Raw genomic sequence first — 56519 nt, 5'->3', positions numbered from 1 at the left:
CTTGGGCAGCTGTGCGCACAGCTCCACCGCCTTCTCGGCGTGCTCGACGGCGGTGCTGAGCTGTCCCTGTCCGTGGCACAAGGCGGCGAGCATCTGGCGCGCCCGGACACCGAGGCCAGCAGATTCGGTGGCCATCGGGTGCTCGGACAGGTGCTCCATGATCTTCTGGCATTCCTTGAGCTGCCCCTGCTTCATGAGGCATTCGGCCTGCATGTAGGTCATGTTCCACCAGGCGCTGGTGTTCTTGCCGTCGAGGGCTATCCGGGCCGCATTGGCCGCGTGCTCGGCCGCGAGGGCGTAGTCGCGCAGGTCCCAGGCCTGCCGGGCGTAGAGTCCGGCCAGCACGTATTCGGCGTCGCTGACCGAGATGGGCTGGCTCCACGCTTCCAGCGCCTTGGGCGCGAGCTCAAGCCTGCGGGCGAGCTCTTCGATGACGTCGGCTGTGGGTTCCCGCCGGCCTGTCTCCAGCAAGGAAATGTAGCTGGGGGAGTACAAATCTTTGCCCAGTTCGGCCTGGGTCAGTCCGCGCTCCAGCCGCTCAGCGCGCAGCTTCTCCCCGAATCCGTTACCCACTGGGGTTCCTCCTATTCCGGACAGCCTTTGTACAGAATGCTTGACACCCTCTGTGGAAAACATTTTACAATGTATGTCAACAAGGACTGTGCTGACTTGCCAACGAATCCGACTCGTATTGAGGAACTCTCACATGTTGAAGAAGATAGCAGCCGCCGCCGTTTTGGCGGGGGCCCTCGCATTTTCTGCTGCGGCTCCCGCCGTTCTGTCTGCTGGCTCGATCGCGGACAACGCGGGCACCTCGGTTGCCATTGGCAACTGGCCGGATCCGATGCGCGTCAAGGACGTGAACAAGACCACTATCGGCAATTGGCCTGATCCCATGGTGTCAAAGACCACCATCGGCAACTGGCCTGATCCTATGTAAACAGCTTCCATGAGGAGAACGGCCCCGGAACATGCGCACATCATGTTCCGGGGCCGTTTTTCTTTCCACCAGCAGCAACCGTAACCAAGGAGTGGGGACCATGACACGGAGAGAGACCGACGGCCTGCAGCGGGCCTTTTTCCTCTGGACCATCGCCGGCACGTCACTGATCGTGGCGGCCGCTGCCGGTGCCGCAATAGTTGAGGTGTTCACGGGGACGGCCGACGCCGGGACGTTCGTTTGGGGGATGATCGGCATTGCGGCGCTGCTGGAGTCTGTGGTGCTTTTCGGCGTCGGTCTCCGCCTGCGTCACTGCTACCTGAACCAGGTCCGGGGCTACGAGAGCCGGGGCGACTACCTGGCGGATGACGGATCGCGCCGGCCCAGGATCCCGCTGCTCGGCGACGGGCAGGCCACCCAGAACATCCACAACCAGGGCCCGGGCGGGCCTGGACAGTAATTGCAGGAACAGAAAAGAGGGCCTCCCTGGGGGAGACCCTCTTTCCTTTTGGTCGGGATGACAGGATTTGAACCTGCGACCTCTTCGTCCCGAACGAAGCGCGCTACCAAGCTGCGCTACATCCCGATCCGCTGCTGCGAAAGCAACTAAACAAGGATATCCGATACCTGGGCAACATGCGAAATCGAGGCGGGGAAGGGCCGCCGAGGCTCAGACCAGCGAGTCCTTCCAGGCGCTGTGCAGCCGGGCGAAGCGGCCGTCGCCGCCGATCAGCTCGCCGGGCGTGCCATCCTCCACCACCTGTCCGTCGTGGACCACGAGCACCCTGTCCGCGGTTTCCACGGTGGACAACCGGTGCGCGATGATCAGCGCCGTGCGGGCCGTTCCCCGGGACACCCCGTCGCCGGACGGGCCCTCACCTGCCGCGCCCGTGCCGTCCATTCCGCGCAGCAGCCCCGCGAGTCCGTTCTGCACGAGCCGCTCGGAGGGGATGTCGAGGGAGGAGGTGGCCTCGTCCAGGATCAGGACCGCCGGCCGGGCGAGGAACGCCCGTGCGAAGCTGATCAGCTGGCGCTGCCCGGCGGAGACGCGGCCGCCGCGCTTGTTGACGTCGGTGTCGTATCCCTCGGGGAGTTCCATGATGAACTCGTGCGCGCCCACGGCCTTCGCGGCGGCCTCGATCTCCTCCCGCGTGGCGTCCGGCCGGCCCAGGGCGATGTTGTCCGCCACCGAGCCGCTGAACAGGAACGCCTCCTGGGTGACCATCACGATGTTCCGCCGCAGGTCCGCGGTGGCCAGCTGCCGGACGTCCACGCCGTCGAGCATCACCGAACCGGCGGTCACGTCATAGAAGCGGGCAATCAGCTTGGCCAGCGTGGACTTGCCCGCCCCGGTCTGGCCCACCAGGGCCACGGTCTGGCCGGCGGGAATGCTGAGGTTCAGCGTGGGGATGATCAGCGGGCCGCTGCCGTAGCGGAACTCGACGTCCCGGAATTCGACGGCGCCGCGGGCGTCACGTAGTTCCACGGCGTTCCGCGGCGGACGCACCGTGGGCACCTCCTGGAGCAGGCCGGAGACCTTCTCCAGGGCGGCCTGCGCGCTTTGGAAGGAGTTGTAGAACATGGCCATCTGGTCCACGGGTTGGAAGAAGCGCTTCGTGGAGAGCATCAGTGCCAGCAGCACGCCCACGGCCAGGTCACCGGTCAGTACCCGGAAGCCGCCGAACAACAGCACGGCGGCTACACAGACGTTGCCGATCAGCACCAGGCCGGGCTGGAAGACGCCGTTCAGGTTGATGGAGCGGACCGTCGCCTGCCGGTAGTCCTCCGCGAGTTCCCCGTAGCGGGCGGCGTTTTCGCGCTCCTTGCGGAAGGCCTTGACCGCCCGGATGCCGGTCATGGTCTCAATGAAATGCACGATGAGCCGGGCAGAGACCACCCGGGACTGGCGGAATGCGATCTGCGAATGCTTCTGGTACCAGCGGGCCAGGAAGAACATGGGTACGGCGGCCGCCAGCACCACCAGCCCGCTGCGCCAGTCGAGGGCAAAGACGGTGACGGCCGTGAACACCATGAACAGCGCACCCGAGGCGAGCGAGCTGACACCGGAGTCCAGCAGTTCACGCAGTGCCTCGAGGTCCGAGGTCTGCCGGGCAATGATCCGTCCGGAGGTGTACCTCTCGTGGAACTCCAGGCTGAGCCGCTGGGTGTGGCGGAACACGCGAAGCCGCAGGTCCAGGAGCATGGCCTGGCTGAGTTTCGCCGTCGAGGTCACATACAGGGCCGTGAGCCCGGCGGCTGCCAGTGCCGTGACCAGATAGGCGACGCCGGTCAGCACCAGCGGGAGGCTGTTGCCCGCGCGGAGGGCGGGCAGGGCGTGGTCGATGCCGAACGCAATCAGCGCCGGGCCGGCCACCCGTGCCATCTGCGAGAGGACCACTGTTGCAATGGTGAGCCAGAACCTTAACCGCACGGGACGGATCAGCGAGCCGAGCAGGGCGAGCGACCGGCGTCGTACTGCCTTGCTGTCGCTCTTGCTCAGGTGGGTGTTGTCCTCGTTGGCAGTTCCGAAGGCTGTGGCGCTCATCGGCTGACCTCCTCTGCATCGTCGAGGGCTGACAGCTCGGAGTCCAGGTCGCGGGGCTCCGTCTCCAGGCTCGCGATCACGTACCGGTAGTGGCTGTTCCCGGCCAGCAGTTCGGTATGGGTTCCGACGGCGGAGATGCGGCCGTTCTCCAGCAGCGCCACCCTGTCGGCCAGAGCCACCGTGGACGGCCGGTGGGCGACGATGAGCGTGGTGGTGCCGGCCAGCACCTCCCGCAGCCGGTTTTCCACGAGCTCCTCGGTGTTCACGTCCAGGGCGGACAGCGGATCGTCAAGGACCAGCACGGACGGCCGGGCCGCTATTGCCCGCGCCAGGGCGAGGCGCTGGCGCTGGCCGCCGGACAGGCTGAGGCCCTCCTCGCCGATGAGGGTGTCCAGCCCCTCGGGCAGGGAATAGGCGAAGTGCGCCTGCGCCGTGTCCAGGGCCTGGGCGAGGATTTCCTCCCGGGCGTCGGCGTCCTCTGCCTGGACGCCCAGCAGCACATTGTCGCGCACCGAGCTGGAGAACAGGGTGGTGTCCTCGAAGGCCACAGCCACGAGGGTGCGGAGTTCCTCGACGCTGAACTCCCGCAGGTCTACGCCGTCGAGGGTGATGGAACCCGAAGTGACGTCATAGAGCCGGGGTACTAGCTGCAGCAGGGCACTCTTGCCGCTGCCGGTGGTGCCCACCAGCGCCATGGTTTCGCCCGGACGGATGTCCAGCCGGACGTCCTTCAGGACCGGCTTGTCCGGGGCATCGTCGAAAGCGAACGTCACGCTGTTGAAGCTCAGCGCGCCCTTGACGTCGGCGGGCCGGCGGGGCTCCGCCGCGCTGGTGATGGTGTTTTGGGAATCCATGACCTCGAAGTGCCGGTCCAGTGCCGTTTTCGCCGTCAGTGCCATGGCCAGCAGCATGCCCGAGAACTCCACGGGCGCCGCGATAACGGCGGCGGTGGCGAAAAAGGCCACGAGGGAGCCGATGCTGAGCTGACCGCTGGCTGCGAGCAGAATGCCCGTCACCAGGCCGGCACCCAGGGCCAGCTCGGGCAGGAGCGTCACCACCATGCTGAAGACGGCCTGGTGCCGGGCCTTCGCGATCTCCGTCTGCCGCAGTTCCTCGGCCTGGCCGTTGAAGGTCTCCAGCGCCTCGCGGCTGCGGCCGAAGGCCTTCAGCACGCGGATGCCGTGGACGGATTCCTCAACCGTCGTGGCGAGGTCGCCGGCCTGGTCCTGGCTGCGCCGGGTGACCTTGCTGAAACGGGTCCGGAAACGGAAGCCGTAGACCATCACGGGTCCTGCGGCGGCCAGGAAGATCAGGGCCAGCTGCCAGCTCATGGTGAACATGACGACGACGCCGATCACCACGGTGAGGGTGGTCACCACGAGCATGATGGCCCCGAATGCCATCCACCGCCGGATGAAGTTGAGGTCCGTCATGGCACGGGAAAGCAGCTGGCCCGAGCCCCAGCGGTCATGGAAGGCGACGGGAAGGTCCTGCAGGTGGCCGTAAAGCGAGACCCGCATCCGGGTCTCCACGGTGGTGGCCGGGTTGATCACGAAAGTGCGGCGCAGGGCAACCAGTACCGCTTCGGCGACGCCCAGGGCCAGGATGAGGCCCGCGGAGCCCCACACGGCGCCGGCAGTGGCGCCAGGCCGGAGGGAATCGTTGATGAGCACGCGCAGTACCTGCGGGATGGTCAGGGCAACCACACTGGCCAGGAGTGCGGACAGCAGGCCCATAATCAGCCGAGGAAGGACCGGCTTCACATGCGGAAAGAGACGGCTGACGGATCGAAAATATGAACTCTGCTTGGCCATGCCCGCTTCTTGAACTCAACTGTGCGAATCAACGGTGTGAAATCGGGTGCGATGTAGTTTCCCGTAGCAACTACCCTATGTCATGGGTGGCGCCCTTCACACGTGACCCGTCACCTGAGGACCAACAGCTCTCCGGAAGGCAGCGGGCGGGCAGTCAGGCGCGCGGGGTGAGCGTCAGCAGGACGGCCTCGGGCTTGCAGGCGATGCGGACCGGCGCAAAGCGCGAGGTGCCGATCCCGCCGGAGACGTTGACCGGCGTCGTACTTCCGTTGCTGGTCCAGTCGTTAAGGCCCTTGGCCCGCCAGGTGGGAATGTCGCAATTCGCGACGACGGCGCCGTACCCCGGGATGCACAATTGGCCGCCGTGCGTGTGGCCGGCCAGGAGCAGGTCCGCGCCGTCCTCGGTGAAGTGGTCCAGGACCCGCTGGTAGGGGGCGTGGATGACGGCGACGCGCAGGTGATCCGTGGCGTTCTGGCCCCTGGTGCCGCGCGGCCAGCCGGCATAGCGCTCGCGGTTGAGGTGCGGATCATCCACGCCGGAGAAATCGAACCGCATGCCATTGAGGACCAGGGACTGGTGCCGGTTGGTCAGATCAATCCAGCCGCCCATGCCGAAGCCGGAGCGTAACCGCGGCCAGTCAATTTCCTCCCGGTCGGGGGCGGCCTTGGAAGGCCCCATCAGGTAGGCGGCGGGGTTCTTCAGTTTGGGCGCGTAGTAGTCATTGGAGCCTGGAACAAACACGCCAGGGAACTCCATGAGCGGTGCCAGCGCGTGGAGCAGCGGGTCCACGGCCTTGGGGTGGCTGAGGTTGTCACCCGTGTTCACCACCAGGTCCGGCCTGAGCGCCGCCAGCGACTGCAGCCACGCCGCCTTGGCCTTCTGGCCGGGAACGAAGTGGATGTCGCTGAGGTGCAGGATCCGGAAAGGCTCCCTGCCCGCCGGCAGGATCGGAACAGTCTCCTCGCGGACGACGAACTGGTTCTTCTCCCACAATCCGTACGCTGTGGCGGCCAGGGCGGCCGCGGTTCCGGCGCCGGCGGTGACGGCAAAGCCGCGCCCGATGCTACGGACGCGGCTTGCCACGCGTGAAAGGTCAGCCACGGTCAGCCGTTGCCCTTGGTGCTGTTGCCGTTTCCGTTGCCGTTGTTCCCGGTGTCGCCACCCGTGTTCCCGCCGGTGTTTTCACCCGTCGAGGGGTTGTTCGGCACCGGGTTGTTCGGAACGGTGGGCTGGAACTCCGGCGTGCCGTAAAGCAGGTTCGACGGCGGTTCCGGGAAGGGGTCCGTGCCGTAGCCCGGCGCAATCTGGGACATGAAGTTGGAGAACATCGGACCGGCGATCATGTAACCGTCGATGCCGGTGTAGAACTTGCCGTTGACCGTCACGTTCTGGCCGGCACGCTGCTGGTTGCCGAGCGGATCACCGAACCAGGCCGCCGTTGCGAGGCCCATCGTGTGTCCGACGACCCAGGTGGAGCCGTTGTTGTTGGACGTACCGGTCTTCGCGGCGATCGGGAAGTTGGTCCGTGTGGAGATCCGCGGCTCGATCAGGGAGCCGGAGCCCTCGTTCAGGACCTGCTGCAGGGCGTAGTTCACGCCGCGGGCCACCTCGGGCTTGAGGGCATCCCGGCAGGCAGGGGACTGGGCGGGCAGCTGTGCGCCGGTCTGGTCGGTCACCGACGTGATGGCGATCGGGGCGCAGTACTTGCCGTCATTCGCGAAGGTGGCGAAGGCTGTGGCCATGGTCAGCGGCGCCGTCTGGCGGGAGCCCAGCAGGTTGCCGATGGTGGTCATGGTGATCTTCGGGTTCGGGTCCACCACCGCGTTGGTCTCCTTGTCGCGGGCGGGCAGGCCTTCGTGCAGGCCAACCGCGTCCACGACCTTCTGGATGCCGCACAGGTCAAGCTGCGACGCCGAGGCGAACGTTGCGGTGTTGATGGAGTTCTTCAGGCCGTCCAGCACGCTCATGGGCCGGTAGTAACCCTCTTCGGCGTTCTGGAGGTCCGTGGACTCGCCGTTTGTGCTGTCATACCAGCCCACGGTGGGAGTCTCACAGGTGTTCCGCCACGGGAAGCTCTGCGGGTAGCGGCGTTGGGAGGCGTCGACGATGGTGTTCATCGACTTGCCTTCGTTCAGCCACTCGGCGAACGTGAACGGCTTCATCGTGGAGCCGGGCTGCGCGCCGCCGAGGCCGTTCAGGTCATTGCCCTGGTCGTCGTACTGGTCAACGCTGAAGTTGATCTGGGAGTCGAATTTGCCCTTGCCCGCAAACCACGAGGTGTTCTGGGCCATGTTGGTGATCTTGCCGGTGCCCGGTTCAACGGAAACGAGGGCGGCGCCCCACTTGTCCGGGTTCGAGCCGGCAGCGGCGTTCACCTGGTCCTGCGCGATCTTCTGCGCCTTCGGATCCAGGGTGGTCTTGATGGTCAGGCCGCCACGGAACACCTTCTTCTCGCGTTCGGTGGCATCTGCACCGTAGGCCGGATTGTTCAGCAGGAGGTGCAGGACGTAGTCGCAGAAGTACGGGGCGGTGGGCGAGTAGGCGCAACCCTGCCGTGCCGGGGTCACCTTCGGCGTCACCGGGGTTGCCACTGCGGCGGTGTACTGGGCCTTGGTGATCTTGCCGTGGGTGAGCATCGCGCTCAGAACCAGGTCCCTGCGCTTTTTGGCGTTGTCCGGGTTGGTGATGGGGTCGAAGGCCGACGGGCTGTTCACGAGGCCGGCAAGCAGCGCGGCCTGGGGGAGCGTCAGGTTCTTGGCGGTGGTACTGAAGAAGAACTTGGAGGCGGCCTCAATACCGTAAGCATCACGGTTGAAGAAGACGATGTTCAGGTAGCCCTCAAGGATCTGCTCCTTGGTGAATTTCTTCTCCAGGGCGATCGCGAGCTTCATTTCGCGGAGCTTGTCGCCGACGCCCTTGTTAACGCCGTTGAGCTTGATCTCATCGGTGTTGCCCTCTGCCTCAAGGTTGGCGTTGAGGACGTTGTTGACGTACTGCTGCGTGATGGTGGAGGCACCCTGCTTGTTGCCGCGCGCCGTGGCGACCAGTGCGCGGAGGATGCCGGTGGTGTCCACGCCGCCGTGCTCGTAGAACCGGCTGTCCTCAATGGCGATCACCGCGTCCTTCATGAACGGGGAGATCTGGTCCAGTGGAACGCGGGTGCGGTTCTCGGCGTACAGGTTGGCGATCACGCTCCCGTCCGCGGCCAGGACCGTGGTGGACTGGCTGGGCGGGTCCACCTGTAGTTCAGCGGGCAGGGTGTCAAAGAATTCGATCGAGCCGCTGGCTGTGCTGCCCGAAACGGCGGCTGCAGGAACCAGCAGGCCGGCCACGAGGACGCCACAAATAGCGCTCACACCAAGGAAGCCAAAAATTTTTCCGAGGGTGGTGGCCGTGTCGAATATGGGGTTCTTACGAGTCGCCATGTTCTCCAGTTTACCGGCAACGATTAGGCTTTATTTCATGACCAAATGGGAGTACGCCACGATTCCGCTCATCATCCACGCCACGAAGCAGATTTTGGACCAGTGGGGAGACGACGGCTGGGAGCTTGTTCAGGTAGTCCCCGGACCCGACGGCAACGGCCTTGTCGCCTACCTTAAGAGGGAGAAGCAGTAGCATGACCACCCCCCAGGAAACCGCTTCCAGCGCTGATCTGACGCCATCGTCCGCCGTCGAGCAGCGTCTCGCCGAGCTGGGACTGACGCTCCCGGAAGTTGCCGCGCCCGTCGCTGCGTACGTGCCCGCCGTCGTTACCGGCAACCACGTTTACACGTCCGGACAGCTGCCGTTTATTAACGGCAAACTCGAAGCTACGGGCAAGGTGTCCGCCGGCACCGAGGGGACCTCGGACGAGCCGACTGTGTCCCCGGAAGACGCAAAGGCATACGCCGCAGTCTGTGCCGTGAACGCCCTGGCCGCCGTGAAAAGCGTCATCGGTGACCTCGACCGCATCACGCGCATCGTCAAGGTTGTGGGCTTCGTCTCCTCTGATCCTTCCTTCACCGGCCAGCCCGGCGTCATCAACGGCGCCTCCGAGCTCCTGGGCCGGGTCTTCGGTGATGCGGGCCAGCACGCCCGTTCCGCCGTCGGCGTTTCGGTCCTGCCGCTCGACTCTCCGGTGGAAGTCGAACTGATCGCCGAATTCAGCTAGGAGCAGTAGGTTCCTTTGCCCCATCTAGCACGCCGGCTCTTTGTTCTTCCTCCCGATCTTGAAGGGGCGGCACGAAGCTGGCTCGAACATGGAGAACGGACTCCCCGCAAACCGCGTTTCGCGTCCTCCGTGGTTCTACTCCGGGATTCGCCCACCGGCCTGGAGACCTGGCTCGGTTACCGTCCCGGGGAATCGCCGCTGGGTGTCCTGGCCTTTCCGGGCGGTTCCCTGGACGCGTCCGACGACGACGCCGTCGGGTGGCTGGGGCCCTCGCCCCAGCACTGGGCTGAACAGATGGGAACGGAGGACGTCGGGCTGGCCCGCCGCCACGTGGTGGGCGCAGTTCGCGAACTGTTCGAGGAAACCGGCGTGCTGCTGGCTGGCCCGGACCTGTCCTCCACCGTGGAGGCGACGTCCACTGCTGAGTGGATGAAGGCCCGGGAAGCCGTGGCATCGCAGGAAAAGTCGTTCACCCAGGAGCTGGCCAAGCGCGGCCTGTCCCTGCGCACGGACCTGCTCAAGCCGCTCGTGAACTGGCTCAGCCCGGACTTCGCGCACCGGCGCTTCAACACCCGGTACTTCGCCGCCACCGTCCCCATGAACCAGCAGCCCTCCCTCCTGGAGAGCAAGGGCGTCTGGGGGCGGTGGGTGTGCGCCACCAAGGCGATCGCCGAACGCGACACCACTGCCCTGGGTGACGAGGTGGGCCAGGAGAACACCGTAGGCCTGACCCTCGGGCAGCTCATGGTCCCCGGTTCCGAGATCATGCTGGAGAAGATGGCGAAAGCCAACGGCTGCATCGCCTACCTTAGCTACAAGCGCACCCCGCACGTCTACCAGCCCAGGCTGGTTGACGAAAACGGGACGCTCATGCTCGAAGTCGAGGCAGCCAAGACGGTCGCCGGAGAGCCCCAGCGCGAGCGCTAGACCGTTCGCTTCCGTTCCCCGGGGTTAAACAGCACAGGCCGCCCGATCAGGGCGGCCTGTGCTGTTTTGTTAGCGGGAGCGCTGGCGGAGGCGCTGCATGTCCAAGATCACAACGGCGCGTGCTTCGAGGCGCAGCCAGCCGCGCTGGACGAACTCGGCCAGTGCCTTGTTGACGGTCTCGCGGGAGGCGCCGACCAGCTGGGCCAGCTCTTCCTGGGTGAGCTCGTGTGCCACGAGAACGCCGTCGGTGGCGGGACGTCCGAAGCGGTCGGCGAGGTCCAGGAGTGCCTTGGCCACGCGGCCGGGCACGTCGGAGAAGACCAGGTCGGAGAGGGAGTCATTGGTACGGCGGAGGCGGCGGGCCAGTGCCTGCAGCAGCTGGGCCGATACCTCGGGGCGGGTCCGCAGCAGGGAGTTCAGGCTCTCGTTCTTGAGGCCGGCCAGACGGGTCTCCGAGACGGCGGTGGCCGTGGCGGTGCGCGGACTCGGGTCAAACAGGGCCATCTCGCCGAAGAGCTCACCCGGGCCGAGGATGGCCAGCAGGGATTCGCGGCCGTCGGGGGAGGTGCGGCCGAGCTTCACCTTGCCGGAGACAATGAAGTAGAGCTGGTCACCCTGGTCGCCCTCGCGGAAAACGGATGCACCGCGGGACAGGTCGACCTCGGTCAGTTCGTCCGTCAGCAGGCGGAACGCGTCGTCGTCCAGCGTGGCGAAAAGGGGTGCGCGGCGCAATACCTCGATGTCCATAAATTCTCCTGAGTAAAAGTGTCGTCTGGGGCGCTTGTGCCATTGTTTCAGAATTTTCAACGTTCTGTGACGTACTTGGCAGCTGAAACGCCCTAAAAGACGCCGCGAGACCAGCCCAGGCTCCGCCCATGCACGGCAAACTGTCAGACTTCGCCAGTAGAATCGGGGCTTAGCTGCTTGTGAGGAGACCCGGTGTTTGGCCTGACCGTTTTGGACCTTGCGTTGATTCTTACGCTTTTGTCCTATTTGATCTACGGCCTGCGCAATGGCTTCCTGGTGACCGTCGGCGGCCTTGCCGGCTTCGCGGCCGGCGCCGTGGCCGCTTTCCTCTCCGTTCCGCTGGTCAGCGACTTCGTGGAGGACAGCGGGTGGCGCCTGACCGCCATCATCGGTGCTGCCGTCCTGCTGGTGGTCCTCGGCAATGCGCTCGGCACCATGATCGGGCGCAGCATCCGCAGCGCCGTCCGCATGCAGCCGCTCCGGGCAATGGACAGACTCATCGGCGGGGCCGTGAACCTGATCGTGTCAGCGCTGGTCATGTCCATGCTGGCCTTCAGCATCAGCGCACTTGGCGTGCCCTTCGTGTCGCAGCAGCTGGCCGAGTCCAAGGTGATCCGTTTCATAGACGGACTGACGCCCAACCCGGTTAAATCCGCCATGGCGCAGCTGCGTTCGGCGGTCATCGGCGACGGCATCCCCACGCTCATCGAGGGCATCGGCCAGGACCAGCAGCAGCTCCCGGTTCCGAACGCCAGCACGGATACTCCGGCGCTGAACAGGGCAGCAGGTTCGGTCCTGAAAATCGCGGGGACCGCGTTCCAGTGCGGGCAGAACCAGACCGGGACAGGCTTTGTGGTGTCGCCCGGACGCGTGGTGACCAACGCACACGTCGTGGCAGGAGTGTCGCAGCCGGTGGTGGAAGTCCCCGGCGGAGGAGCCATGCCCGGCAGGGTGGTGTATTTCGACAGCAAGCGCGACCTCGCCGTCCTCGCCGTGGACGGCCTGCCCACCGTGGCATTGCCGCTGAGCGCCGACCTGCCCGCAGGAACCGCCGCTGCCTTTGCCGGCTACCCGCACGGCGGCCCCTACCAGTCCAAGCCGGCCACTGTGCAGGGCATTTCCACGGTGCTGGTGCCGGACATTTACGGAAATGACCCCGTTCCCGACGAGGTGTACAAGCTAGCCGGCGACGTCCAGCCCGGCAACTCGGGCGGGCCGCTGCTCACCACCAACGGGGAGGTGGCAGGCGTCATTTTCGCGAAGACAACATCCAACGCAGCGCTCGGCTTCGCGATTCCGATGATCGACCTTCGGCCGGTGGCGGCGGAGGCGCCGGGCCTGTCCAGTCCCGTGTCGTCGGGACAATGCATCCAGCAGTAGCGGGCACGCAGCAGCAGGGGCACCCAGCCGCTAGGGCAAGACGGCAGTAGGGCATCCAGCTACAGGATCAGCCGGTTACAGCCAGTCCAGGCTTTGGCCGTGCGGGCCGGTGATGGCCACCGGCTTGCCGTTGTGCAACAGCAGGAAGTTGCCGCGGAGCCGGCTGGGGTCCATTTCCGTGACCACCGCCGAGCCGTCCTCCTGAATGATCACCGTCTCGCCCTCGTTGGACAGCCAGTGGCAACCCCGGAGGCGCGCCAGGTCCTGCATGGCGGCCCGGAACCGGGCACGCCCGTCAGCGCTCACGTAACCCATGACGGCACTGTGGAATACCACCAGCGTGGCGTCGCCTGGCGCGTGGCCTGCCAGTGACAGCAACTGCTCGTTCAGGTCGCCGGCCACCAGCAAAGGCGGATCTTCGCGCGCAACAGCGATGGCCCGGCGCAGCCGCTCGCGGCGGAACTCCTGCTCCGGCCAGATCAGCGCCTCCAGCCACGCGACGTCCTCGGGGTTCCGGACGTCCAGGGGGTTCAGGTCGATCCCGGCCCGCCACACCACCTCAGGCAGGCTCTCCGGCAGGGGTACAGGGCCCGCGGTCCGGCAACGCAGGATGGGAGGCCCGGGGAGTCCCTCAGGCCCAACCGGACCCAGCCGCGTAACCCTCACGCCGTCGTCGAACTCGTAGCTGTAGCGGTCCGGGAACAGGGCGAGCCCGGCGGAAGCGCCCACCTCGATCAGGGCCAGGGGCCTGCCCTCGGCGGCGGCGATGGCCGCGAGCGAGGGCAGCAGGGTGGCACAGCGGCCCACCTCGTTGGTCTGGGTGGCGCGGGACATGACGGTGCGCGAGACTTCGGCCCAGTGCTCGTCCAGGAAGGCCCGGAACTCGGGGTAGGGCGAGGGCCTGGCGCCGAGGAAGCGGGCGGCGGCGAGCATCAGCAGGGGCTGGCGCTTGTTGTATGGCCACTCGTCGATCCGGGCAATGAGCCCGGGGTCGTCGGCGATGTGCAGCGACCAGTCGGCGTAGCAGGGTGAGGAACCGGGCGCATCAACGGTCCCGAAGTGCCGGTACCAATCTGCGGTGCCGAGGGCCGCTGCCGGCATGGTCAGGCCTTGCCGGCATTCAGGTCGGCGAGGTACTCCACGGCGAACCGGTAGCCCAGAATTCCGGCCCCGGCGATCACGGCCTTGCTGATGTCGGAAAGGTAGGAGTGGTGACGGAATTCCTCGCGGGCGTGCACGTTGGTGATGTGGACTTCCACCGCGGGCAGCTGCACCGCGGAGATGGCGTCGCGGATGGCCACCGAGGTGTGGGTGTAGGCCCCGGCGTTCAGCACGATGCCGATGGCCTTGCCCCTGGCGGCGTGGATGGCGTCTACCAAGGCGCCCTCGTGGTTGGACTGGAAGCATTCGACGTCGAGCCCCCGGGCGGCGGCGGCGTCCTTGGCGAGCTGCTCGACGTCGGCCAGTGTGGCCGTTCCGTACTTTTCCGGCTCGCGGGTGCCGAGGAGGTTCAGGTTGGGGCCGTTCAGGACAAGGATGGTGCCGCGGCCGGCTTCGGTGGCGGAGGGGGCTTCAGTCATGACTGCAAATCTATCGCGTCGGCTTGCCTGTCCGGCGGGAGCAGGGCCTTCGTTACGCAAACACCGCCCAGAAGGCGGGAAGGTCTCCCGGACGCCGGCCCGTGATTTTGTACGGGATCGGGGAGCCCACCGCCTTTTCAAAGGAGCGCAGGACTTCCAGCACCGAGGAGCCGGTACCTGAGCCGAGATTCCAGCGGAACACGCCTGCCCCTTGGGCGATGTATTTCAGGGCTGCCACGTGGCCTTCGGCGAGGTCGACGACGTGGATATAGTCGCGCAGACACGTTCCGTCCGGCGTGTCGTAGTCACTGCCGAACACCATCAGCTCTTCGCGACGGGCCGACGGCGACCTGCGCGATGAAGGGGACGAGGTTGTTGGGGATGCCGTGCGGGTCTTCGCCGATCCGTCCCGAGGGGTGGGCGCCCACCGGGTTGAAGTAACGCAGGAGGGCGATGTGCCAGCGGCTGTCCGCGGCGCCAAGGTCCGAGATAATGTCCTCGATCTGTTCCTTCGTGCGGCCGTAGGGGCTGTTTGCGCCGATTTCCATCTTCTCCACGTAGGGAATGGCGTTGTGTTCGCCATAGACCGTGGCCGAGGAGCTGAAGACGATCGACCGGACGCCGTGCCGATCCATGGACCGAATCAGGTTCAGCGTGCCGACGAGGTTGTTGCGTTCCCTAATCCGAGTGGAGCCTGCCCCGCTGTTCCCTCCGTTCCGGTGGTACACCGGGGCAGGCTCCGTTCTTGCTTTTGACCGCTAGAGTGCCGTGACCTTCAGAACCAGCGCATGCTCCGGGTTGAGGTTCGGCATCGGCAGCCCCACCTCCGCCAGGAAGCTGCCGCTGGCCTCCGCCCCGGAAGCCAGCCAGGCAGGCGGCTGGATCTGGGTGAAGGTGTGTCCGTAGTCGGCGTCGCCCGGGGCCGGGAAGATGGCCTCCACCCGGTAGCGGCGGGCCGCTTCCAGCCCGGGCAGGGCGACCCGTCCCAGCAGCTCGGCGAATGAGGTGCGCGTGCTCACCAGGGCGAACAGCGCCGCCGTCGCGCCCGCCGCAACGGAACCGGAAGCACCGGAACCGGCTGCACCTGCCACCACACCGTGGAGCATGAGTGAGTCGTCGGGGACGTCGGCCCGGACCATCCGGCCGCTGTGGATCAGCCCGCGGTGCTCCTTATACAGCGCGATGAAGCGCTTGAGCTCCTCGCGCTGCCCGCCCTGCACTTCCCGGACGTCCCACTCCATGCCGAAGTGGCCGAACAGCGCGGTGATGGCGCGGAAGGACAGGTCGTGGGTGCGAGCGGTGGTGTGCGACGTGGTGGGACCGATGTGGCCGCCCACCATTTCGGGCGGAACCACGACGCCGGTCCACCGCTGGATGGTCTGCCGTTCCAGGGCGTCGTTGCAGTCCGAGGCCCAGAGGCGGTCCGTGCGGTCCAGGATGCCGAGGTCCACGCGTGCCCCGCCGGAGGAGCAGCTTTCAATTTCGACGCCGGGATGGGCCTTCCGGAGCTCGTCGAACAGGCGGTAGGCGGCGAGGGTCTGCCCGTGGACGGAAGAGCGTCCGGCGTGCCCGTGCTCGGTGAGGTCGCGGTTCTGGTCCCACTTGAGGTAGCTGATGTTGTATTCGCGCAGGAGGGCGTCGATCCGGTTGAAGATGTACTGCCACGCCTCAGGGTTCACGAGGTCGATGACGTGCTGGTTCCGCCACGCCAGCGGCAGGCGTCCGCCGTCCTTGTGCGACGCGGCGGCCGGCCCCACGATCCAGTCGGGGTGCGCCCGTGCCGTGTCCGAGTTGAGGTTGATCATCTCGGGTTCCACCCACAGGCCGAACTCCATGCCCCGGGACGTGACGGCCTCGATGAGCGGCGTCAGCCCGTCCGGCCAGAGCGTCTCGTCCACGAACCAGTCACCCAGGCCTGCGGTGTCGTCGCGGCGGCCGCGGAACCAGCCGTCGTCGAGGACGAAGCGCTCCACGCCGAGGTCTGCGGCCGAGTCCGCGAGCTCGATCAGTGTGTCCAGGTTGTGGTCGAAGTAGACGGCCTCCCAGGTGTTGAGCACCACGGGGCGCGGCTTTCCGTCGCCGGCCGCCGGGAGAACGTGGTGCGGGCGGGAGCGGAACCAGCTGTAGAACGACTCGCTGATACCGTCCAGGCCGCGGTCGGAGTAGGCGGCGAAGAGCTTGGGCGTGGCGTAGTTTTCGCCGGACTCGAGGACCACTTCGGCCGGGCCCAGCAGCTCGGAGCCGCCGATCATGGTGCGCCCGTCGGCGAGGGTGTCGGCGAACTGTTCGTGGTTGCCGCTCCAGGCGAGGTGGGTGGCCCAGACGCGGCCGTGGCGGTTGCCGAAGCCGGCAGTACCTGCCGCGAACAGCAGCGAGGAGTCGTGCCCGGTGCGGCCATGCCGGCCGGTGCGCACCCAGGTGCCCTGCTGGATGGGCCGGCGCTGGGGGTGCCGTTCCCGGCACCAGCGCCCGGTCAGGTCGAGAAGTTCGACGGCGTCCGGGGACACCGGGAGGACAGTGGCCAGTTCGTCGAGCTGGAACGGCGTGGTTCCGGTGTTCGTGACGGTGTGCTGCAGTTCCAGCAGGCCGCCGTCGTGGAGCGTGAATGTGGATTCGACGGTGAGGCCGGCGTCGGCATCCTCCTGCACGACGGCCGCGGAGCTGCCGTTGACTGCGGCGCGCACAGCGCGCAGGCGGACGGAGAAGTCAAGGCCGGAGACGCCGTCGGCAATCCGGTGGCCCCGCAGGCCCGGCCGCCCGCGCCAACTGGAGGACGCCTGCGGGAGCAGTCCCGCCGGGACAGTGACGTCGACGGCGGAATTGGGGATGGCCGCGGTGAGGATGGCCAGGTCAGGGAGGTCGCTGCCAAGGTCGGCACCCCAGTGGATGACCTCGGCCTCCCCGCTGTTGAAGCTGATCACCAGGCTGGTGCCGGCGGAACGGAGGTGCAGGGGATCCATAGGTATGTCTCTTTCGTGAAAAGCAGATAGGTATGAGGGTGTTGCGGGGCCGGGCGCGGTGTGCGGTTCCGGCCCCGCAGGTTTGGATGCCTGGACTTTGATTTTCGTCCAGTTGACGCCCTACTTGAAGAGGGAGTTGACCTGGTTGTTGGCGTCGGTCAAGGAACTGGCGGGCTGCTTGCCGGATACCACGGCGTCCATGGCGGGCTCCATGATGCCCTTGACCTTGGCGGTGTTGTCAGTGATGGGGTAAAGGAAGGTGGTCTTATTCTTGACGTGCTCGGTGAAGGCCGTTACGTCGACGCCCTTGGCTTTGAACGCTGCCGCGGCCTTCTCAGAAGACGTCTTGAGCGCGGGGAAGACCACAGCCCTGGAGGCTACGACATCCTGGCAGGATGCCGAGGCAAGGTACTCCACCCACTTGATGGCGGCGTCCTTTTTCTTGGTTCCGGCCCAGATCGAGTCGGCCAGGCCGTTGAACATCGACGCCCGCGCACCCTCCGGGCCTGTCGGCGTCGGGGCGATGCCCACCTCGATGCCCTTGTAGACCGTGTACTGGCCAATCATCCATGAGCCGTGCGCGTTGATGGCTGACTTGCCGGCAGCGAAGGTATCGGCCATGCTTGCGCCCACAGTGGACTCGAGCTTGGGCATGTAGCCCTTCTTGACCAGTCCGGCGAACCAGTCGATGGAGGACTGGAACTTGGGGTCGTCGTAGTTGTAGTGCGTTCCCCACGGGTTCTTGTCCGTGTGGGACCAGCCGGTGGTGCTGGCGAAGTAGCTCCACTCCGTTTGGCCTGAGGAGTCGCCGCCTCCGTTGAGTCCGAGGCCGTAGACGGCCACGTTGTTCTTGTCGAAGCCGGCCTCGTCCCCGCGCTTGCCGCTCTTGTCAACGGTGAGGTGGGCGATGACCTTCTCGTAGGTTCCGCCGTCCTGCGGGTTCCAGGTCAGGTTCTTCATCTGGTCCTCGGAAATGCCGGCCTTTGCGAGCATCGCCTTGTTGTAGAAGAGCCCGATGGTATCCCAGTCCTTCGGCAGGCCGTAGCGCTTGCCGTCCTGGCCCACCCACAGATCCGCCAGCCCCTCGTTGTAGGCGGTCAGGTCCACGTTGTCCTTTTTGACGGCGTCGTCGATGGGCAGCAGTTGCTTGTTCTCGGCAAGTTCGCCGTAGCGTCCGAGGTGATTTGTGAACACGTCGGGGGCAGTGCCGCCGACGAAACCGTTGGTGAGCGTGCTCCAGTAGTCGTCCCAGCCGCGCTGGGTGATCTTGACCTTGATGTCAGGGTTGGCCTTGGTGAAGTCGGCAGCACACTGCTGGTAGGCGGGAAGCTGGTTGGCGTCCCAGAGCCAGTAGCTGATTTCGCCCTTGGCCGATTCTGCAGAGGATCCTGAGCCGCCGCAGGCGGAGAGGGAAAGTGCCATGGCTGCGGCGACGGCGACGGTGCCGAGGGATTTCTTCATTGTTTTCTTTCCGTTCGGGATGGGTGGAGAAAGGAGGGCACGGGGTTCTTATTTGATTCCGGAGAAACCGATGGAGTTGACGATCTTCTTGCCGAAGGCGGCGAAGAGGACCAGGACGGGCAGCGCCGAGACAAGGGTGGCGGCCATGAGGCCGGACCAGTCCGGTGCGCCCTGCGGGGACTGCGACTTGAAGACCCCGAGCCCCACTTGGAGGACGCGCACGTCATCTTGGGACCCGACCAGCAGGGGCCAAAAGTATTCGTTCCACTGGCCGATGAAGGTCAGCAGCGCAAGAGTGGCGATGGGCGCTGCGGCGTTGGGGAGAACGATCTGAAAGAAGATGCGCAGGTGCTTGGCGCCGTCGAGCATGGCTGCCTCCTCAACTTCACGGGACATGTTCAGGAAGAACTGCCGGAGGAAGAAGATGGCGAACGGAGTCATGAAGACGTACGGCAGCACCATCCCGAGCATCGTGTTGAGCAGGTCCAGGTTCTTGATCAGGAGGAAGTTGGGCAGCGCGGTGAAGATCGGCGGGACCAGCATGGTGCCCAGGAACAGGCTGAATACCGCGTTCCGGCCCTTCCAGCGCAGCCGGGCAAAGGCGTAGGCGGCCATCGCGCTGAAGAACACGGCCCCCGCTGTGGTGATGGAGGAGAAGACGATCGAGTTGCGCAGGTACAGCCAGAAGTCGATGGCGGCGCCGGAGCCGCCCTCCGCGACGGCGTCGGCCGGGCTCTGCAGCCCGAAGACGCGCATGAAGGCGCCTACGGTGAAGTCTGCCGGGAGGAGGCTCGCCGATTGGGTGGCCAGCGCTCCGTTTGTGGAGAACGCGGTGCGGAACACCCAGAGGAACGGGAGCACGGAGACGGCGATGGCGAGCGCCAGCAGCGCCCAGGCGCCCGCGCGGCGGGCGTTGATGGGGCGGGCGTTGAACGTACGACGGCGGACGGTTGCCGGCGTCGGTGCGCTGGAGGTGGTGGTCATACGGGACTCCTTAGTCCAGGTCCGACTCGTTGCCCCGGAGGAACTTCATTTGGATGAAGGCAACGAGGGCGAGGATGAGGAAGAGGATGACGGCGATGGCGGATCCGTAGCCGAAGTCCGACTCGGTGAAGGCGCGCTGGTAGATGTAGTACTGGATGACGCGGGTGGCATTGACCGGTCCGCCCTGCGTGGTCACTGCCACGGTGTCGAAGACCTGGAAGGAACCGATCACGGTGACGACCAGCACCAGCACCAGGACCGGGCGCAGCAGCGGCATGGTGATCTTGCGGAAGGTCTGGAACGGTGATGCGCCGTCCAGTTTGGCCACTTCGTAGAGGTGCTGCGGGATGGCCTGGAGGCCGGCGAAGATCAACAGGGCGGTGTAGCCCATGTGCCGCCACGTGTTGATCAGGGCCTGGGTGGGGATTGCCCACTCCTCGCTGCCGAAGAAGGCGACGCGGGGGAGGCCTGCCCATTCGATGAACTGATTCACGATGCCGATCTGGTAGTCAAGCATCCAGAACCAGAGCAGTGCCGCGATGACGTTCGACATCAGGTACGGCAGGAGCAGGGCACCCCGGACCAGGGTGGACTTGGCCACGCGGTCCATCAGGAGGGCCAGCCCGAGGGCGAAAGCCGTCTGGAGCGCGATATTCATCAGGACGTACTGCCCTGTGACGGTGAGGGAGTTCCAGAACAGCGGATCCTTGGCAATCGCCGCGTAGTTGTCCAGGCCCACCCACTCCGGGTCGCCGAGGATGTTGTACTCCGTGAAACTCAGGTAGATCCCCCGGATGGTGGGCACCACGTAGAAGAGGATGAAGCCGATCATTGCCGGGGCGATGAAGAAGAGTGCGATCTTGAGGTCGCCGTACCGGCGGAGGCCGCCGGTACGTTTCCTGCCGGGCCGGGCCGGCCGCTGCTGACTCCCGGCTGGGGCGTTCTTGGTAAGGGTGGTCATCGTCGACCCTTCCTGGGTGTGTGATGGAACTAACAATCGCCACCGAATCTACACGAGTAGATATCGGATCGCAAGACGATATTTTAAGCAAATGCCCTCCGATTTCTCTCCAACGTTGGAACTGTTGACTCGAGTAGATTCCGCTGGAAGACTGAGCCCAACATCAATCCCGCACCGCATGCCGGTGCAGCTGTGGCCTGGAAGGCAGGAACAATGGCGTTTTCAATTGGAGTAGTTGGCGTGGGGCAGTTTGGTGGCCAGTTCGCGCACCTCTTCGACCTCCACCCCGGGGTCAGCGAGGTCTTCGTTGTGGATGAGCGGCCGGACCGTGCGGCCGGGGCAGTTGACCAATATGGCCTGGCCGGTTCCCTCGGAACGTTCGATGATCTGCTGTCGTCCGACGTCGACGCCGTCGCCATCTTCACGCAGCGGTGGACCCACGGACCGCTGGTGGAGCGGGCGCTCCGAGCCGGAAAGCATGTCTACTCGGCTGTTCCCATGGCAGTCACCGAAGACGAGATCGCGAAGATCATCGACGCTGTCCGGGAGACCCGCAACGTCTACATGATGGGTGAGACCAGCTACTACAACCCGGCCACGGTCTATGCACGCGAGCAGCACGCGGCCGGCCGGTTCGGGAGGGTGTTCTACGCGGAAGGCGATTACGTCCACGACATGGACCTGGGTTTCTATGACGCCTACCAGTACAGCGGCGGGGAGCGCTGGAAGGAAACCGCCAGCTATCCGCCCATGCTGTACCCGACCCACGCGATCGGCGGCGTCCTCGGTGCCCTGCCGGCGCATGCCGTGAGCGTCAGCTGCGTCGGGGTGAAGGACGACCGCGGGGACGGGGTGTTCGACAAGGACATCAGCATGTTCGGCAACGACTTCTCCAACGCCACGGCCCTCTTCGAACTGAACGACGGCGGTGCCATGCGGACCAACGAGATGCGCCGGGTGGGCTACCCTTCGCATATCCGTGAGTCCCGGTTCCGGTTTTTCGGCACCGAGGCCAGCTTTGAGCAGTTGGCCAAGGTGACCGTGTGGCAGGACAAGACCAACGTCCACGACATCTCGGAGCAGATGGAGTCGCGGCCCAGCGTGCCCCTGGACGATCCGTCGCTCGCCAATGTGGCTCCGGAACTCCGGGACGCCTTCGTGTCCGGGCTGGCGCCGGTGCATGACAGGGACAGGCTGCCGGAGGAGTTCCGCGGCGCGCCCAACGGCCACGAAGGCAGCCACCAGTTCCTTGTGGACGACTTTGTCACGGCCGTGAACACGGGCACGCTGCCGCCGGTCAACGCATGGACCGCCGCGCGGTTCACCCTGCCCGGCATCGTGGCCCATGAATCCGCCCGGCGGAACGGCGAACGCCTTCCGATCCGGGACTTCGGCGATGCTCCGGCAACGCTCTAGGACGTGCTCTAGCTAGCATGGAGACTATGACCATTCCGGCAATGCCCGCCCCTCGCACCCAGGTGACCCGCAAGGATGTTGCCCGGTACGCCGGGGTGAGCACCGCCGTCGTCAGCTACGTGGTGAACGGCGGGCCGAAGAAGGTGGCGCCCGCCACCCAAGCGAAGGTCCAGGAGGCCATCCGGCAGCTGGGCTACCGCCCCAATGCGGCTGCGCGGGCCCTGAAGCTGGGATCCAGCGAAACGATCGGTTTGGTCATTCCGGACAACAGCAACCCCTTCTTCTCGATGCTGGCCCATGCCGTGGAGGACGCGGCGGGGGCGCTGGGGTACGCCCTGGTGCTGACGAACTCGGACGGCAACCTCGCCAAGGAGCGCCGGAACATCCGGAACCTGGCGGCCCGGCAGGTGGACGGCGTGGTGCTCGCCAGCGTCCTGTTCGAGCCGGACCTCGCAGACCTGGAGACCGCGGAAATCCCGTCCGTGCTCCTGAGCCACAGCGGGAGTTCGGCCGGGGTCACCACCGTCGGGGTGGACCTGGCCAAGGGTGCGCGCACCGCCGTCGAGCATTTGATCGGTCATGGCCACACCAACATCGGCCTGGCGATGGGCACCACCACGGGCAATGAAGCGGATGCCCGCGAGGAGGGCTGGGTGCAGGCGCTCAGAGACGCCGGGCTGCCGGAAGGCCCCATCGCCCGCAGCGCCTTCACCAGGGTTGGCGGTTACGCGGCGGGGAAGCGGTTCCTGGCGTCCGGGCATCGGCCCACCGCCGTCTTCGCCAGCTCCGACATGCAGGCCATCGGCATCCTCCGGGCCTTCCACGAGGCCGGCTTGTCCGTCCCGGAGGACATAGCGCTGGTCTCGTTCGACGGGTCGGAGGACGCCGAATACTCCTGGCCGATGCTGACCACCGTGGAGCAGCCCGTGCGCGACATGGCGGAGGCTGCCGTCCGGGCGCTCGTGGGAGCGGACCGCGGCGAGCCTGCACAGCACCGAGTGTTTCCGACGAAGCTCCTCGTCAGGCAGTCCTGCGGCTGCCCGTGAGGCCGCGCTACTGACTGACCCGTCCGGAGCCTAAACGAGCCTCAGCCGGCCCACCCGGTCGCGGAGGATCCGCTGGGCGTCGGGGGACAGGCCGGAATCGCAGATCACCTCGTCGGCTTCCTCAAGTTGGGCGATGGTGCTGATTCCCTGGGTGCCCCACTTGGTATGGTCCGCCAGGACCACCACTTTGCGGGAGGCGGCGATGAACGCCCGGTTGGTTTCGGCTTCCAGGAGGTTGGGCGTGGTGTAGCCGGCGTCCGCATCCATCCCGTGCACGCCGAGGAACAGCAGGTCCAGGTGCAGTTGGCGCAGCGCTGCGGTCGCGATGGGGCCCACCAGGGCGTCCGACGGCGTGCGCTCGCCGCCGATGAGAATCACCGTTGAGGCATGGCGCCCGGACCCCGACGCCGAGGCATGATGGAAAAGGTCGGCGATCTTCACTGAGTTGGTCACCGCAGTGATCCGGGGGCCGTTGGCGAGTTCCTTGGCCAGCGCCCAGGTGGTGGTGCCCGCGCTCAGGGCAACCGCCATGCCCTCGTGGACCAGCGCGGCGGCTTCCAGGGCGATGGCGCGTTTCTGCGCGGTCAGCTGGGTGGACTTCAGTTCGAATCCGGGCTCGTGCGTGCTGGCATCCCCTGGTAGTTTGGCGCCGCCGTGGATCCGTTCCACCTGGCCGCTTTCCTCCAGCATCTCGATGTCGCGGCGCACCGTCATCAGGGACACCCCCAGCTGCTGCGCGAGGTCCGACACGCGGACCACCCGCTCGCGCCTGACGGCGTCCACTATGGACTGGTGACGGGCCGCGGGAAGCATCGGGATCCTTTCAGTGGATGAAACCTCGTACTGCCCATCATCGCCTAGCCCTTGCTGGAACCAAGAGTCAGGCCCGCAACAAACTGCCGCTGCAGGAGCAGGTAGACCACCAGGGTGGGGATAACCGTAATGACGGCACCGGCGGCCAGCAGGTTGTAATTGTTGAGGAACTCGCCCTGGAGATTGTTGATGGCCGTGGTGACCGGCAGCCGGTCGCCGCTCTGGATGAACAGCAGGGGCCAGAAGAAGTCGTTGTAGATGAAGATGACTTCCAGCGTGGCAAGGGCCGCGAAGGCCGGACGGCACAGCGGCATGATGATTTCCCGGTACTGGCGCCAGATGCCGGCACCGTCCACGAGTGCGGCCTTTGTCAGGTCCGGGGACAGCGCCTTCATGTAGTTGGACAGCACGAAGGTGCAGAACCCCATCTGGAACGCCATGTTCACGGCGATGACGATGATGTACGTGTTCAGCATGTTGCCTGAATCGCTGAAGGAGTAGGGCACCTGGAAGTGCTTGGCCATCTCGAACAGCGGGGCGGCCAGCACCTGCGGCGGAAGCAGGTTTCCCGCCGTGAACATGATGAGCAGCGTGACGTTGAACTTCCAGTTCACCCGGCTGACGGCGAACGCCATCATGGAAGCGAAAAAGAGCACCAGCAGTACCGCCGGAACGCAGATGATCACCGAGTTCCAGAGGTACTTGGCGAAGCCGCCCTGGGACCAGGCCTGGATGAAGTTGTCGAAGTTGAAGTCGCCGGCCACGCTGAAGTAGCCGTGCTCATTGGTGGAGGCGATGGGCCGCAGGGCGGTGAACACGGCCCAGAGCAGGGGGACCAGCCACATGACCGCCATGGCTGTCAGGAAGATGTGGGTGCCGTAGTGCCGCTTCGGCTTGCTGCCGGAGCGTTGGGTTCTCCCGGCCATGGCCGTGCCGGGGGAGACTGGGGCGCTCACGCCCTGTTCTCCCTTCCAAAGGTGCGGCTGAGGTAGAACACGATGGGGACGAGGGAGATGACCAGCAGGACCACCGCAAGGGCGGAGCCGACGCCGATCACCTGGCCTTCGCCCACGAGGTTCTGGATCACCAGGGCGCTGAGCAGCTCGAGGCCGTTGGTGCCGCGGTTGATGACGTAGACGACGTCGAACGCCCGCAGCGATTCGATGATGGTGATGACGACGATGACGATATTGATGGGCCGCATGGCGGGGAACACCACGCGGAAGAAGGTCTGGACCGCGTTGGCCCCGTCGATCGCCGCGGCTTCCTTCAGGCTGGGGTCCACGCCCTTGAGGCCCGCCAGGTACAGCAGCATGACATAGCCGGCGTGCCGCCACGTGGCGGCGATCATGGCTGCCCAGATGTTCACCGAGGAGTCCCCGAACCAGTCAACGGCCTGCGGCGTTCCCGAGGTTCCGAGCAGGAAGTTCAGCAGGCCATTGTCCCGCTGGTAGAACAGCTGCCAGATGATGCCGATCAGCGCCAGCGACAGCATCACGGGCGCGAAGAAAATACTTTGGTAGATCCTGCTGCCGCGGATTTGCTGGTCCAGCAGCACCGCCAGCAGCAGGCCCAGCGGGGTGGCCACCAGGGCCAGGAAGGCCAGCCACAGCAGGTTGTGCTGGATGGCAGGCCAGAACGGCGGGTAATCCTGGGAGATGTACTGGTAGTTGTCGGCGCCTGCCGGCCTGATGTCGGACAGGGCGAGTCCGTTCCAGCGTGTGAAGCTCAGCCCCACGGACATCAGCGTGGGCAGCCACACAAACACCAGCTGAATGAGGGTGGGTATGCCCACCATGAGGGACAGGACAGCCTTGTCCCGTTTGGAGAGCCGGCGGACCTTTCCGCTGCGGACCCGCCTCGCCGGCGCCCCGGAGGGTGCCCTGGACTCCGGCGGGACCAGGTCTCTTGCTGTTGCGCTCATGGAAGTCCCCGGGCCGCTACTGGGCCGCGTACAGTGACTTGGCCTGCGCCTCAAGGTTCTTGACGTCCATCTTGCCGTTCTTGAGGAAGGTCTGCAGGGCCGGGATCATGACGTTGTTGGCCATGGCGGGCAGGGCGTCACGGTCAAAGAACTGGCTGATGGACTTTGCCTGCGCGATGGTGTCCGCGCATTTCTTGTTCAGCGGCGTGAACTTGGAGGTGTCCGCGCCCTTGGCCGTGGCGATGTTCGAAGCGTCCACCGAGGCGTAGATGTCCTGGCCCTCGGGTGTGCCCATGAATTCCATGAACTGGTGCGCGGCCGCGTTCCCGCCGCCCTTGGTGGACAGCAGCAGCCCGTCGATGGGAGCCTCCACCGCATCCCGCCCCTCGGTGGCGATCTCCGGGAACGCGAAGAAATCGATGTCCTTCAGCACGGCAGGATCCGTGAACTGCTGCGTGACGAAGGAGCCGAGCAGGTACATGCCCGTCTTCTTGGCGGCCAGCGCCCTCGCGGCGTCCTGCCATGTCTGGCCGAGCGCTGCAGGATCCTGGAACGGCAGCAACGCCGACCAGGTGTCGAAGACATCCGTCACCTTCTTCTGGTCCCAGGACTCCTTGTGGGCGCACAGGTCCACGTGGAACCGGTAACCGTTGAGCCGCATGTTGATGTAGTCGAACGTGCCCATGGCGGGCCAGCCGTCCTTGTCCGCAAAACCAATCGGAATGATGCCGTCGGCCTTCATCCTGGCCACCAGGGTCTTGAGGGCATCGAAGGTTTCCGGCACCTCGTATCCCTTGTCGGCCCACAGGCTCTTCCGGTAGAAGAAGCCCCACGGATAGTTGTAGTTGGGGACGAAGTACATCTTCCCGTCCGGGCCGGTCGATGCCTTCTTCAGGGCGTCGGAGAAGTTGCCGCCGATCTTGCCCCAGACGTCATCGACCGGCGCCAGCAGCCCCTTGCCGGCATAGAACTGCATCCTGTAGCCGGCGAACCAGGTGAAGGCGTCATCCGGCGAGCCCTGCAGGTAGGAGTTGATCTTGTTCTGGAAGTCGTTGTGCGGCACGACGTTGGTGCGGACCGTCTTGCCCGTCTTCTGGGTGAATGCGTCCGTGACTGCCTGGTACGCCTTCTTGGGCACTTCGTCGGAGGAGCCGGAGCCGAACGACAGGCCGGAGGATTCGGTACCTCCGGCGGAGGGTCCGCTGGCTCCGGTACACGCCGCCAGCAGTGGTACTCCGGCCAGGCCGGCGGCACTCGCGCCGAGAGTCCTGAGGAATGTCCGCCGGGCTGGCCCGGCGCTGATGGACGCTTCCGGATGTGGTGCCATGATCTCTCCCGGGGAGTGGAGTCTGTGACATGTGTCACATATCACTGACTATAACCTTGCAAAAGGGAACAGGATAGATCGCTAAGTAACACCGGGAATGCCCGACGGCGGGACCCCCATGGGGGCAAAAAGCAGGGCCCGCCCGGTGTTGCCGGACGGGCCCTGCGTTACTGGGCTGGCCTACTTCTTCAGTGACGCGGCGATCTGCTGCATGACGGTGTTGTCGGCGAGCGTGGTGGCGTCTCCGACGTCGCGGCCCTCGGCGACGTCCTTGAGGAGGCGGCGCATGATCTTGCCGGAGCGGGTCTTGGGCAGTTCGGGCACCACGAGGATGGTCTTGGGTTTCGCGATCGGGCCGATTTCCTTGCCGACGTGGTTGCGCAGGTCCTGGACGATCTCGTCCCCGGAGTCCACGGCGTCCCCGCGGAGGATGACGAACGCGACGACGGCCTGCCCGGTGGTTTCGTCGGTGGCGCCGACGACGGCGGCCTCGGCCACCGCAGGGTGGGAGACCAGTGCGGATTCGATTTCGGTGGTGGAGAGGCGGTGTCCGGAGACGTTCATGACGTCATCGACCCGGCCGAGGAGCCAGATGTCGCCGTCCTCGTCCTTCTTTGCGCCGTCGCCGGCGAAGTACATCTCTTCGAAGCGTGACCAGTAGGTGTCTTTGAACCGTTCGGGGTCGCCCCAGATCCCGCGGAGCATGCCCGGCCAGGGTTCGCGGATCACCAGGAAGCCGCCGTGCCCGTCCGGCACCGACGCCCCGTTCTCGTCCACGACGTCCACCGCGATGCCCGGCAGCGGAACCTGCGCCGAGCCGGGTTTGGTGGCGGTCACACCGGGCAGCGGGGCAATCATCTGGGCGCCGGTTTCGGTCTGCCACCAGGTGTCCACGATGGGGGCTTTGTTGCCGCCGATGACGTCGCGGTACCACATCCACGCCTCGGGGTTGATGGGTTCGCCCACGGAGCCCAGCACCCGGATGGAGGAGAGGTCGTACTTGTCCGGGATGTCCCGGCCCCACTTCATGAAGGTGCGGATCGCGGTGGGGGCGGTGTAGAGGATGGAGACCTTGTACTTTTCCACGATCTCCCACCAGCGGCCCTGGTGCGGGGAGTCCGGGGTGCCCTCATACATGACCTGGGTGGCGCCGTTGATGAGCGGCGCGTAGGCGACGTACGAGTGCCCGGTGACCCAGCCGACGTCGGCCGTGCACCAGTACACGTCCGTTTCCGGGTGCAGGTCGAAGACCGCCTTGTGGGTGTAGGCGGTCTGGGTGAGGTAGCCGCCGGTGGTGTGCAGAATGCCCTTGGGCTTTCCGGTGGTGCCGGATGTGTAAAGGATGAACAGCGGGTGCTCGGAGTCGTGCCCGACGGCGGTATGCTCGGCCGGCGCTGCCCCGACGGTGTCCGCCCACCAGTGGTCCCGGCCCTCGTGCCAGTCCACGTCCTGGCCGTTGCGCTTGACCACCACGACGTTCTGCACCGTGTGCCCGTTGCCGTTTCCCTCAAGGGACAGGGCGGCATCCACGGCGGGTTTCAGGGCGCTGGGCTTGCCGCGCCGGTAGGTCCCGTCCGCAGTGACCACAAGCTTGGCTTCGGCGTCCTCGATCCTGGACCGCAGCGCGTCGGCGGAGAAACCGCCGAACACCACCGAATGGACGGCGCCGATCCGGGCGCAGGCCAGCAGGGTGATCACGGCCTCGGGAATCATCGGCAGGTACACGGCCACCCGGTCACCCTTGATGACGCCGAGGGACTCGAACGCGTTCGCGGCCCGCTTCACCTCGTCGGTGAGCTCGGCGTAGGTGTAGGAGCGGGAATCTCCCGGCTCACCCTCGAAGTGGATCGCCACGCGGTCGCCCAGGCCGTTTTCCACGTGCCGGTCCAGCGCGTTGTACGCGGCGTTGACCTCGCCGCCCACGAACCACTTGGCGAACGGCGGGTTGGACCAGTCCAGTGCTTGGTCAAAATCCTTGCTCCAGGTCAGCAGCTCCCGGGCCTGCTTGGCCCAGAAGGCGGGGCGGTCGGCCTCGGCCTCGGCGTAGACTTCGGCGCCCACCACGGCGTTGGCGGCGAAGTCCTCGGAAGGGGCAAACTTGCGGTTCTCATGCAGCAGGTTTTCAAGAGCATCGCCCTGCTGGCTGGGGGTGGCAGCGGTGGCCGTCGAGCCGGGGGTGTCCTGGGACATGGTGAACCTCATCATTCATCGATCTTTGCTGCGCGGCGCGCCGGTCCCGGCCGTTGCCCGGCGGCACGCCGACGGGCAACGGCCCGTCACGGACACACCGCAAAGAGCTGTTCCGAAACCAGACTAGCGCCTCGGGCTTCGGCGCGTGGGGCGCGTCACACAACGGGCCGTGAGCGGTGCCCATTTAGCGGTGAACGGTCCTTTGGGTGAGCTGTGCGGCTTGTGTGAGCGCGCCGCACCGCAGCCAGTCAGCTAGTGAAGCACCCTCCACTTGGCTAGGCTGAGATGGACTCGTGACAGTGGCCGGAGGCAGCCAGACCGCTTGTGGTCAGGCTCCGGCCGTAAGGCGGAATCACGCAGCGGACGCCAGTCCGGGCGCCGCCACGCTAAGGAGAACAGAATGAATCAGCAAAGCCAGGGCCAGCCGGGCCAGCAGGGCACGGCCCAGCAGGGCGCCGGCCAGGCACCGCACGGGACGGGAACGTCCGGCCGGCCGGAAGCGCACAGCGCCGCGCCGACTTTCATGAAGCAGCAAGGCGTGCGGAATGAAGCTGTTGCCGGACCCTTCACCGTCCGTGACCTGACCGTCTTCGCAGCCACGCTGGTTCTCTTTGTTGCATCGCTGATTCCGATGTTCGCCGTGCGCTACAACCTGTGGAACCTCGGAAGCCTGTTCTTCCTGGGGCTCGGCGTGGTGCTGCCGCTCATTGTTGCGGCACTGTTTGCCGCCCGCCGGCTCGCCCCTGGCACGAAGGTCCGGATCGGATCCCTGTCCGTGGACCAGTTCGGTTCGGTGGTTGCCTCGTTTGCGGTCGGCTTCTTCTTCCTGTCCGTCGCCGGAGCGTACACGCCCAGCCTCCTGGTGGCGCTGATCGGTTCCCTTGTGCTGCTGGCCGCCACCGTGCTGGCCCGCTACATCCCCTTCTTCGCCAGCGACTTCCTGGACCGCGCCGAGGTGCCGGCCCACATCATGGCGCGTGACTCGGCCGTTCCGGTGCGCAAGCCCAAAGCACCCAAAGAACCGAAGGCTGCTGCTGCCACGCCGGGTGCTTCCGGTGCTTCCGCGGGTGCTGCCTCGGCCGGTGTTCTGTCCGGCACTGCTGCGGGCGCAGGTGCGCCTATTTCCCAGGGCGCGGCGTCCCACGCCTCCACTTCCCATGGTGCGACGGCGGTCGGCCAGACGGGGCGTGGCCCGGCCCAGGCCGGGGCCACCGGCGCCGGAACCGCCGGCGCAGCAGTTGCCGGCGCTGGAATCACCGGAGCCACGGCTGCCGGCGCCGGTGCAGCGCCGGCGACCGGAATATGGCCGGCCGCCAACGCGGCCAGCAGCGCCGCCGCCTCGCCGGAAACGGGACCGGCCGCCGTCGTGCCGTCCGCGCAGACGGGTGGCGCCGCACAGACGAGCACAGTGCCGTCCGCCAGCGCCGCCGCCGGCGCGGAGCCGGTGACCCCCGAGGCCGAGCAGACCCAACTGGACGCAGCCGCGGCCGCCCCTGTGGCCGCCGCCGCAAACCCAGCCGGCAGGGAGACGGCAGCCACGGAGGCGCCCGCAGTGGACGCCCCGGTCGCCGAAAGCACGTCCGGCGCGTCTGCCAGTGACGCGGAGGCGGCACGGGCGGCCTCGGCCACGCCTGCCACCGCCGTCCACCCGAGGGTGGACATTGCGCAGCAGGCGAGGTCCCAGGAACCGATCGGTGCCACCGTTGACCCGGCGAGCCGGCCGGAGGAGTCCGAACAGGATCAGGTCCACGAGGCTTTCTGGTTCGCTGTCGCACAGCACCGCACTGCCGTTGACGAGCGCACCGGCGCACCGCTGTTCGGGATTGAGCCCGGTGGCTGGGTCCTGGCCCTCGAAGACCGCGGGGACGAGTTCCTGGTCCAGCACACGGACGGCCGGGTGGGCGTCCTGCGCGACCTCAGCAACATCGAGCGCGGCTAGCCGGCCTCCATGGCCAACTCCGCTTCGCGCCGGCGCGGCACGCCGGACGGCATCCCTGTGGCACCTGCTCCAGTGGAGGTTCCCGCCGCTGTTGTTCCGTTGGATGCCCCAACGGAGATCGGCGGGGACGTCGCCGCCGAAGTCCCTCCAGGCGCCATCCCCACCGAGAACGGGGCGGCGGCCGGCCCGCCGGCCCGTTCCGGCGAGTCGCCGCTGGCACTGAAGAGGCGGGCGCGCAGGATCAACCGGGCCCTCGCCGAGCAGTACCCGTATGCCCACGCCGAGCTCGACTTCCGGAACCCCTTCGAACTCCTCGTGGCCACGGTGCTCTCCGCGCAGACCACTGACGTGACGGTCAACCTGATCACGCCGCTGCTCTTCTCCCGCTACCCGGACGCCCGTGCCATGGCGGAGGCCGACACCGAGGAGCTTGAAGCCATCATCAAGCCGACGGGGTTTTTCCGCGCCAAGACGCGGAACCTGCTCGCCTTGGCGAACCGGGTAGTGGACGAGTTCGACGGCGTGGTGCCCGGCCGGCTGGAAGACCTGGTGACGCTTCCCGGCGTCGGAAGGAAAACGGCGAACGTGGTGCTGGGCAATGCGTTCGGCATTCCGGGCATTACGGTGGACACCCACTTCGGCCGGCTGGCCCGGCGCTTCGGTTGGACGGAGTCGGACGATCCCGTCCGGATCGAGTCCGACGTGGCGGAGCTGTTCGAGCCCAGGGACTGGACCATGCTGTCCCACCGGGTGGTCTTTCACGGCAGGCGGGTCTGCCATTCCCGCAAGCCGGCGTGCGGGGCCTGCGCCGTGGCCAACTGGTGCCCCAGCTTTGGCGCCGGCGAGACGAACCCTGCCAAGGCCGCGAAGTTGCTGAAGTACGAACTGGCGCCCGGAAACGAGGAGCTCCTGGCGAAGCTGCTGACCGAGACGCACCGCGCGGCCGAAATCCGGATGGAATCGCAGCGGAGGACTCAATGACAGCGCGCCAGGATCTGGTGGACCTCGTCGATTCAATCCGGGCGGGAACCGGTCCGGCCCGGAATCCCTACTGGCGCAAGCTCACCGTTGACGAGTCCGTTGCCCGCAAAGCGGCCGTTCTGATCCTCTTCGGGGCCCTGGACGATGTTCCCGCAGCCTCCGGCAAGCCGCTCGTGGCAGCCGACCTCGACGTCCTGCTCCTGGAACGCGCCCACACCCTCGACGACCATCCCGGCCAGGTGGCGTTTCCAGGCGGCGGCATCCATGTGGGTGAGACCCCGGTGGAGGCCGCGCTGAGGGAAGCGAAGGAGGAGACCGGTGTGGACCCCTCCGGCATCGAAGTGCTGGGCGCCCTTCCGGAACTGGCCCTTCCGCGCGGGAACTTCCTGGTGACACCGGTCTTGGCCTGGTGGGCCTCGCCGTCGCCGGTCCGGGTGGTGGACTACGGCGAGTCCGCCCAGGTCTTCCGGGTACCGGTCCGCGATCTGTTGGACCCCGAGAACCGCACCATGGCAGCCGTGACCCGCATGAACCAGACATTTCAGAGCCCGGCGTTCACGGTGAACAGCCTTGTTGTCTGGGGCTTTACCGGCATGATCCTGAACGAACTGTTCGACCAGCTGGCCTGGGCCGTTCCATGGGACAGGACCAGGCTTCACCCGCTGGACCTCTGACGGCGCTGCCGGCTGGCTGGCCGTCCCGCGGCCGGTGGTTCGGCCGGCTATCCCGGCAGGGTCAGTGCTGCGATTTCCGCAGATCCACCACCAGGCCGGTGGCGGCGTTTTCGCGCAATGCGTTGATGCCCGCCACTACTCCCGAGACGCTCTTAAACCGTGGCGACTCTGCCACGATGTTGCCGTCCCCATCCATGAGCCGGAACTTGTAGGACTGATCGCTATCCTGGTGAACTTCAAACTTGCCCGCCATTGGCGTGGAAACCCCCTGCTGATGCTTCGTCGCATGTGCCGGGCCAACTCATTGCCACTGCCCGGCCACCATCGAGCTTAGTGGCCCACGCCACATGATGCGAACTACCCGCCGGTACATTACTCAGTACAACCGCTTATTCCGTGAGCGGCGGATGTGACTTTTGTTTCCTGTGGGGAGGGACTATTGTCCGGCCCCATTGGGGGGCCGGATTACTTTGCGTTGTCGTAGGAATCGACGACGGCAACGCTCACCGGGAACTCGACCGGAATGGGGCCAAACAGCAGCTCCTTGGCTGCGTTGGCGGCTTCCTCGATGGCGCGGATGCAGGCGTCCACCGCGGAATCTGGGGCGTGGACCATGACCTCGTCGTGCAGGAAAAACACAAGTTCCCCGGATGCTGAACCTTCGGCACGCATGGTCCGCAGCCGCCGTCGTAATTCCGCCAGCCAGCAGGCGGCCCAGTCTGCCGCTGAACCCTGGACGACGAAGTTGCGGGTGAACCGTCCCCGGGAACGGGCGACGGCGTCGGCGCGGCGCTGCTCCTCCGCGGAGGTGGACCGCTGGCTGAGGAACCACCGTTCCGACGGCGGCGGGCTGCTGCGTCCCAGGCGCGAGGTGACGGTCCTGCCGGCTTCGCCGTCGCGGGCAGCGCGCTCGACGAAGCCCACGGCACGCGGGTAGGTCCGGGCCAGCTGCGGCATCAGGCGGCCCGCCTCGCCGGAAGTGGCGCCATACATGGCCCCCAGCAGGGCCATCTTTGCCTTGCTGCGGTCGCCGCCGAATCCCTTGGCGGCGATTCCCGCGTAGAGGTCCTGGTCCCGGGCTGCCTCGGCCATGGTCGAGTCCTGCGCGAGGGCGGCCAGGACACGGGGCTCCAGCTGGGATGCGTCCGCCACGATGAGCTTGTGCCCCGGGTCTGCATGCACGGCGCCGCGGATCTGGCGGGGGATCTGCAAAGCCCCGCCTCCGCGTGATGCCCAGCGGCCGGACACCACTCCGCCCACCACGTATTCGGGCCGGAACCTGCCGTCCCGCACCCAGGCGTCCAGCCACGTCCAACCGTTGGCGGTGTGCAGCCGCGACAGCTTCTTATAGTTCAGCAGGGGTGCGATGGCCGGATGGCTGGATCCCTTCAGTTCCCACTGCCGTGTGGACTTCACCTCGATCCCGTTGCGGTGCAGGGCGCGCATCAGCTCCTGTGGCGAGTCCGGGTTCAGTGCCGGCGCATTCAGCAGGCCCCGCAGTTCTGTGTTGAGGGCCTCGAGTTTGGCCGGGCGGTGCCCCAGCGGAGGGCGCGGTCCCAGATGCTCGGCCAGGATGTGCTCGTGCAGCTCCTCGCGCCAGGGCACGCCGGCATGCTGCATTTCCGCCGCCACCAAGGCGCTGGCCGACTCGGCGGCGAGGAGCAGCTGGAGCCGCTGCCGCCGGTTGCCGTGCCCTGCGGCTGCTGCTCCAACGGGTTCCCCGGCTCCCGCGGCTGCTTCTCCGGTGGCTCCCGCTGCGGCGGCTGCGAGGGCATCCTGCTGGGCAGCATATTCGGCACGCAGTTCGGCCAGGGTCTGCCGCGGTTCGGTGGCCGCGCCCGGGTCGTCGAAGAGCGCCCCCTGGTCCGCGGGCGGAGGAGGCGGCTGAAGCAGCCGCGGCGGCTGCAGGTCGTCGTCCTGCGTGAATTTCTCGGCGTTCCGGGCGTAGGGGGTGTGTGCTGTGAATTCGGAGTGGGCCAGGATGGCGCCGCACAGGGAAAGGTCGTAGCAGCGCTCCACGTCGACACCCGCCGCCAGCAGTGACGGGTACCAGTCCTGGGTGCGGTGCCAGATCCACCGCGGGCGCCGCCTCTCTAGGTCGCGGACGACGGCGGCGAGCCCGGTTCCGTCGTCGGGCTCGGTTTGGGGACTGGCGGCAGCCCCGGGGCGCGTAGCCGGCGGGGCAGGGCTGACGATCAAGGGTTCCGGATTGTCGGGATGGGGGAGGCCTGCCGCCGTGAGTTCCTGTATGGCTGCGCCGTCGGGGTGGGCGGCGAGCAGCAGATACATGTGTCCAATTCTGCCCTGCCGCCGTGCCGTTCGGTATCGCGGTCCTCTTCTTCCGCGCCACGTGATTGTCTGCGGCCTTGCGTCTGCCGAAGCGTCGTGTTTGCAAAGCCTTTGTGTCTGCGGAGCCTTGCCGCTCCTGTCCTCCACAAGGCGCCCAGCGGCCAGTTTTCCACATACAGCCATTCGACCCAGACGCCTGGCCGTTCCGTTGGGCACAGTTGCTGCATGAGCAGGCACCACGCCCGGAACCGGCGACTTCCATCAGACCCGGACAGCGCGCTGCCGGACAGTCCGCTGCCGAATGCTGCCGTGCCTGATGAACGGCGCAGGCCAGCTCCGGTGGGGCTGTCGCCCGGTTCTGAACCCGGAACCTGGCTCCCTGCTGACGGAGGCGACGTCCTGCTCGTCACGGGCTTCGAGTTCCTGAGGAGCGAAGTGGAACGGATTGTCGCGGCCGCCGGGGGACGGCTCCGGGTGGTGGACGATATTGCGGAGGCCGCGCCATTCTGGGATTCCGCCGCCGACGTTCTCGTCGGCAGCGATGTGCGTGAACTGCCGCCCCGGCGCCGCGCGCCGGCGGTACTGGTCGGCCTGAACGGGGAAGGGGATACGCTCTGGCACCTGGGCGCTGCCTTGGGTGCACAACGCGTCGCCGTCCTTCCCGACGCCGCCGCCTGGCTGGCCGAGTACCTTAACCGGTCCCGCTCACCCGAGGCCGGAGGCTTGGTGCTCGGTGTCACCGGCGGCTGCGGAGGTGCGGGTGCCACCACAGCGGCGGCATGGCTTGCGCAGGCAGCCGCTGAACTCGGTGCACGGGTCCTGCTCGTGGACGCCGATCCCTGGGGCGGCGGGCTCGAACTGGCTCTGGCCGCCGAGGAATCCCCGGGGCTCCGCTGGCCGGATTTGGCCGACGCCAGTGGCAGCATTGACCCGCAGCAGCTCGCGGACGCCTTGCCCGTCGCCGGCGGGTTCTCGTTTCTGTCGTGGCCCGGAAGCAGGGAACGGCCACCCCTCGTGGACCCGGTCACCGTGGGAGGCGTGCTCGACGCCGCGCGGCGGGGCTATGAGGTGGTGATCGTCGATATCGGCCGCACCGCCGAGCCGCTGCGCACATTCGCATGGGATTGCGACCGCCTGTTGGTTGTCGTGCCCACCCAGTTGAAGGCTGCAGTCGCAGCCGCGCGGCTGTTGCAGGAACTTCCGCCCGTCGAATCCGCCCTGGTCATCAGGGGAAAGGCCGGGGTTGCGCTGGATGCCGCGCTGGTGGTCGAATCCGTGGGGCTCCCCCTGCACGGCGTGATGCCCGAGGTGCGGGGCACGGCCTCAGCCACCGAGCTTGGCCGCCTGCTCAACCAAGGCAGGCGCAAGAGCGTGCGGCGTTTCGCTTCATCGGTGCTGGGTCTGCTCGCCGGCGATCTGCAGGCCGGGGACCTCCGGTGAGTGCTCAGTCGGGAGGGGCCTCAGCCGGTGCCGGTATCCGTTCTGCGTCTGGTTTGCCTGGCACACCGGCTGCCCGTGCGGCCCTGGCCGAGACGGCAGGGCGGCGGCGTGCGGCCCGAGTCCTGGACGCAGGGCTCCTTGAGACAGTCCGCGAGTCGGTCATGGCCGAAGCCGGGCCGGTTACCCCGTCCAGGGTGGCGGCCGCGGTGCAGGCCACCGGGAAACTGCTGGGCACAGCGGGTTCCCTCGCCGCCGCTGAGCGCATCAGCGCTGAGCTCAACGGCCTGGGGCCGCTACAGCACCTGGTCCGGGATCCGTTGGTGACGGACATCTTCGTGAATGCCCCGGACTCCGTCTGGCTGGACAGGGGCCGCGGCATCGAACGGACATCCGTGACCTTCGCGGGGGAGGCACAGCTCAGGGCACTTGCCGCCAGGCTGGTGGCATCAGGCGGTAGGCGGCTGGATGACGGATCGCCTTGCGTGGATGTGCGGTTGGAGGGTGGTTACCGGGTCCATGCCGTCCTGCCGCCCATCTCGTCGGCGGGCACGCTGCTCAGCATCAGGATCCGGCGGGAACAGGTCTTCACCATGGACGAGCTCCGGGCCGGCGGCATGTTCGGGCCACTGGTCCAATGCGTTCTGGAGCGCATGGTGGAGCAGCGGCTGAGTTTCCTGGTCAGCGGGGCCACCGGCTCGGGAAAGACCACCCTACTGTCCACTTTGCTGGGGCTTTGCCATCCGGGGGAGCGGCTGGTCCTGATCGAGGACGCCTCGGAGCTGAACCCCGTACACCCGCATGTGGTTTCGCTGGAATCACGGCACGGAAACCTTGAGGGAGGCGGCACAGTGGACCTCGGGGAACTCGTCCGCCAGGCCCTGAGGATGCGGCCGGACCGGCTGATTGTGGGGGAGTGCCGGGGTTCCGAGGTGCGCGAACTCCTGACAGCCATGAACACCGGCCACACGGGAGGCGGCGGAACCATCCACGCCAACGCCGCCGGCGCGGTTCCGGCCCGTCTCACCGCTCTCGGAGCCCTCGCCGGCCTTGGGCAGGAGGCGGTCCGCCTCCAGGTTGCCAGCGCCCTTGATGTGGTGGTGCATGTGGCACGGTCGAGGCACGGACGCTACGTCGCGTGCATCGGCATCCTGACAGAGCGGCCCGCTGGCCTCGACGTCGTTGTGGCCCTGGACATTTCAACCGGCAGTCCGGTGCCCGGGCCTGCGTGGGCTGCCCTCGCCGAGCGCCTGGCCCTCGATCCCGACGTGGCACTGGAGGCAGGCCCCGTCCCCACTGCGGGCCTGGCCGGGTCAGCAGCATGCGGTTCAGAGCTGGCCCAGTCCGGCGGGAGAGCCGTGTCAGCCGCACGGCACGGTTCGGGGAACACGGATGAAAAACGCGGGGCCCGCAGGGCAGCAGCATGACCGCGGCCCTTGTCGGTGCCCTGCTGCTTGCCGCGTGGCTGATACTGAGACCGACGCGGGGGCCGGTTCGGCGCGCACGCATTGCCCTCGGCGTCAGCGGTTTGGCCGGTGGACGTGTTCGCCGGAACAGCCGGTGCGCCACGACGGACCGCGGCAGGTTTGGCCTCGCCGGTGGCCGCCGCCGGGAGGCCTTCGTATCCCTGACAGTTGTGGTTCAGCAACTGGCTGCCCTGTTGAAGGGCGGGCGGTCCCCTTCCCGGCTGTGGGACGAACTGTGGCAGCTCTACGTGGAGCAGGCCTCCGCAGATGATGACCCCCGCCGGCAACGGCTCAGCCCCGGATCGGCGGCTGTCCTGTCAGCCGCCCGTGGAGCGGCCCTGCGGGGAGCGCCGGTAGCCGAGGCTATGCGGTTGGCCTGTTCATCCCCGCGTTTGGGAGCGGGCGGCCGTGAGCCGCGAATCTGGGCCGAGCTGGCAGCCTGCTTCGAGATCGCTGCAGCGAGCGGCTGTCCGCTGGCCGATGTCCTGACGCGCTTTGCGGCCCAGCTTGAGGTTGAAGACGACGCCGAAGCAGCCAGGCAGACGGCGCTCGCCGGCCCAAAGGCAACGGTCGCGCTGCTGACCTGGCTTCCCCTGCTGGGACTGGGACTGGGTGTCTGCCTCGGCGTGGACCCGCTGGCAGTGTTGCTGGGCACACCGATCGGGGTGGCGGCGCTCGTCGCCGGCATAGGACTGACCGCTGCCGGCCGCATCTGGTCCGCAAGGCTCGTGCGGGCAGCGGGCAGCGCGGCTGCGCCATGAGTGCGCGCCGGCCGGGTTGCCCCGGCATGAAGGCCTGTCGGCAGGGTTGCCCCGGCGTGGGGGCCTGCCGGCAGGGCCGCATATGCACGACCGGATCAGGCCAATGAGCGGGTCGGTTTTTGCTGCCGTCCTCATCTCCCTGGCGCTTGCGGCCGCCGCAGGCCTTGTCTTTGGCGGAACCGCTCAGGCGAGATCAGGGCTCCTGCGCCGGAGCCGCCTGGCAGCGGGCAGCGGCGCGGATGGAAACGACGACCCCTCTCAGGGCCGCTCCGGGCAGTCACCGGGATTGCGGGATACTGCCATGATGCTGGAGCTGATTGCCGCCATGCTCCATGCAGGTGCGGGTATCGGACGAGCGCTGGAGCTGGTGGCGTCCGTGGCCTCACCCGAACATGGTCGTGCCCTGCGGCCCGTTGTGGGCGCCTTGTCCATTGGTGCCGACTGGGAGACGGCCTGGCGGAGCTCGGACGTACGCTCACCGGAAATATTGGCCCTCCGGGACGCTTTGGGTTTCGCCGCGCTGACCGGTGCGCCTTCGTCGTCCATCCTTTATGCCCAGGCCGCCAGAATGAGGCGGGAACGCTTCCGGGCCGCGGAGAAGCGCGCGGCTTCCCTCGGGGTCAAACTGGTGGTTCCGTTGGGGCTTTGTTCACTGCCCGCCTTCATATGCCTGGGGGTCGTTCCAGTGCTGCTTGCCCTGATTCCTTCGGGCAGTTGATTTTCTCGAACCGCTGAGATCCACAAACAGTTGAGTCGCTCCGGACAGCTGAGCCTTGGTGACCCGGGTGCCTGCACCGCATTCTCCTGCGCCGCAGGTTCGTGGGTTGGCACCTCGTTTCCTGAAGCCTGCCCCTTTCTCGTGTGTCCGTTTCCCTCACGTGTGTATCCCGGACCGTCTCCGGCACGTGCGTTTCCCGCATTGTCCGTTTCCCCCACGCGTGTTTCCCGCACGTCCTTTTCCGGTCGCAGGACCTGGCGGGCTGGCACCTTTTCCCCCCGCCAAGACCGGTCCCCACCGCAAGCTCTTCGCACCGCCATGCCTTTGCAGCTGGCACTTTTTCAGGGCGCATGTGCGCAGCCACGCCGGCGCGACCGCTGCGGATACACCGGCACTTTCCCTCCACAAGCGGCCGGTCGGTCTGCTTTTCCACTTAGGCATGTTCAGGCCTTACCGGTCCGGACGGCGGACGGGAGAGTCGAATGCACCGGCAGTTCGCCGGAACTCCAGAAAGGAAGATTCATGTCGCTGAACCAACACCGTCCGGGCGAAGCCGCCCGGCCCCTGCGCCAGGACTTCGAAGAAGCCGACGTGCGGGAGATCTACCCCGGCGCCAGCATGGCGCCACGGGTGAAACCCCGGTCACGCAGGCGTCTCATGGGGACGGAAGCCGGCATGGCGACCGCCGAATACGCCATCGCCACGCTGGCGGCGGTGGGCTTCGCCGGGCTCCTGGTGTTCATCCTTCGCAGCGACGAAGTCCGTGGCTTCCTGCTCAACCTGATTCGTACGGCGCTGGCCCTGCCGTGAAACCCGCTCCGCGGACCCTTACGGCGGCCGGACTTGAGTCCTGCCGGCAGCACGGGAACTCATCCGGACGCAAGGCCGGCAGCCGGGGTCAGGGGAAGGCCCGCGGCGCCGGGAACCACCACGGAAACAGCCGCGGCGCAGTGACCGCGGAAATTGCGGTGGCTCTTCCGGCGGTCCTGATGCTTCTGGCGATGCTGCTGGCGGGGTCTGCGGCGGGAATCACCCAGCTGCGGCTGGAGGATGCGGCCCGGGCTGGCGCCAGGGCACTCGCGAGGGGTGAAGACCCCGCCGCCGTCAGCGGTATCGTCCGGAAGCTGGCGGGCCCCTCAGCCTCGTCGGCGGTGGTGCCCGGCGGCGAATGGATGAGTGTCACAGTGTCGGACCGGGCCGCGGGACCGCTGGGCCGCATGGTGCCGTGGACGCTGACAGCCAGGGCAGAAGCACGCAGCGAAACGGCATCATCGGCGCCGCTTTCGGAAACGGACCCCCCGGCGCAAGCGGCACTGGCAGGGGATCGAGACACCATGACCGCCGGGAGGCCACTGTGAGCCGGCAGCGTCAACGTCTCCACGGCCAGCGCAGAAGTGCGTGGTCCGGAGATGAATCCGAACGCGGATCGGGCACTGTGCTGGCCGTGGGGCTGGGCATGGTGGTTGTCATGGTCATGTCGCTGCTCCTGTTGCTGGCGCAGGCGTCGGCTGGGGCGTCGAGGGCCGCTGCATCCGCCGACCTCGCTGCTCTGGCCGCCGCTGATGCGCTCCGTGGTGTTTCAGCCGGGGAGCCTTGCGTTGTGGCCGCCGCTGTGGCCGCCCGCCACAAGGCAACGCTCGTCAGCTGCACCGCGGGAGGCGACCAGTCCGTCGAAGTCAGCACTGAGTTGTCCGCTGGGCCGCTCCTGGGCGTCGCCACCGGCCGCGCCAGGGCGGGCCCGCCGCCGCCCTAGACCCGGCGGGGGCTCCTCAAGGTTCATGGAAGGGCGGAGCTCCAAAAGAGCACGGAACTCCAAAAGGCCACACGGTTAGTAGGCAGCTGAGCTTCACTGTTCGGGGACCGGTTCCTCGCCCGCCCCGGCGTCATCAGGTCGGCGCTTGCACCCTAAACTGCGTTCGGTGCCGGTGCCGGTGCCGGTGCCGGTGCCGGTGCCGGTGCCGGTGCCGGTGCCGGTGCGACCGCCGTGGAATCCTGTGGCGCCGGCGCGTCCGGCGCATCCCTCAGCAGGACATCTATCAGCGTGACCGCCGCGTCCTTGTCCAACGGGTTGTTCTTGTTGCCGCATTTCGGCGACTGGACACAGGAGGGGCATCCGGATTCGCACTCGCAGGCCTCGATCGCGTCTCGCGTGGCTGAGAGCCACACCTTGGCTTTCTCGAAGCCCCGCTCGGCAAAACCGGCACCGCCTGGGTGCCCGTCGTACACGAAAATCGTCGGCACGCCGGTGTCGGCATGGATTGCGGTTGAGACCCCGCCGATGTCCCAGCGGTCGCTCGAGGCAACAAGCGGCAGCAGTCCGATGGCGGCGTGCTCTGCCGCGTGGAGGGCGCCGGGGAACTGGGCTTCGATGAGTCCGGCGCCTGTGAGTGACCGGTTTTCCACCACAAACCACACGGCCTTTGTAAACAGGTCCCGGGCTCCCAGATCGAGCGGTTCCTCACCCAGGACTTCATTGGAAATCAGGGCCTTCCGCTGAAAAGAGACGACTTGAGTAGTGACCTTGACGTCGCCGAAGTGGACAGCGACATCGCCCCACTGCGCAGTCCGCTGCGTCTCGAGGACCTCGATCTGCGTGACGTCCCGGGCTGTGGTGTAGTAGTCGGGGTTGGCCCGGCGTACCACCACGCAGTGGTCGTCCTCGTTCAGATCCTCCACCACGTAACTGTCACCCTGGTGGACATACACTGCCCCGGTATGGGCCTGATAGTGCGTCTGCGGCGAACCCATGGTTCCCAGCAGCGAGCCGGTGTCGGCATCCACAATGCTGACTGGTCCGCCGCCGTCGGCCCGCAAGTTCACCATGGCGGCCGCGCTCTGCGGGTGTGTCCAGAACCAGCCGGCAGGGCGCCGCCGCAGGTACCCCTGTGTCACCAGCTGCCCCAGGAGTTTCTCTGCAGTGGCTCCGAACAGCGGCAGCTCGGCCACGCCAAGCGGCAGCTCGGCGGCAGCTGCACAGAGGTGCGGGCCAAGCACATAGGGATTGGACGGATCAAAGACCGTGGCCTCGACGGACACGTCGAAGATGGCCTCCGGATGATTGACCAGGTACGTGTCCAGGGGATCGTCGCTGGCCACGAAGGCGGCGATGGCGTCCTGTCCGGCGCGGCCCGCGCGGCCGATCTGCTGGAAGAGGGACGCCCGGGTGCCGGGCCAGCCAGCCACCAGCACCGCGTCGAGCCCAGAGATGTCGATCCCCAGTTCAAGGGCCGAAGTGCTGGATATGCCAAGCAACTGGCCGGTCCGCAGTGCCCTTTCCAGAGCACGGCGTTCCTCCGGGAGGTATCCTGAACGGTAGGCCGCCACGCGTTGCGGCAGGCTGGGGTCGACTTCGTCAAGAAGCCGTTTGGTGATGGAAGAGATGGTTTCGGCGCCACGCCTGGACTTGATGAACGCGATGGTCCGGACCCGTGACGAGACAAGGTTCGCGAGAAGGTCGGCGGTCTCGGCCACCGCCGTCCTGCGTTCCTTGGCGCCGTTTTCACCGCGCACCTCGCTGAGCGCCGGTTCCCAGAATGCCACTGTCGTGGATCCGTGCGGCGAGGAGTCTTCCGAGACTCCTTGGACCGCGGCGCCAATGAGCCGGCCAAAGGACTTCTCTGGCTCGGAAGCGGTGGCGGACGCAGCAATGAAGACCGGTCCGGCACTGTTGCCATCGGCCGCGTAGTAGGCGCAGATGCGCCGCAGCCGGCGCATCAAGTTGGCCACGTGGGAGCCGAAAACGCCGCGGTAGCTGTGGGCCTCGTCCACGATCACGTAGCGCAGGCGCCGGAAGAACCCGGCCCACCAGGCGTGGTTGGGCAGGATGCCGAAGTGCAGCATGTCGGGGTTGGCCAGAATGAAGTTCGCGTGGTCGCGGATCCAGCGGCGGGAGGCCTGATCGGTGTCGCCGTCGTAGGTTTCGGCCCGGACGGTTGGCAGGTTCAGGGACCTAATGGCTGCGAGCTGGTCTGCCGCCAGCGCCTTGGTGGGCGACAGGTACAGCGTCACGGCGCCGTCGTCGTGGATTTTTCCGGGGTCCGCCATGACGCGGAGCTCTGACCGGTGAATCGCGTCGAGCGCCGGCAACTGGTAGGCCAGGGATTTTCCGGATGCCGTGCCGGTGGCGATCACCACGTGACTGCCGCCGTGGGCGATGGCTGCTGCCTTGATCTGGTGCTGGTAGGGCTGGTGGATGCCGAGTTTGCCGTAGGCCGCGACCAGATCCGGGTGGGCCCAGTCCGGCCATGGTTCGTGCACGGCGGCGCGCGCTGGAATAGTCCGCACATGCCGGAGCTGCTCCGGGTCCGGGCCGCGGCCCAGCAACGGAATCAGCGAGTCATGGGGGTTCACCCCAACATTCTTTCATCCGGGCAAAAATCGCCGGCACAGAACAACTGAACGGCGACAGAATAGCGAACGGCACAGAACACCTGAACGGCACAGAACAGCGAACGGCACAGAACAGCTGACCGGCTACGGAACCCGGGAGGAGGAAGGCCGGAAGGGTCAGACCACGGAGAGGTCGGAGCCCTCGTCGGAGGCGGAGAGCATCAGCACGTGACACACCGAGGACCAGCCCAGATGCGAGTACAGCTTCTGTCCGTCGAGGGAGGCCAGCAGAAGTCCGTCCTCCACATCGTGGGAGAACGCCTGCGCCGCCAGCGCCTTCATGATGAAGCTACCCAGGCCCCGGCGCTGGAAGGAGGGTTCGGTGACGATCTTGTCGAACACCGCGGTGCCGTTAATGACCACCACGCGGCCGCTCACCGCCAGGGTGTCGCCCGAGCGCACTTCGGCGAAGTGGACACCGTCGGACTCCCACGTTTTCAGGGACAGGTCGTCGTCCGAGAGCCACGGGTCCTCGGAGTCCTGGGTTTCCATGTCCACGACCATCATGGTCTGGGTCGCTGACGTGGCGTTGAGGTTGTGTTGCTCAGCCAAGAGCTTGTAGCGGCCCACATCATTGGTCAGGATTGTCAGGACGCGTTTGGGGGCCTCGGCAGTCTTTGCCGCCAGGTCAGCGAATTCCGCGTCCGTCGGATCGGAGGCGAAGTATTCCCAGTCCCCGGTCGTGTCCGCACGCAAGGCTGCGGGGAACCGTCCCTCGGTGCGCGTCTCATAGCCCCGGCAGGCAGCCCAGCCGGCTACCCAGACTTCAAGCAGATGAGTGATGTCTCCAACCATGGCTTCTGGCGTCATGTGATGAGAGTATTCCAGCGCTGTCATAAGCAACAGGGCTTTGGGGCTTGCTTATGCAATTGTGATAGGAGGCTGTTCCCCGGCACGAATCCGTCCCCGGCGGCCACCAAGTACCCTTAAATACGTGGCTTTGAACCGAATCGTACTCTTTTACGGCTTTACCCCCATCGCAGACCCGGACGCTGTCCGGCTCTGGCAGCGAGCTCTATGCGAAAAGCTCGGCCTGACCGGGCGGATCCTCATCTCCAGGGACGGCATCAACGCCACCGTCGGCGGGGAGATCGGGGCCGTGAAGCAGTACGTGAAAACCACCCGTGAATACAAGGGCTTCCATGGCGTCGACGTCAAATGGTCCGATGGGGGCGCCGAGGACTTCCCCCGCCTGAGCGTCAAGGTCCGCGACGAGATCGTTTCGTTCGGTGCGCCCGGTGAGCTGAAGGTAGACGAGAAAGGCGTTGTGGGAGGCGGCACCCATCTCAAGCCCGAGGAACTCCACGACCTCGTCGACGCGAAGAAGGCCAGCGGCCAGGACGTCGTGTTCTTTGACGGCCGCAACGCGTTTGAAGCACAGATCGGCAAGTTCAGGGACGCCGTTGTCCCTGACGTCGCCACCACCCACGACTTCATCACCGAACTCGACTCCGGCAAGTACGACCATCTGAAGGACCAGCCGGTCGTCACCTACTGCACCGGAGGCATCCGCTGCGAGGTGCTGTCCAGCCTCATGGTGAACCGCGGCTTCAAAGAGGTGTACCAGCTGGACGGCGGCATCGTGCGCTACGGGGAAAAGTTCAAGGACCAGGGCCTCTGGGAAGGGTCCCTCTACGTTTTCGACAAGCGCATGCACCTCGAGTTCAGTGAGGACGCCAAGACCATCGGCCAGTGCGTCCGGTGCGAGGCGCCCACGAACAAGTTCGAGAACTGCTCGAACCCCAGCTGCCGCACGCTCACGCTGTATTGCGCGGCGTGCGCGGCCGATCCCGAAACCCTGCGCTGCCCTGACGGCTGCGCCGCCGCCTGAGCAGGAGCCTTAGCGGCTGCCGGCTGAACAGAAGGAACGGCTGCCCCCGCAGTCCAGGCCTGGCGGCGTGTTGGCCGCAGCGTCAGATCCGGCTGATCCGGTAGGCGAAGTTGGCGTCCGACCGTGCCTCCACCGTCACCTTAAGCACGGAGTCCTCGGACAGGTGCACCACGTTGGCGCGCGATGTGCCGCACCGGAGGCTCAGGTCCACGAGGGCGAACTCTGCGTCGCGGACTGTGAACGAGACCCGCCGCTCGCTCCGGCACGCGAGGGTGAGGGAGTACGTGCCGTCCGGCAGCTGCCTGGTGGATTCTGTCTTGCTTCGGCCCCTGGCAACGCTGCCGTAGCTTGTGTGGAAGACCTGTCCCTCGGCGTCGGGCAGGACGTCCTTCGCCCACTCCGTGAGCTCGTGACCCGACACCGGCTCGTTCTCCAGCGGATCGCGCGGCAGCACGGGATCCGTCACCACAGGGGCAGCAGCCGGAAGCTCGCCCCGCCCGTCGTCGTAGCTGTATTCGCAGCCGCCCAGAACGGCTGCCGCCAGCACAAAGAAGGGCACGGCGGCGGCTGCCGGCGCCCGCAGCCAAAGCGTGCGCTGCGCGCGCCCCAGGAAAAAATGCGCGGAGGCGATCCGCACCATGGGCATACCCCGACTTTAAGCCTGCCGGTGGCACCGGTACAGATGGCAATCCGTCGGGAAAAAATTCCCCGGCCGGCCCGGAGCCGCGAGATCCGGGAGCCTTCGCCGCCCTTGTGGCCCGTTTTGGCGCGCCGTTAAGGCGCCGGAACCAGGTGGTAGGCGTACAGGAGCGGTGCGTCCACGCTGGAGGCGCTGATCTCCATCGGCCCGGCCTTCGATACGGTGATCGCCGCGGTTTCGCGGCTGCCGTTGCATGCCGCTCCGGCTTCCGTCAGTTCCTTGCCGGCGAGCGTCACGGCGAAGAAGGCCTTGCCGCCGCCGTCGCAGGTAATAGTCAGTGTGTAGTCACCCGCCGGGACGCTGGCCGCCGCCTGGATGGTCCTGTCCCGGCTGAGGATCTTGCCGGAGTCCTCCAGCACTGCTCGGCCGTCGGAGGGCAGCGCGGTGGCCCGCCACTGCGGAACATCGGCATTTTCGATCGACACTACGGGGGAGCAGGCAGTAGCCGCCAGCAGCATGACGGCGGACGCCGCCGCCCCGCCGAAGGCACGGGAAATCAAGGGACAACGTTCAGCCATGACTTCAAACTTACCTGTTTGAGGTGCCGCCGGGTTCCGTCCCCCTGCTCCCGCTCCGCAGCGTGGCCACAAAAGAGACAAGTCTGTCCGCCTCAGCCAGCGCCTTGGCCATGCCTGCGGAGGTCGCCAGCACCCGCTCGCCCCGGGACTTCAGGGTCACGGGAATGGTCCGTGCCGCGGCGTCGGGCGGCACGGCCGTTCCCTGCTGCGTGGCCCGCGGTGCCGCAGCTTCATGATGTGGGGCCCGAGATTCCGTGGGCTGCGGTTTCGGGGCCTCCCGCCGGGCGCTCTCCTCGGACAGGGTCAGGGCATCGATCTTGGCGCCTCCGATCTTGTCCAGCATCTCGTAGTCCTCGTCGGTGCACAGATCGCTGGCCGCCAGGTGCTTCAGCGCAACCAGGCCAACAATGGCCCTGCTGAAGTCCCGGTCCATGGCAAGGTCGATGGCCCATTGCGTCCGCTGCCACCACTGGTCCCGCCGGTCCGCCTCGCGGCGCTGTGCGAGTGTGCGCCACGCGATCCAGGCAGCAATGACGGCGGCAAGCAGCGGTGCGAAGGCCGCCGCGTACCGCAGCCAATCGGGATCGGCCACCACCGCCTGGGTTCCGAGCATGGCCCCACTGTAGCTTCAGGCAGGGACAATAATCAGGCATCGGCGGTAACGGGGCCGCACACGCCATGCCGGCGTAGTCCGGATCCGGAGGAGACGGAAAGGACCGGCACGCACGCATGGCCGGGAAATAGACTTGGCCGGTGACCGAACCAACGCACTTCACCGCCGGCAACACTCCCGACGCGCCCCGCAGCGACCTGCCCGACCTCCTGCAGGCCCTGGCCGCGGACCTCCGCGAGGTGGGCTACACCCTGGAGGGGGTCGCGGAACTGCTGGGGGCATCCGCGTACGCGGCCCTGAACCGGGACCAGCTCATCCCTGCATTGATCGCGACGGAAGCAGCAGCCGCCGGCGAGCCGCGCACCGCAGCGTTGGCCGCCGTCGTGCGTTTCTGGCTCTTGGCCGTTCCGCAGGAAGCCGCGGTGCTCGACGGCGCGCTGCCGCGGACCCGCGCCGAAGGCCTGGCGGCGCTTGGGTTGGCGAGGGTCACGGGGACCGGCGTTGCCGCCGAAGCGGACCTGCGCCCCTACGGCTGGGACGCGGACGGGAATGGCGGGGTGGAGATCTGGGTGGCCAGCGACCTCGCTGCTCACCAGCGGCCCGGCGTCCTCAGGCACGACCACGTGCTGGGCATCGGGCAGGCATCCACCACCCTTGTCCAGACCGCCATCCGCCGTCAGGTCAAACGGGCATTGGACCTGGGCACCGGCTGCGGCATTCAGACCTTCCATCTTTTACAGCACTGCGGCCACGTCACCGCCACGGACATCTCGGAGCGCGCCCTCGCGTTCACACGCTTCAACCTCCTGCTCAATGCCGAGGCCCTGGCCATTGATCCGGCGCGGCCTGCAGAGCGGGTGAGCCTGAGGCTCGGGTCGCTCCTCGAGCCTGTTGCCGGCGAGGCTTTTGACCTCGTCGTGTCCAACCCGCCGTTCGTCATCACGCCGCGCACCGCGGGTGAGGCCGCGGCCAGCCAGTTCACGTACCGCGACGGCGGCCTGCCGGGGGACGACATCGTGGCCTCGCTCATCCGCACCCTGCCTGATGTGCTCGTCCCCGGCGGAACGGCCCAGCTTTTGGGCAACTGGGAGATCCCGGAGGGCTCGGCGTGGGATGAGCGGCCGCAAAGCTGGGCCGGTCCGGACACGGACGCGTGGTTCATCCAGCGCGAACAGGTGGGGCCGGAACAGTACGCCGAGACCTGGCTGCAGGATGCCTCGGAAACCCGTGACCGCCGGCGCTACCAGGAGGCCTATGCCGCGTACCTGGCGGACTTCGCGTCGCGGAATGTCGGCGGGATCGGCTTTGGCATGGTCTTCCTGCGCCGGCCGGCCGGTGGGCGGCGGATCCGCCGGTTTGAGGAGATCACCTATCCGATTGAACAGCCGGTGGGGCCGCATCTCGGGGCAGCGGTGGAACGCGCCGACTGGCTGGCGGCCCACGACATCTCCGCCGCCCACCTGCTCGTGGCCGAGGACGTCACCGAGGAGCGCCACCAGCGCCCCGGCGCCGAACACCCCGGCGTCATCCTGCTGCGCCAGGGGGCCGGCCTCCGCCGCACCAACCTGCTGAGCACCGAACTGGCGGGCTTTGTCTCCGCGTGCGACGGCGACCTGACCGCCGGACAGATTATTGGCGCCCTTGAGGCGCTGCTGGGCGGGACGGAGGGGTTCGACGGCGATGCTTTCCGCAGCGGCCTGCTCACCGAAGTGGCCAATCTGGTCCGGGACGGATTCCTGCTGCCTGCGGATCCGGACTGACCCGCCCGACGCGAAGCGCGAACGGACACTTCCGGCCCCGGCGGGGGTGCTCAAGTGTACGTTCGCTTTGGGAACGCGGAGGTGCTGTCAGTTGGCTGCGGCCCGGTCCATCCCGGGGGCTGGGACGTCCATGGTGAAGCCGCACATGCAGCGGTAGGTCACAGCATCGGCAGCACTAACGGCCTTTACGGAGCGGATCAGGCGCTGGCCGTCCACCCTGATGGCCATCTCCAGGGAAAACTCCTGATCCAGGCGCTTCATCGGCCGCCGGCAGTGCTGCGGGGCACCGGTTGCCCCCAGCAGCGAGCCAGAGATGGCGGTGCCGCTATCCGGGTTTCCACCCGTCCAGTGGCCGGCAGTCTGGGCTGCCGGGGTCAAAGCGTCTTCGTCGAGGGTAATCATGGTCATCCTTTGGGCTTCTCACGGGACCGCCAACGCTGGCGGCCCCGCCGCGAACTGCTTGCGGGAGGTCTGTTTACGGAAGTAAGCAAAGCATGCTTACTATTTCCTAGGCAAGCCGGCTGCCCGGCACCGGGGATATCAAACACTCCTTTCAGAAGTTCATCCGTGCTGCGTAGACTGATGAAGTGAGCACTGATACGCCGTCGCCGGAACCAGCGGAAACCCCGCCGGCGGCAGCCGCCGCGAAGCCGCCGGAAGCCGGGGCGCGGCGCAGGAACCGGCCGGAAAAGAAGGTGGAAATCACCGATCCCAAGGCGATCCGGGCCCTGGCCCACGCCGCTCGGCTGGAGGTCATTTCCGAGCTGTACTCCACACAGTCCAGCCGCACGGCCACGGAACTGGCCCAGCAGACAGGACTCACCCCCAGCGCGATGAGCTACCACCTGCGGGCGCTGCAGAAATGGGGCATCGTGGTTCCGGCCGAGGCGTCGGCCGACGCCCGGGAACGCCGGTGGAAGGCGGCGGGCACTGATTTTGCAATCAACTCGGGCGGGGCAGTGGCCGGCCCGGACTTTGCGGTGATCGACCTCGAATTGGATGCGTTCCGCCGCCGCGCCAGCGCCTACGCCCGTGCCCGGGAAGAACAGCGGCAAAGCGGTGAGTCCGGGGAGCCGCCGCCGGCGGTGCTGCTCGCCAGCAACCTTCTTTACCTCACTCCCGAGCAGCGCGGAGAGCTGACCGAAAGGGTGTTTGAGCTGCTCCGGAACTATGAGCTGGACGATCCCAACCACATCCCGCCGGGTGCCGAGCGGATCGCCACCATGTGGTCCATGATTCCGGACGACCGCACCCTGCCGGGGGCATCCGGCGGCCACGGCGGCACCTGACGGGTGCGGGGGGACCGGCCTATGCTGCCCCGCCGGGACCCGGCCGGGCGGCCGGCGGTTCCGGCCGTGATGGGGGCCACCGTTTTCCACATGACAGCGCAGAATTCTGCAAAATATGGTGAACTAGGCCAATATGGGCTGATCTGCCCGAGCAACCTTTTTCTGTAGGAGCACTGTGCCAAGCAAGGCCAAAACCGGCAAGAAACTCGTGATTGTGGAGTCTCCGGCCAAGAGCAAGACCATCGCCAAGTACCTGGGCGAGGGCTTCATTGTTGAGGCCTCCATCGGTCACATCCGCGACCTGCCGCAGCCGTCCGAGCTCCCCGCGGACCTGAAGAAGACCTCCCTCGGCAAGTTCGCCGTCGACGTCGAAAACGACTTCAAGCCCTACTACGTGGTCTCCCCGGACAAGAAGAAAAAGGTGGCCGAGCTCAAGGCCCAGCTCAAAGACGCCGACGCGCTCTACCTCGCAACCGATGGGGACCGCGAGGGCGAAGCCATCGCGTGGCACCTCCTGGAGGTCCTGAAGCCGAAGGTCCCCGTCTACCGGATGACCTTCGGTGAGATCACCAAGGAAGCCATCCACCGGGCCATGGACAACCTGCGCGACGTCGACGCCGCCCTGGTTGACGCGCAGGAAACCCGCCGCATCCTGGACCGCCTCTACGGCTACGAGATCTCCCCGGTGCTGTGGCGCAAGGTGGCGCGCGGACTGTCCGCCGGCCGTGTGCAGTCCGTGGTCACGCGCATGGTGGTGGACCGCGAACGGGAGCGCATGGCGTTCAGGTCCGCGTCCTACTGGGACCTGACCGGGCAGTTCGGTGCCGATGCCGGCTCCTTCAAAGCCAAGCTCGCCGCCGTTGACGGTGCCAAGGTGGCCACCGGCCGGGACTTTAACGACGACGGCGAACTCACCTCGCGCAATGTTGCGCACCTCAACGAGGAACTCGCCACCTCGCTGGCCGCTGCCCTGCAGGACGCCGATTTCCGCGTCCGCTCGGTGGACACCAAGCCGTACACGCGCCGCCCCGCAGCGCCCTTCACCACCTCCACGCTGCAGCAGGAGGCCGGCCGCAAGCTGCGGTTCTCGTCCAAGAGCACCATGCAGATCGCCCAGCGGCTGTACGAGAACGGCTACATCACTTATATGCGTACGGACTCCTCGGCGCTGAGCGACGAGGCCGTCACGGCCGCGCGCCGCCAGGCTGCAGAGCTGTACGGCCCCGAGTACGTTCCGCAGTCGCCCCGCGTCTACACCAGCAAAGCAGCCAACGCGCAGGAGGCCCACGAGGCCATCCGTCCCGCGGGCGACTCTTTCCGCACCCCGGCGCAGGTTGCCAAGCAGCTGAGCGGCGACGAGTTCCGGCTGTACGAGCTGATCTGGAAGCGCACCGTCGCCTCGCAGATGGGTGACGCCAAGGGCTCCACGGCCACCATCCGCCTGGGCGCGGTGGCCTCCGACGGCCGCGACGCCGAATTCTCCGCCTCCGGCACGGTCATCACGTTCCCCGGCTTCCTGGCCGCCTATGAAGAGGGCAAGGACGAAAGCCGCGGCGACGACGATTCCGACGAGGCCCGCCGCCTGCCGAACGTCGCAAAGGGTGACGGGCTGACCGCCTCGGAGATCATCGCGGTCGGCCACGAAACCTCGCCGCCGCCGCGCTACACGGAAGCTTCCCTGACTGCCGAGCTGGAAAAGAAGGGCATCGGACGCCCATCCACGTATGCCTCCACCATCTCGACCATCCAGGACCGCGGCTACGTGCGTAAACAGGGCTCAGCGCTGGTGCCGAGCTGGATCGCGTTCTCCGTGGTGCGGCTCCTCGAACAGCACTTCACGGACTACGTGGACTACGAGTTCACGGCCGACATGGAAGGCGACCTGGACAAGATCGCCAACGGCCAGGCTGTGGGCGCGGCCTGGCTCAAGCACTTCTACTACGGTGAAGATGCCGATCCCGGCTTGCTCAGCATCGTGAACAACCTGGGTGAGATCGACGCCCGCGAGATCAACTCCGTGCCCATCGCGGACGGCATCACGCTGCGCGTCGGCAAGTTCGGGCCCTACCTGGAGAGCTCGCTGCCCACGGTGGACCCCAAGACCGGCGAAGTGGTGGAGTCCGCCCGCGCCAACGTCCCGGAGGACCTCGCCCCGGATGAGCTCACCGCCGCGAAGGCTGTGGAGCTCATGGAAACGGCGGCTCCCGAGGAGCGGGTCCTGGGCACCGATCCCCACACCGGCCACACGGTCGTTGCCAAGAACGGCCGGTACGGCGCCTACGTCACCGAGATCATCCCGGAGATGACGGAGGAGCAGCTGGCCAACCTGCCAGTCGAGTACTACAAGAACGGCAAGCCCAAGCCGCCGAAGAAGCCTGTCAAGGCCAAGCCCCGCACCGGCTCGCTGTTCAAGTCGATGACGGTGGAATCCGTGACGCTGGATGAGGCGCTGCAGCTCATGAGCCTGCCGCGGGTCCTCGGCCAGGACACCGAGGGCAACCCGATCACGGTGCAGAACGGTCGCTTCGGTCCGTACCTGAAGAAGGGCACGGACTCACGGTCCATCGGCTCGGAAGAGGAAATCTTCACCATCACGCTGGAGCAGGCGCTGGAAATTTACTCCCAGCCCAAGCAGCGTGGTGCCCGCGCTGCTGTGCCGCCGCTGGCCGAGTTCGGTCCGGACCCCGTGTCGGAGAAGAACATCGTGGTGAAGGAGGGCCGCTTCGGCCCGTACATCACCGATGGCATCACCAACATCACCGTGCCGCGCAGCACCTCGCTGGAGGAGCTGACCCGGGAACAGGCCGTGGAGCTGCTGGCGGAAAAGCGGGCCAAGGGTCCGGTCAAGCGGACCACCACGCGCAAGGCTCCCGCCAAGAAGGCTGCCGCGAAGAAGTAGTGCCCTAGCCGCGGGTGGAGCTTGGGCCCACGGGTCTTAACAAGCTCCCCCGCCGCAAGAATTGCGTCGTGCCCTGCGACGTGATCGAGTAGATGCATGACTGAACAGCCGGAACCCGCAGACACCACGCCGCTGAACGACCTGGAAGAGAAGCTGGCCCGGGGCGGCCAGCCCGACGCCGATCCGGTGGACGTGATCCTGTCGTTCCTCAACAACGAGGTCTACATCATCAGCTCCGACGCGCTCGAGGGCGAGGACTCGCAGGTTGAGCCCCTGGTGCTGGGCAACGCGGACGGCCAGCCGGTCCTCGCCGTGTTCTCGCACCCCAGCCGGGTGGACGCGCAGTACCTGGAGGCCGCTCCCAACGTGCTGGGCACACAGGGCGCGGCGATCATCGCCAACATCGGCGATGAGCTGGGGATGGTCATCAACCCGGGCGCGGCCTACGGCTTCGAGATCAACCCCGAGGGTATCGCCAACATCAAGCGCGACTTCAAGCGCGCCGATGAAGTCGACCCCAACCCCGCGGGCCTCGAAGGCGAGTAACCCCTCGCGGCTCGCCGCAAAACAACGCCCGCAATGTAGGCGGCGGGTTTCGTCCGCTGCGCCGGCGGGGGGAATAATGGCAGGATGCGGCTAGGCGTCCTCGACATCGGTTCAAACACTGTCCACCTCCTGCTGGTGGATGCCCACCCCGGCGCACGGCCGGTGCCGTTCGCCTCGCATAAGCGCCCTCTTTCGCTGGTGCAGTACCTCGACGGGGACGGCAACATCACCGACGCGGGCCAGCACGAGCTCACCGAGTTCGTGCTCGAAGCCTGGGAGTTCGCTGCGCGGCACAAGGCCGACGACCTGCTGGCCTTTTGTACGTCGGCCATTCGTGAGGCCACCAACGGACCTGCGGTGCTGGCCCGGGTGAAGCACGAGACCACCGTGACGCTGCAGGAGCTCACCGGCAGCGAGGAAGCGTCCATGACGTTCTTCGCCGTCCGCCGCTGGTACGGCTGGGGCGCCGGCACCGTCCTGAATTTCGACATCGGCGGCGGTTCCTTCGAAATGGCGCTGGGGCAGGATGAGCTGCCGGAGCTTGCAACCTCGGTACCCCTGGGTGCAAGCCGGCTGACCCGCGACTGGCTGCACGAGGATCCGCCTTCCGCGAAGAGCGTCAAGGAACTGCGCCGCTACATCCGGACCACCCTCAAGCCGGTGGTCCGCAGCTTCAACGAGGTGGGCAGGGCGAATGTCCTGGCAGGCACCTCCAAGACCTTCCGTTCCCTCGCGCGGATCGCCGGGGCAGCCCCCAGCGCCGCGGGCCCGTACGTTAAGCGCGACCTGAACCGCGCGGACCTCGGCATCTGGGCGCAGCGCATCTCCGCCATGAAGTCCGAGGACAGGCTGCACTTGCCGGGCGTCTCCGAGGCGCGTGCCAACCAGCTCCTCGCCGGGGCCCTCGTGGCTGAAGCGGCCCTGGAGCTCTTTGAGTACAAGAAAATCAAGATCTGCCCGTGGGCGCTGCGCGAGGGCCTCATCCTCCGGCGGCTGGACCAGCTGGTTTTCGACGGCCCGCTGGAGCCGGCACCGCACGTTGGGGCTCCCCAGGTCTCTGCCCTGCCGGCCATCTAGGGTCCTGCCTGCCGGCCAGGGGGCATAGCGCTGCCCTGTGGGTTTGGCTTTAATCGGCTTTGAAACGAGTAAGCGCCGGCCGGTTACGCAGAAGAAGCTGGGGGGAACACTTCTGCAACCGACCGGCGCCACGCCCGTCCCGAAGGACCGGCTCCATCACTCGCACCTGTGAGGCGTTTATGACTCTAGCGAGGGAGTATGGGTGTTCTGGGGGATTTACCTGAAAGCCGGCTGGGAATCCGTCGGCAGCCGAGCGCAAGCTTAAAAGGCAAAGGCACCGACGGCCTGCTGCGGAAAAATGGGCAAAACCACTGCAGACCGTCGGTGCCAGACAAGCATCCCCATGCTTGCTTCATCACTCGCACCCTCAATGAGGTAATACCTAAGTTAGGCGCCGAAGGTGTGTGAATCCTCCGACCAACATGTGAGCCACCTGTGAATGGGCACGGTCTGCATCCGGCGCGATGAACTGCAATGATGGAGCAATGAGCAACCGAATCGCATTCCTTGGCTGTGGATCAATGAACGAGGCCATTCTGGGCGGCCTGCTGGAAGGCGGCACCGACCCCATGGAGATCGTGGCCACCGTCCGCCGCGCGGAGCGGGCTGCGGAGCTGGCAGAACGGCACGCCGGCATCACGGCCATCGCCGGCAGCGAAGAACCGGACAACAACAAGCAGGCGGCGAAGGGTGCCGGCATCGTGATTCTCGGCGTGAAGCCCGTGGGCATCGCCGAACTGGCCCGGGAAATCAGCGGATCCCTTTCCCCGGATGCGATCGTCATCAGCGTTGCTGCAGCCGTTTCCATTGCCCAGCTCGAAGCCGCCCTGCCCGCGGGCCAGCCGGTGATCCGGACCATGCCCAACACCCCGGCGAAGCTGGGCCGCGGCGTGGTCTCCGTGTCCGCAGGCACCAGCTGCTCACCCGAGCAGCTCCAGCGGGCCAAAGACATTTTCGGCGCGGTGGGAACCGTCGTCGAAATTCCCGAAGAGCAGGTTGACGCGCTCGGCGCCATCAGCGGTTCCGGTCCGGCCTATGCGTTCTACCTGGCCGAGGCCATGGCCGCCGCCGGCGTCGAACTCGGCCTGGACGAAGAGCTGGCACTCCTGCTGGCACGCGAAACTGTTGCCGGAGCCGGCCTTATGCTGGCGGAACCCGGTGCCGAACCCGCCGCCCTGCGCAAAGCGGTCACGAGCCCCAACGGCACCACCGAACGCGCCATCGCCACGTTCGATGACCGCGGAATGCCGGCCATCATCGCCGCGGGCGCACGCGCCGCAGCGGACCGCGCCGCCGAGATCACCAAGCAGCTCGGCTAACCCCGCCCGGATTGGAGTTTTTGTCCAGATACCGCGGGATAAGGCTGGGCAAAATCAACTGGTCGGTGCAACGCGGGGGGTTATGCCGCTTGTAGCAGCTGGTTGAGCCGGTTGGCTGGGGTCTCGAGGTTGAGGGTTGGCCGG

General features: G+C 66.7%; 50 protein-coding genes, 1 tRNA gene and 1 pseudogene (1 of these 52 running past the window's edge). 25 read left to right on the top strand and 27 right to left on the bottom strand.

Annotation, left to right across the window (positions count from 1 at the left end; genetic code table 11):
* A protein-coding gene (locus AC5RWD_RS18445) for a helix-turn-helix domain-containing protein (protein ID WP_494021390.1) crosses the window boundary here: on the bottom strand, positions 1-573 show its start. It extends 690 nt beyond the left edge of the window; the window shows 573 of its 1263 coding nt (coding positions 1-573); it begins with the start codon at positions 571-573; the stop codon falls past the left edge of the window.
* Between the two features lie 133 nt (positions 574-706).
* Between AC5RWD_RS18445 and AC5RWD_RS18440 the strand changes: the two genes are divergently transcribed.
* Positions 707-940 (top strand): hypothetical protein, encoded by a 234-nt coding sequence (locus AC5RWD_RS18440; RefSeq protein WP_306925732.1) that lies wholly within the window; start codon positions 707-709, stop codon positions 938-940.
* Between the two features lie 100 nt (positions 941-1040).
* Positions 1041-1400, top strand: a complete 360-nt coding sequence (locus AC5RWD_RS18435; RefSeq protein ID WP_494021389.1) for a hypothetical protein — start codon at positions 1041-1043, stop codon at positions 1398-1400.
* 49 nt (positions 1401-1449) lie between these two features.
* On the opposite strand, the gene AC5RWD_RS18430 is transcribed toward AC5RWD_RS18435, so the two are convergent.
* The 5 genes from AC5RWD_RS18430 to AC5RWD_RS18410 all read right to left on the bottom strand — a co-directional run bounded on the left by AC5RWD_RS18430 (position 1450) and on the right by AC5RWD_RS18410 (position 8725).
* Positions 1450-1526, bottom strand: a tRNA-Pro gene (locus tag AC5RWD_RS18430).
* Positions 1527-1610: 84 nt separating this feature from the next.
* A complete protein-coding gene (locus AC5RWD_RS18425; protein ID WP_494021388.1) occupies positions 1611-3485 on the bottom strand; it encodes an ABC transporter ATP-binding protein in 1875 nt (624 codons plus the stop codon).
* The gene (locus tag AC5RWD_RS18420; protein ID WP_494021387.1) at positions 3482-5299 is read right to left on the bottom strand and encodes an ABC transporter ATP-binding protein; all 1818 of its coding nucleotides are present in this window, start codon (positions 5297-5299) and stop codon (positions 3482-3484) included. Before AC5RWD_RS18420 ends, AC5RWD_RS18425 begins: the two co-directional genes overlap by 4 nt.
* A gap of 154 nt (positions 5300-5453) precedes the next feature.
* The gene (locus AC5RWD_RS18415) at positions 5454-6401 is read right to left on the bottom strand and encodes a metallophosphoesterase (protein WP_494021386.1); all 948 of its coding nucleotides are present in this window, start codon (positions 6399-6401) and stop codon (positions 5454-5456) included.
* A 2-nt stretch (positions 6402-6403) separates the two neighbouring features.
* A complete protein-coding gene (locus tag AC5RWD_RS18410) occupies positions 6404-8725 on the bottom strand; it encodes a transglycosylase domain-containing protein (protein WP_494021385.1) in 2322 nt (773 codons plus the stop codon).
* Positions 8726-8762: 37 nt separating this feature from the next.
* Between AC5RWD_RS18410 and sp36 the strand changes: the two genes are divergently transcribed.
* From sp36 to AC5RWD_RS18395, 3 genes are read left to right on the top strand one after another with little or no spacing between them, the layout of a single operon-like run.
* On the top strand, positions 8763-8918 hold the full coding sequence (gene sp36 / locus AC5RWD_RS18405; protein ID WP_003797879.1) for a Sp36 family protein: 156 nt from the start codon (positions 8763-8765) through the stop codon (positions 8916-8918).
* 1 nt (position 8919) lies between these two features.
* Entirely contained in the window at positions 8920-9453 is a 534-nt protein-coding gene (locus AC5RWD_RS18400; RefSeq protein ID WP_494021384.1) for a RidA family protein, read from the top strand.
* 15 nt (positions 9454-9468) lie between these two features.
* A complete protein-coding gene (locus AC5RWD_RS18395) occupies positions 9469-10380 on the top strand; it encodes an NUDIX hydrolase (protein ID WP_494021383.1) in 912 nt (303 codons plus the stop codon).
* A gap of 69 nt (positions 10381-10449) precedes the next feature.
* Here the strand turns inward: AC5RWD_RS18395 and AC5RWD_RS18390 are convergent, their stop codons facing one another.
* Positions 10450-11127 carry a Crp/Fnr family transcriptional regulator gene (locus AC5RWD_RS18390; RefSeq protein ID WP_003797871.1) on the bottom strand — a complete coding sequence of 226 codons (678 nt, stop codon included), beginning with the start codon at positions 11125-11127 and terminating at the stop codon, positions 10450-10452.
* Between the two features lie 192 nt (positions 11128-11319).
* Here AC5RWD_RS18390 and AC5RWD_RS18385 point away from each other — a divergent pair, with 192 nt between their 5' ends.
* Positions 11320-12507, top strand: a complete 1188-nt coding sequence (locus AC5RWD_RS18385; protein ID WP_494021382.1) for a MarP family serine protease — start codon at positions 11320-11322, stop codon at positions 12505-12507.
* A gap of 75 nt (positions 12508-12582) precedes the next feature.
* On the opposite strand, the gene AC5RWD_RS18380 is transcribed toward AC5RWD_RS18385, so the two are convergent.
* From AC5RWD_RS18380 to AC5RWD_RS18350, 7 genes and pseudogenes are all read right to left on the bottom strand, one after another.
* Complete coding sequence (locus AC5RWD_RS18380) at positions 12583-13608, bottom strand: DUF2332 domain-containing protein (protein WP_494021381.1); 1026 nt, start codon at positions 13606-13608, stop codon at positions 12583-12585.
* 2 nt (positions 13609-13610) lie between these two features.
* Entirely contained in the window at positions 13611-14087 is a 477-nt protein-coding gene (gene aroQ, locus AC5RWD_RS18375; RefSeq protein WP_377948473.1) for a type II 3-dehydroquinate dehydratase, read from the bottom strand.
* Positions 14088-14151: 64 nt separating this feature from the next.
* A pseudogene (gene galE / locus AC5RWD_RS18370) lies at positions 14152-14758 on the bottom strand (UDP-glucose 4-epimerase GalE); the annotation flags it as partial.
* Positions 14759-14845: 87 nt separating this feature from the next.
* Positions 14846-17047 carry an alpha-galactosidase gene (locus AC5RWD_RS18365; RefSeq protein ID WP_494021380.1) on the bottom strand — a complete coding sequence of 734 codons (2202 nt, stop codon included), beginning with the start codon at positions 17045-17047 and terminating at the stop codon, positions 14846-14848.
* Positions 17048-17167: 120 nt separating this feature from the next.
* The gene (locus AC5RWD_RS18360; protein WP_494021379.1) at positions 17168-18508 is read right to left on the bottom strand and encodes an ABC transporter substrate-binding protein; all 1341 of its coding nucleotides are present in this window, start codon (positions 18506-18508) and stop codon (positions 17168-17170) included.
* A 48-nt stretch (positions 18509-18556) separates the two neighbouring features.
* Entirely contained in the window at positions 18557-19492 is a 936-nt protein-coding gene (locus tag AC5RWD_RS18355; protein ID WP_494021378.1) for a carbohydrate ABC transporter permease, read from the bottom strand.
* 10 nt (positions 19493-19502) lie between these two features.
* A complete protein-coding gene (locus AC5RWD_RS18350) occupies positions 19503-20453 on the bottom strand; it encodes a carbohydrate ABC transporter permease (RefSeq protein WP_494021377.1) in 951 nt (316 codons plus the stop codon).
* Between the two features lie 213 nt (positions 20454-20666).
* Here AC5RWD_RS18350 and AC5RWD_RS18345 point away from each other — a divergent pair, with 213 nt between their 5' ends.
* Both AC5RWD_RS18345 and AC5RWD_RS18340 read left to right on the top strand, forming a co-directional pair.
* Positions 20667-21869, top strand: a complete 1203-nt coding sequence (locus tag AC5RWD_RS18345; RefSeq protein WP_494021376.1) for a Gfo/Idh/MocA family protein — start codon at positions 20667-20669, stop codon at positions 21867-21869.
* 26 nt (positions 21870-21895) lie between these two features.
* Entirely contained in the window at positions 21896-22915 is a 1020-nt protein-coding gene (locus AC5RWD_RS18340; RefSeq protein WP_494021375.1) for a LacI family DNA-binding transcriptional regulator, read from the top strand.
* 30 nt (positions 22916-22945) lie between these two features.
* Here AC5RWD_RS18340 and AC5RWD_RS18335 read toward each other — a convergent pair whose 3' ends face one another.
* From AC5RWD_RS18335 to acs, 5 genes are all read right to left on the bottom strand, one after another.
* Positions 22946-23728 carry a DeoR/GlpR family DNA-binding transcription regulator gene (locus tag AC5RWD_RS18335; protein WP_494021374.1) on the bottom strand — a complete coding sequence of 261 codons (783 nt, stop codon included), beginning with the start codon at positions 23726-23728 and terminating at the stop codon, positions 22946-22948.
* 44 nt (positions 23729-23772) lie between these two features.
* Positions 23773-24654 carry a carbohydrate ABC transporter permease gene (locus AC5RWD_RS18330; RefSeq protein ID WP_494021402.1) on the bottom strand — a complete coding sequence of 294 codons (882 nt, stop codon included), beginning with the start codon at positions 24652-24654 and terminating at the stop codon, positions 23773-23775.
* 26 nt (positions 24655-24680) lie between these two features.
* A complete protein-coding gene (locus AC5RWD_RS18325; RefSeq protein ID WP_494021373.1) occupies positions 24681-25652 on the bottom strand; it encodes a carbohydrate ABC transporter permease in 972 nt (323 codons plus the stop codon).
* Between the two features lie 16 nt (positions 25653-25668).
* Positions 25669-26979 carry an ABC transporter substrate-binding protein gene (locus AC5RWD_RS18320; RefSeq protein WP_494021372.1) on the bottom strand — a complete coding sequence of 437 codons (1311 nt, stop codon included), beginning with the start codon at positions 26977-26979 and terminating at the stop codon, positions 25669-25671.
* A gap of 180 nt (positions 26980-27159) precedes the next feature.
* Positions 27160-29169, bottom strand: coding sequence for an acetate--CoA ligase (acs, locus tag AC5RWD_RS18315; RefSeq protein ID WP_494021401.1), 2010 nt, complete (start codon positions 29167-29169; stop codon positions 27160-27162).
* Positions 29170-29569: 400 nt separating this feature from the next.
* Here acs and AC5RWD_RS18310 point away from each other — a divergent pair, with 400 nt between their 5' ends.
* The 3 genes from AC5RWD_RS18310 to AC5RWD_RS18300 are packed head-to-tail and all read left to right on the top strand — an operon-like array spanning position 29570 to position 32763.
* Positions 29570-31108, top strand: coding sequence for a hypothetical protein (locus tag AC5RWD_RS18310; protein ID WP_494021371.1), 1539 nt, complete (start codon positions 29570-29572; stop codon positions 31106-31108).
* Positions 31109-31117: 9 nt separating this feature from the next.
* On the top strand, positions 31118-32089 hold the full coding sequence (gene nth / locus AC5RWD_RS18305) for an endonuclease III (protein ID WP_494021370.1): 972 nt from the start codon (positions 31118-31120) through the stop codon (positions 32087-32089).
* Positions 32086-32763 (top strand): NUDIX hydrolase, encoded by a 678-nt coding sequence (locus AC5RWD_RS18300; RefSeq protein ID WP_494021369.1) that lies wholly within the window; start codon positions 32086-32088, stop codon positions 32761-32763. The genes nth and AC5RWD_RS18300 overlap by 4 nt, the downstream gene beginning before the upstream one ends.
* 61 nt (positions 32764-32824) lie before the next feature.
* On the opposite strand, the gene AC5RWD_RS18295 is transcribed toward AC5RWD_RS18300, so the two are convergent.
* The gene (locus AC5RWD_RS18295) at positions 32825-33016 is read right to left on the bottom strand and encodes a YegP family protein (RefSeq protein ID WP_043417572.1); all 192 of its coding nucleotides are present in this window, start codon (positions 33014-33016) and stop codon (positions 32825-32827) included.
* Positions 33017-33228: 212 nt separating this feature from the next.
* The gene (locus AC5RWD_RS18290) at positions 33229-35052 is read right to left on the bottom strand and encodes a bifunctional 3'-5' exonuclease/DNA polymerase (protein ID WP_494021368.1); all 1824 of its coding nucleotides are present in this window, start codon (positions 35050-35052) and stop codon (positions 33229-33231) included.
* A 339-nt stretch (positions 35053-35391) separates the two neighbouring features.
* On the opposite strand from AC5RWD_RS18290, the gene ssd reads away from it, so the two are divergent.
* The 7 genes from ssd to AC5RWD_RS18255 all read left to right on the top strand — a co-directional run bounded on the left by ssd (position 35392) and on the right by AC5RWD_RS18255 (position 41187).
* Positions 35392-36492, top strand: a complete 1101-nt coding sequence (ssd, locus tag AC5RWD_RS18285) for a septum site-determining protein Ssd (protein WP_494021400.1) — start codon at positions 35392-35394, stop codon at positions 36490-36492.
* A gap of 53 nt (positions 36493-36545) precedes the next feature.
* The gene (locus AC5RWD_RS18280; protein WP_494021367.1) at positions 36546-37916 is read left to right on the top strand and encodes a TadA family conjugal transfer-associated ATPase; all 1371 of its coding nucleotides are present in this window, start codon (positions 36546-36548) and stop codon (positions 37914-37916) included.
* On the top strand, positions 37913-38716 hold the full coding sequence (locus AC5RWD_RS18275) for a hypothetical protein (protein ID WP_494021366.1): 804 nt from the start codon (positions 37913-37915) through the stop codon (positions 38714-38716). Before AC5RWD_RS18280 ends, AC5RWD_RS18275 begins: the two co-directional genes overlap by 4 nt.
* Before the next feature lie 103 nt (positions 38717-38819).
* Positions 38820-39434, top strand: coding sequence for a type II secretion system F family protein (locus AC5RWD_RS18270; protein ID WP_494021365.1), 615 nt, complete (start codon positions 38820-38822; stop codon positions 39432-39434).
* Between the two features lie 522 nt (positions 39435-39956).
* Positions 39957-40244 (top strand): DUF4244 domain-containing protein, encoded by a 288-nt coding sequence (locus tag AC5RWD_RS18265; protein WP_494021364.1) that lies wholly within the window; start codon positions 39957-39959, stop codon positions 40242-40244.
* 140 nt (positions 40245-40384) lie between these two features.
* Positions 40385-40792 (top strand): TadE family type IV pilus minor pilin, encoded by a 408-nt coding sequence (locus AC5RWD_RS18260; protein ID WP_494021363.1) that lies wholly within the window; start codon positions 40385-40387, stop codon positions 40790-40792.
* Positions 40789-41187 carry an Rv3654c family TadE-like protein gene (locus AC5RWD_RS18255; protein WP_494021362.1) on the top strand — a complete coding sequence of 133 codons (399 nt, stop codon included), beginning with the start codon at positions 40789-40791 and terminating at the stop codon, positions 41185-41187. The genes AC5RWD_RS18260 and AC5RWD_RS18255 overlap by 4 nt, the downstream gene beginning before the upstream one ends.
* 152 nt (positions 41188-41339) lie before the next feature.
* Here AC5RWD_RS18255 and AC5RWD_RS18250 read toward each other — a convergent pair whose 3' ends face one another.
* Together AC5RWD_RS18250 and AC5RWD_RS18245 are read right to left on the bottom strand one after the other, a co-directional pair.
* Positions 41340-43784 carry a DEAD/DEAH box helicase gene (locus AC5RWD_RS18250; protein WP_494021361.1) on the bottom strand — a complete coding sequence of 815 codons (2445 nt, stop codon included), beginning with the start codon at positions 43782-43784 and terminating at the stop codon, positions 41340-41342.
* Positions 43785-43940: 156 nt separating this feature from the next.
* Positions 43941-44633 (bottom strand): GNAT family N-acetyltransferase, encoded by a 693-nt coding sequence (locus tag AC5RWD_RS18245; protein WP_494021360.1) that lies wholly within the window; start codon positions 44631-44633, stop codon positions 43941-43943.
* A 124-nt stretch (positions 44634-44757) separates the two neighbouring features.
* On the opposite strand from AC5RWD_RS18245, the gene trhO reads away from it, so the two are divergent.
* The gene (trhO, locus tag AC5RWD_RS18240; protein WP_494021359.1) at positions 44758-45654 is read left to right on the top strand and encodes an oxygen-dependent tRNA uridine(34) hydroxylase TrhO; all 897 of its coding nucleotides are present in this window, start codon (positions 44758-44760) and stop codon (positions 45652-45654) included.
* An 82-nt stretch (positions 45655-45736) separates the two neighbouring features.
* Here the strand turns inward: trhO and AC5RWD_RS18235 are convergent, their stop codons facing one another.
* The 3 genes from AC5RWD_RS18235 to AC5RWD_RS18225 all read right to left on the bottom strand — a co-directional run bounded on the left by AC5RWD_RS18235 (position 45737) and on the right by AC5RWD_RS18225 (position 47485).
* Positions 45737-46300 carry a DUF6023 family protein gene (locus AC5RWD_RS18235; RefSeq protein ID WP_494021358.1) on the bottom strand — a complete coding sequence of 188 codons (564 nt, stop codon included), beginning with the start codon at positions 46298-46300 and terminating at the stop codon, positions 45737-45739.
* A gap of 128 nt (positions 46301-46428) precedes the next feature.
* Positions 46429-46872: a DUF6023 family protein gene (locus tag AC5RWD_RS18230; protein WP_494021357.1), complete on the bottom strand. Its 444-nt coding sequence runs from the start codon at positions 46870-46872 to the stop codon at positions 46429-46431.
* Between the two features lie 10 nt (positions 46873-46882).
* Positions 46883-47485, bottom strand: coding sequence for a hypothetical protein (locus AC5RWD_RS18225; protein WP_494021356.1), 603 nt, complete (start codon positions 47483-47485; stop codon positions 46883-46885).
* 140 nt (positions 47486-47625) lie between these two features.
* On the opposite strand from AC5RWD_RS18225, the gene AC5RWD_RS18220 reads away from it, so the two are divergent.
* Positions 47626-49245, top strand: a complete 1620-nt coding sequence (locus AC5RWD_RS18220; protein WP_494021355.1) for a DUF7059 domain-containing protein — start codon at positions 47626-47628, stop codon at positions 49243-49245.
* 87 nt (positions 49246-49332) lie between these two features.
* On the opposite strand, the gene AC5RWD_RS18215 is transcribed toward AC5RWD_RS18220, so the two are convergent.
* Positions 49333-49647: a hypothetical protein gene (locus AC5RWD_RS18215; RefSeq protein WP_494021354.1), complete on the bottom strand. Its 315-nt coding sequence runs from the start codon at positions 49645-49647 to the stop codon at positions 49333-49335.
* 185 nt (positions 49648-49832) lie between these two features.
* On the opposite strand from AC5RWD_RS18215, the gene AC5RWD_RS18210 reads away from it, so the two are divergent.
* The 5 genes from AC5RWD_RS18210 to proC all read left to right on the top strand — a co-directional run bounded on the left by AC5RWD_RS18210 (position 49833) and on the right by proC (position 56375).
* A complete protein-coding gene (locus tag AC5RWD_RS18210; RefSeq protein ID WP_494021353.1) occupies positions 49833-50534 on the top strand; it encodes an ArsR/SmtB family transcription factor in 702 nt (233 codons plus the stop codon).
* Positions 50535-50709: 175 nt separating this feature from the next.
* Positions 50710-53433 (top strand): type I DNA topoisomerase, encoded by a 2724-nt coding sequence (gene topA / locus AC5RWD_RS18205; RefSeq protein ID WP_494021352.1) that lies wholly within the window; start codon positions 50710-50712, stop codon positions 53431-53433.
* Positions 53434-53529: 96 nt separating this feature from the next.
* Positions 53530-53979, top strand: coding sequence for an SseB family protein (locus AC5RWD_RS18200; protein ID WP_494021351.1), 450 nt, complete (start codon positions 53530-53532; stop codon positions 53977-53979).
* An 84-nt stretch (positions 53980-54063) separates the two neighbouring features.
* Complete coding sequence (locus tag AC5RWD_RS18195) at positions 54064-55056, top strand: Ppx/GppA phosphatase family protein (protein ID WP_494021350.1); 993 nt, start codon at positions 54064-54066, stop codon at positions 55054-55056.
* A gap of 485 nt (positions 55057-55541) precedes the next feature.
* Complete coding sequence (proC, locus tag AC5RWD_RS18190; protein ID WP_494021349.1) at positions 55542-56375, top strand: pyrroline-5-carboxylate reductase; 834 nt, start codon at positions 55542-55544, stop codon at positions 56373-56375.
* Positions 56376-56519: the final 144 nt, after the last annotated feature.

It is taken from the genome of Arthrobacter sp. CMU6 (genome assembly GCF_059090205.1).
Note: the sequence above shows the minus strand (reverse complement) of the source record. Positions and strands in the feature narration are given on the sequence as shown.

Bases quoted from the DNA above. Each gene is read 5' to 3' on its own strand.
- AC5RWD_RS18440 (WP_306925732.1), top strand. From the start codon at position 707: ATGTTGAAGAAGATAGCAGCCGCCGCCGTTTTGGCGGGGGCCCTCGCA.
- AC5RWD_RS18435 (WP_494021389.1), top strand. From the start codon at position 1,041: ATGACACGGAGAGAGACCGACGGCCTGCAGCGGGCCTTTTTCCTCTGG.
- AC5RWD_RS18425 (WP_494021388.1), bottom strand. From the start codon at position 3,485: ATGAGCGCCACAGCCTTCGGAACTGCCAACGAGGACAACACCCACCTG.
- AC5RWD_RS18420 (WP_494021387.1), bottom strand. From the start codon at position 5,299: ATGGCCAAGCAGAGTTCATATTTTCGATCCGTCAGCCGTCTCTTTCCG.
- AC5RWD_RS18410 (WP_494021385.1), bottom strand. From the start codon at position 8,725: ATGGCGACTCGTAAGAACCCCATATTCGACACGGCCACCACCCTCGGA.
- sp36 (WP_003797879.1), top strand. From the start codon at position 8,763: ATGACCAAATGGGAGTACGCCACGATTCCGCTCATCATCCACGCCACG.
- AC5RWD_RS18400 (WP_494021384.1), top strand. From the start codon at position 8,920: ATGACCACCCCCCAGGAAACCGCTTCCAGCGCTGATCTGACGCCATCG.
- AC5RWD_RS18390 (WP_003797871.1), bottom strand. From the start codon at position 11,127: ATGGACATCGAGGTATTGCGCCGCGCACCCCTTTTCGCCACGCTGGAC.
- AC5RWD_RS18380 (WP_494021381.1), bottom strand. From the start codon at position 13,608: ATGCCGGCAGCGGCCCTCGGCACCGCAGATTGGTACCGGCACTTCGGG.
- aroQ (WP_377948473.1), bottom strand. From the start codon at position 14,087: ATGACTGAAGCCCCCTCCGCCACCGAAGCCGGCCGCGGCACCATCCTT.
- AC5RWD_RS18365 (WP_494021380.1), bottom strand. From the start codon at position 17,047: ATGGATCCCCTGCACCTCCGTTCCGCCGGCACCAGCCTGGTGATCAGC.
- AC5RWD_RS18360 (WP_494021379.1), bottom strand. From the start codon at position 18,508: ATGAAGAAATCCCTCGGCACCGTCGCCGTCGCCGCAGCCATGGCACTT.
- AC5RWD_RS18355 (WP_494021378.1), bottom strand. From the start codon at position 19,492: ATGACCACCACCTCCAGCGCACCGACGCCGGCAACCGTCCGCCGTCGT.
- AC5RWD_RS18350 (WP_494021377.1), bottom strand. From the start codon at position 20,453: ATGACCACCCTTACCAAGAACGCCCCAGCCGGGAGTCAGCAGCGGCCG.
- AC5RWD_RS18345 (WP_494021376.1), top strand. From the start codon at position 20,667: ATGGCGTTTTCAATTGGAGTAGTTGGCGTGGGGCAGTTTGGTGGCCAG.
- AC5RWD_RS18340 (WP_494021375.1), top strand. From the start codon at position 21,896: ATGACCATTCCGGCAATGCCCGCCCCTCGCACCCAGGTGACCCGCAAG.
- AC5RWD_RS18335 (WP_494021374.1), bottom strand. From the start codon at position 23,728: ATGCTTCCCGCGGCCCGTCACCAGTCCATAGTGGACGCCGTCAGGCGC.
- AC5RWD_RS18330 (WP_494021402.1), bottom strand. From the start codon at position 24,654: ATGGCCGGGAGAACCCAACGCTCCGGCAGCAAGCCGAAGCGGCACTAC.
- AC5RWD_RS18325 (WP_494021373.1), bottom strand. From the start codon at position 25,652: ATGAGCGCAACAGCAAGAGACCTGGTCCCGCCGGAGTCCAGGGCACCC.
- AC5RWD_RS18320 (WP_494021372.1), bottom strand. From the start codon at position 26,979: ATGGCACCACATCCGGAAGCGTCCATCAGCGCCGGGCCAGCCCGGCGG.
- acs (WP_494021401.1), bottom strand. From the start codon at position 29,169: ATGTCCCAGGACACCCCCGGCTCGACGGCCACCGCTGCCACCCCCAGC.
- AC5RWD_RS18310 (WP_494021371.1), top strand. From the start codon at position 29,570: ATGAATCAGCAAAGCCAGGGCCAGCCGGGCCAGCAGGGCACGGCCCAG.
- nth (WP_494021370.1), top strand. From the start codon at position 31,118: ATGGCCAACTCCGCTTCGCGCCGGCGCGGCACGCCGGACGGCATCCCT.
- AC5RWD_RS18300 (WP_494021369.1), top strand. From the start codon at position 32,086: ATGACAGCGCGCCAGGATCTGGTGGACCTCGTCGATTCAATCCGGGCG.
- AC5RWD_RS18295 (WP_043417572.1), bottom strand. From the start codon at position 33,016: ATGGCGGGCAAGTTTGAAGTTCACCAGGATAGCGATCAGTCCTACAAG.
- AC5RWD_RS18290 (WP_494021368.1), bottom strand. From the start codon at position 35,052: ATGTATCTGCTGCTCGCCGCCCACCCCGACGGCGCAGCCATACAGGAA.
- AC5RWD_RS18275 (WP_494021366.1), top strand. From the start codon at position 37,913: ATGACCGCGGCCCTTGTCGGTGCCCTGCTGCTTGCCGCGTGGCTGATA.
- AC5RWD_RS18270 (WP_494021365.1), top strand. From the start codon at position 38,820: ATGAGCGGGTCGGTTTTTGCTGCCGTCCTCATCTCCCTGGCGCTTGCG.
- AC5RWD_RS18265 (WP_494021364.1), top strand. From the start codon at position 39,957: ATGTCGCTGAACCAACACCGTCCGGGCGAAGCCGCCCGGCCCCTGCGC.
- AC5RWD_RS18245 (WP_494021360.1), bottom strand. From the start codon at position 44,633: ATGACGCCAGAAGCCATGGTTGGAGACATCACTCATCTGCTTGAAGTC.
- AC5RWD_RS18235 (WP_494021358.1), bottom strand. From the start codon at position 46,300: ATGCCCATGGTGCGGATCGCCTCCGCGCATTTTTTCCTGGGGCGCGCG.
- AC5RWD_RS18230 (WP_494021357.1), bottom strand. From the start codon at position 46,872: ATGGCTGAACGTTGTCCCTTGATTTCCCGTGCCTTCGGCGGGGCGGCG.
- AC5RWD_RS18225 (WP_494021356.1), bottom strand. From the start codon at position 47,485: ATGCTCGGAACCCAGGCGGTGGTGGCCGATCCCGATTGGCTGCGGTAC.
- AC5RWD_RS18215 (WP_494021354.1), bottom strand. From the start codon at position 49,647: ATGATTACCCTCGACGAAGACGCTTTGACCCCGGCAGCCCAGACTGCC.
- AC5RWD_RS18200 (WP_494021351.1), top strand. From the start codon at position 53,530: ATGACTGAACAGCCGGAACCCGCAGACACCACGCCGCTGAACGACCTG.
- AC5RWD_RS18195 (WP_494021350.1), top strand. From the start codon at position 54,064: ATGCGGCTAGGCGTCCTCGACATCGGTTCAAACACTGTCCACCTCCTG.
- proC (WP_494021349.1), top strand. From the start codon at position 55,542: ATGAGCAACCGAATCGCATTCCTTGGCTGTGGATCAATGAACGAGGCC.